Origin of the sequence: Pseudoglutamicibacter cumminsii (assembly GCF_003143995.1) — a bacterium.
Taxonomy (GTDB): domain Bacteria; phylum Actinomycetota; class Actinomycetes; order Actinomycetales; family Micrococcaceae; genus Pseudoglutamicibacter; species Pseudoglutamicibacter cumminsii_B.
This window is the reverse complement of record NZ_QFWG01000002.1, coordinates 1-57,671: the sequence shown is the minus strand read 5'-3', so window position 1 is coordinate 57,671 and position 57,671 is coordinate 1. Positions and strand designations below refer to the sequence as shown.

At 61.3% G+C, this 57,671-nt stretch carries 53 protein-coding genes and 1 tRNA gene (1 of these 54 running past the window's edge); 25 read left to right on the top strand and 29 right to left on the bottom strand.

The features are described from left to right. The 5 genes from CAY35_RS02025 to nth form a co-directional block, all read right to left on the bottom strand. Positions 1-240, bottom strand: partial view of a type II secretion system F family protein gene (locus CAY35_RS02025; protein ID WP_146191894.1) — the start only. It extends 459 nt beyond the left edge of the window; 240 of the gene's 699 nt are visible here — the first part of the coding sequence; the start codon lies at positions 238-240; the stop codon falls past the left edge of the window. Between the two features lie 77 nt (positions 241-317). Beyond that, positions 318-1,535: an ATPase, T2SS/T4P/T4SS family gene (locus CAY35_RS02020; RefSeq protein ID WP_146191893.1), complete on the bottom strand. Its 1,218-nt coding sequence runs from the start codon at positions 1,533-1,535 to the stop codon at positions 318-320. Next, the gene (locus CAY35_RS02015; RefSeq protein ID WP_109303119.1) at positions 1,532-2,662 is read right to left on the bottom strand and encodes a hypothetical protein; all 1,131 of its coding nucleotides are present in this window, start codon (positions 2,660-2,662) and stop codon (positions 1,532-1,534) included. Before CAY35_RS02015 ends, CAY35_RS02020 begins: the two co-directional genes overlap by 4 nt. Positions 2,663-2,988: 326 nt before the next feature. Beyond that, entirely contained in the window at positions 2,989-3,756 is a 768-nt protein-coding gene (locus CAY35_RS02010; protein WP_109303118.1) for an NUDIX hydrolase, read from the bottom strand. After that, entirely contained in the window at positions 3,753-4,577 is an 825-nt protein-coding gene (gene nth / locus CAY35_RS02005; RefSeq protein ID WP_375231734.1) for an endonuclease III, read from the bottom strand. Before nth ends, CAY35_RS02010 begins: the two co-directional genes overlap by 4 nt. A gap of 277 nt (positions 4,578-4,854) precedes the next feature. Between nth and acs the strand changes: the two genes are divergently transcribed. Then, positions 4,855-6,861 (top strand): acetate--CoA ligase, encoded by a 2,007-nt coding sequence (gene acs, locus CAY35_RS02000; RefSeq protein WP_109303117.1) that lies wholly within the window; start codon positions 4,855-4,857, stop codon positions 6,859-6,861. A gap of 236 nt (positions 6,862-7,097) precedes the next feature. Here the strand turns inward: acs and CAY35_RS01995 are convergent, their stop codons facing one another. After that, the gene (locus CAY35_RS01995) at positions 7,098-8,318 is read right to left on the bottom strand and encodes a MarP family serine protease (RefSeq protein ID WP_109303116.1); all 1,221 of its coding nucleotides are present in this window, start codon (positions 8,316-8,318) and stop codon (positions 7,098-7,100) included. A 247-nt stretch (positions 8,319-8,565) separates the two neighbouring features. Between CAY35_RS01995 and CAY35_RS01990 the strand changes: the two genes are divergently transcribed. After that, positions 8,566-9,243 carry a Crp/Fnr family transcriptional regulator gene (locus tag CAY35_RS01990; protein ID WP_101630340.1) on the top strand — a complete coding sequence of 226 codons (678 nt, stop codon included), beginning with the start codon at positions 8,566-8,568 and terminating at the stop codon, positions 9,241-9,243. Positions 9,244-9,324: 81 nt separating this feature from the next. Here the strand turns inward: CAY35_RS01990 and CAY35_RS01985 are convergent, their stop codons facing one another. From CAY35_RS01985 to CAY35_RS01975, 3 genes are all read right to left on the bottom strand, one after another. After that, positions 9,325-10,128: an NUDIX hydrolase gene (locus tag CAY35_RS01985; RefSeq protein WP_146191892.1), complete on the bottom strand. Its 804-nt coding sequence runs from the start codon at positions 10,126-10,128 to the stop codon at positions 9,325-9,327. Positions 10,129-10,258: 130 nt separating this feature from the next. After that, positions 10,259-10,726 carry a RidA family protein gene (locus CAY35_RS01980; protein ID WP_109303114.1) on the bottom strand — a complete coding sequence of 156 codons (468 nt, stop codon included), beginning with the start codon at positions 10,724-10,726 and terminating at the stop codon, positions 10,259-10,261. A 10-nt stretch (positions 10,727-10,736) separates the two neighbouring features. Further along, entirely contained in the window at positions 10,737-10,946 is a 210-nt protein-coding gene (locus CAY35_RS01975; protein ID WP_101630337.1) for a DUF4177 domain-containing protein, read from the bottom strand. 107 nt (positions 10,947-11,053) lie between these two features. Between CAY35_RS01975 and CAY35_RS01970 the strand changes: the two genes are divergently transcribed. Together CAY35_RS01970 and CAY35_RS01965 are read left to right on the top strand one after the other, a co-directional pair. Then, positions 11,054-13,411, top strand: a complete 2,358-nt coding sequence (locus CAY35_RS01970) for a transglycosylase domain-containing protein (protein ID WP_109303113.1) — start codon at positions 11,054-11,056, stop codon at positions 13,409-13,411. A 40-nt stretch (positions 13,412-13,451) separates the two neighbouring features. Further along, positions 13,452-14,429 carry a metallophosphoesterase gene (locus CAY35_RS01965; protein WP_109303112.1) on the top strand — a complete coding sequence of 326 codons (978 nt, stop codon included), beginning with the start codon at positions 13,452-13,454 and terminating at the stop codon, positions 14,427-14,429. A gap of 6 nt (positions 14,430-14,435) precedes the next feature. Here the strand turns inward: CAY35_RS01965 and CAY35_RS01960 are convergent, their stop codons facing one another. Next, on the bottom strand, positions 14,436-15,353 hold the full coding sequence (locus tag CAY35_RS01960) for a phosphoribosylaminoimidazolesuccinocarboxamide synthase (RefSeq protein WP_109303111.1): 918 nt from the start codon (positions 15,351-15,353) through the stop codon (positions 14,436-14,438). Then, positions 15,350-16,678, bottom strand: a complete 1,329-nt coding sequence (gene purD / locus CAY35_RS01955; RefSeq protein WP_109303110.1) for a phosphoribosylamine--glycine ligase — start codon at positions 16,676-16,678, stop codon at positions 15,350-15,352. The genes CAY35_RS01960 and purD overlap by 4 nt, the downstream gene beginning before the upstream one ends. A 110-nt stretch (positions 16,679-16,788) precedes the next feature. On the opposite strand from purD, the gene CAY35_RS01950 reads away from it, so the two are divergent. From CAY35_RS01950 to purM, 5 genes are all read left to right on the top strand, one after another. After that, entirely contained in the window at positions 16,789-17,856 is a 1,068-nt protein-coding gene (locus CAY35_RS01950; RefSeq protein ID WP_109303109.1) for an asparaginase, read from the top strand. A 119-nt stretch (positions 17,857-17,975) separates the two neighbouring features. Continuing rightward, complete coding sequence (locus CAY35_RS01945; RefSeq protein ID WP_109303282.1) at positions 17,976-18,356, top strand: sterol carrier family protein; 381 nt, start codon at positions 17,976-17,978, stop codon at positions 18,354-18,356. A 52-nt stretch (positions 18,357-18,408) separates the two neighbouring features. Beyond that, on the top strand, positions 18,409-18,798 hold the full coding sequence (locus CAY35_RS01940) for a hypothetical protein (protein ID WP_109303108.1): 390 nt from the start codon (positions 18,409-18,411) through the stop codon (positions 18,796-18,798). Between the two features lie 86 nt (positions 18,799-18,884). Next, positions 18,885-20,408, top strand: a complete 1,524-nt coding sequence (purF, locus tag CAY35_RS01935; RefSeq protein WP_101630330.1) for an amidophosphoribosyltransferase — start codon at positions 18,885-18,887, stop codon at positions 20,406-20,408. Between the two features lie 31 nt (positions 20,409-20,439). Beyond that, entirely contained in the window at positions 20,440-21,582 is a 1,143-nt protein-coding gene (gene purM / locus CAY35_RS01930) for a phosphoribosylformylglycinamidine cyclo-ligase (protein ID WP_109303107.1), read from the top strand. A gap of 5 nt (positions 21,583-21,587) precedes the next feature. On the opposite strand, the gene CAY35_RS01925 is transcribed toward purM, so the two are convergent. From CAY35_RS01925 to clpB, 3 genes are all read right to left on the bottom strand, one after another. Continuing rightward, positions 21,588-22,619 (bottom strand): Sir2 family NAD-dependent protein deacetylase, encoded by a 1,032-nt coding sequence (locus CAY35_RS01925; RefSeq protein ID WP_109303106.1) that lies wholly within the window; start codon positions 22,617-22,619, stop codon positions 21,588-21,590. 128 nt (positions 22,620-22,747) lie between these two features. Next, entirely contained in the window at positions 22,748-22,975 is a 228-nt protein-coding gene (locus CAY35_RS01920) for a DUF3073 domain-containing protein (protein WP_109303105.1), read from the bottom strand. Positions 22,976-23,153: 178 nt separating this feature from the next. Continuing rightward, positions 23,154-25,742, bottom strand: a complete 2,589-nt coding sequence (gene clpB, locus CAY35_RS01915; RefSeq protein ID WP_109303104.1) for an ATP-dependent chaperone ClpB — start codon at positions 25,740-25,742, stop codon at positions 23,154-23,156. 222 nt (positions 25,743-25,964) lie between these two features. Between clpB and trmB the strand changes: the two genes are divergently transcribed. Continuing rightward, positions 25,965-26,813, top strand: a complete 849-nt coding sequence (trmB, locus tag CAY35_RS01910; protein WP_109303103.1) for a tRNA (guanosine(46)-N7)-methyltransferase TrmB — start codon at positions 25,965-25,967, stop codon at positions 26,811-26,813. A gap of 88 nt (positions 26,814-26,901) precedes the next feature. Next, positions 26,902-28,968, top strand: coding sequence for a BCCT family transporter (locus tag CAY35_RS01905; RefSeq protein WP_109303102.1), 2,067 nt, complete (start codon positions 26,902-26,904; stop codon positions 28,966-28,968). 97 nt (positions 28,969-29,065) lie between these two features. Here CAY35_RS01905 and CAY35_RS01900 read toward each other — a convergent pair whose 3' ends face one another. The 4 genes from CAY35_RS01900 to dnaK all read right to left on the bottom strand — a co-directional run bounded on the left by CAY35_RS01900 (position 29,066) and on the right by dnaK (position 33,181). Further along, complete coding sequence (locus tag CAY35_RS01900) at positions 29,066-29,563, bottom strand: heat shock protein transcriptional repressor HspR (RefSeq protein WP_101630323.1); 498 nt, start codon at positions 29,561-29,563, stop codon at positions 29,066-29,068. Positions 29,564-29,617: 54 nt separating this feature from the next. After that, positions 29,618-30,583, bottom strand: a complete 966-nt coding sequence (locus CAY35_RS01895; protein WP_109303101.1) for a DnaJ C-terminal domain-containing protein — start codon at positions 30,581-30,583, stop codon at positions 29,618-29,620. Positions 30,584-30,707: 124 nt separating this feature from the next. Then, positions 30,708-31,316, bottom strand: coding sequence for a nucleotide exchange factor GrpE (locus CAY35_RS01890; protein ID WP_109303100.1), 609 nt, complete (start codon positions 31,314-31,316; stop codon positions 30,708-30,710). Positions 31,317-31,327: 11 nt separating this feature from the next. Continuing rightward, complete coding sequence (dnaK, locus tag CAY35_RS01885) at positions 31,328-33,181, bottom strand: molecular chaperone DnaK (protein WP_109303099.1); 1,854 nt, start codon at positions 33,179-33,181, stop codon at positions 31,328-31,330. Between the two features lie 200 nt (positions 33,182-33,381). Here dnaK and CAY35_RS01880 point away from each other — a divergent pair, with 200 nt between their 5' ends. Beyond that, a complete protein-coding gene (locus CAY35_RS01880) occupies positions 33,382-33,951 on the top strand; it encodes a low molecular weight protein-tyrosine-phosphatase (RefSeq protein ID WP_109303098.1) in 570 nt (189 codons plus the stop codon). After that, positions 33,927-34,496, top strand: a complete 570-nt coding sequence (locus CAY35_RS01875) for a hypothetical protein (protein WP_109303097.1) — start codon at positions 33,927-33,929, stop codon at positions 34,494-34,496. The genes CAY35_RS01880 and CAY35_RS01875 overlap by 25 nt, the downstream gene beginning before the upstream one ends. Positions 34,497-34,504: 8 nt before the next feature. On the opposite strand, the gene cls is transcribed toward CAY35_RS01875, so the two are convergent. Further along, entirely contained in the window at positions 34,505-35,983 is a 1,479-nt protein-coding gene (cls, locus tag CAY35_RS01870; RefSeq protein ID WP_109303096.1) for a cardiolipin synthase, read from the bottom strand. 171 nt (positions 35,984-36,154) lie between these two features. Between cls and CAY35_RS01865 the strand changes: the two genes are divergently transcribed. Both CAY35_RS01865 and CAY35_RS01860 read left to right on the top strand, forming a co-directional pair. Continuing rightward, positions 36,155-37,153, top strand: a complete 999-nt coding sequence (locus CAY35_RS01865) for an aminotransferase class IV (RefSeq protein WP_109303095.1) — start codon at positions 36,155-36,157, stop codon at positions 37,151-37,153. Between the two features lie 30 nt (positions 37,154-37,183). After that, complete coding sequence (locus CAY35_RS01860) at positions 37,184-37,453, top strand: DUF4235 domain-containing protein (protein ID WP_181377447.1); 270 nt, start codon at positions 37,184-37,186, stop codon at positions 37,451-37,453. A gap of 101 nt (positions 37,454-37,554) precedes the next feature. On the opposite strand, the gene CAY35_RS01855 is transcribed toward CAY35_RS01860, so the two are convergent. From CAY35_RS01855 to CAY35_RS01825, 7 genes are read right to left on the bottom strand one after another with little or no spacing between them, the layout of a single operon-like run. Further along, positions 37,555-38,793 carry an amidohydrolase gene (locus tag CAY35_RS01855; RefSeq protein ID WP_109303093.1) on the bottom strand — a complete coding sequence of 413 codons (1,239 nt, stop codon included), beginning with the start codon at positions 38,791-38,793 and terminating at the stop codon, positions 37,555-37,557. Then, positions 38,780-39,211 carry a monovalent cation/H(+) antiporter subunit G gene (gene mnhG / locus CAY35_RS01850; RefSeq protein ID WP_258265589.1) on the bottom strand — a complete coding sequence of 144 codons (432 nt, stop codon included), beginning with the start codon at positions 39,209-39,211 and terminating at the stop codon, positions 38,780-38,782. Before mnhG ends, CAY35_RS01855 begins: the two co-directional genes overlap by 14 nt. Beyond that, positions 39,208-39,567 carry a monovalent cation/H+ antiporter complex subunit F gene (locus CAY35_RS01845; protein ID WP_309136515.1) on the bottom strand — a complete coding sequence of 120 codons (360 nt, stop codon included), beginning with the start codon at positions 39,565-39,567 and terminating at the stop codon, positions 39,208-39,210. Before CAY35_RS01845 ends, mnhG begins: the two co-directional genes overlap by 4 nt. Next, the gene (locus CAY35_RS01840; RefSeq protein WP_109303092.1) at positions 39,564-40,235 is read right to left on the bottom strand and encodes a Na+/H+ antiporter subunit E; all 672 of its coding nucleotides are present in this window, start codon (positions 40,233-40,235) and stop codon (positions 39,564-39,566) included. Before CAY35_RS01840 ends, CAY35_RS01845 begins: the two co-directional genes overlap by 4 nt. Continuing rightward, on the bottom strand, positions 40,232-41,944 hold the full coding sequence (locus tag CAY35_RS01835; protein WP_109303091.1) for a Na+/H+ antiporter subunit D: 1,713 nt from the start codon (positions 41,942-41,944) through the stop codon (positions 40,232-40,234). The genes CAY35_RS01840 and CAY35_RS01835 overlap by 4 nt, the downstream gene beginning before the upstream one ends. Continuing rightward, positions 41,944-42,540, bottom strand: coding sequence for a Na(+)/H(+) antiporter subunit C (locus CAY35_RS01830; protein WP_109303090.1), 597 nt, complete (start codon positions 42,538-42,540; stop codon positions 41,944-41,946). The genes CAY35_RS01835 and CAY35_RS01830 overlap by 1 nt, the downstream gene beginning before the upstream one ends. Further along, a complete protein-coding gene (locus tag CAY35_RS01825; RefSeq protein WP_375231742.1) occupies positions 42,537-45,635 on the bottom strand; it encodes a Na+/H+ antiporter subunit A in 3,099 nt (1,032 codons plus the stop codon). Before CAY35_RS01825 ends, CAY35_RS01830 begins: the two co-directional genes overlap by 4 nt. A 101-nt stretch (positions 45,636-45,736) precedes the next feature. Between CAY35_RS01825 and CAY35_RS01820 the strand changes: the two genes are divergently transcribed. Further along, the gene (locus CAY35_RS01820; RefSeq protein WP_109303088.1) at positions 45,737-47,095 is read left to right on the top strand and encodes an MFS transporter; all 1,359 of its coding nucleotides are present in this window, start codon (positions 45,737-45,739) and stop codon (positions 47,093-47,095) included. 59 nt (positions 47,096-47,154) lie between these two features. Here the strand turns inward: CAY35_RS01820 and dcd are convergent, their stop codons facing one another. Beyond that, entirely contained in the window at positions 47,155-47,736 is a 582-nt protein-coding gene (dcd, locus tag CAY35_RS01815) for a dCTP deaminase (protein ID WP_101630305.1), read from the bottom strand. Positions 47,737-47,900: 164 nt separating this feature from the next. Here dcd and CAY35_RS01810 point away from each other — a divergent pair, with 164 nt between their 5' ends. From CAY35_RS01810 to CAY35_RS01790, 5 genes are all read left to right on the top strand, one after another. Next, on the top strand, positions 47,901-48,839 hold the full coding sequence (locus CAY35_RS01810; RefSeq protein WP_146191891.1) for a M15 family metallopeptidase: 939 nt from the start codon (positions 47,901-47,903) through the stop codon (positions 48,837-48,839). A 58-nt stretch (positions 48,840-48,897) separates the two neighbouring features. Beyond that, positions 48,898-49,389, top strand: coding sequence for an SseB family protein (locus CAY35_RS01805; protein WP_109303086.1), 492 nt, complete (start codon positions 48,898-48,900; stop codon positions 49,387-49,389). 121 nt (positions 49,390-49,510) lie between these two features. Further along, positions 49,511-49,581, top strand: a tRNA-Gly gene (locus CAY35_RS01800). Between the two features lie 254 nt (positions 49,582-49,835). Then, a complete protein-coding gene (locus CAY35_RS01795) occupies positions 49,836-51,077 on the top strand; it encodes an NRAMP family divalent metal transporter (RefSeq protein WP_375231733.1) in 1,242 nt (413 codons plus the stop codon). Positions 51,078-51,161: 84 nt separating this feature from the next. Beyond that, positions 51,162-51,992, top strand: coding sequence for a putative hydro-lyase (locus CAY35_RS01790; protein ID WP_109303085.1), 831 nt, complete (start codon positions 51,162-51,164; stop codon positions 51,990-51,992). Between the two features lie 53 nt (positions 51,993-52,045). Here CAY35_RS01790 and CAY35_RS01785 read toward each other — a convergent pair whose 3' ends face one another. After that, the gene (locus CAY35_RS01785) at positions 52,046-52,984 is read right to left on the bottom strand and encodes a LysR family transcriptional regulator (protein WP_181377445.1); all 939 of its coding nucleotides are present in this window, start codon (positions 52,982-52,984) and stop codon (positions 52,046-52,048) included. A 124-nt stretch (positions 52,985-53,108) separates the two neighbouring features. Here CAY35_RS01785 and CAY35_RS01780 point away from each other — a divergent pair, with 124 nt between their 5' ends. The 3 genes from CAY35_RS01780 (at position 53,109) to CAY35_RS01770 (ending at position 56,619) form a co-directional block, all read left to right on the top strand. Beyond that, positions 53,109-54,200 (top strand): MBL fold metallo-hydrolase, encoded by a 1,092-nt coding sequence (locus CAY35_RS01780; protein WP_258265587.1) that lies wholly within the window; start codon positions 53,109-53,111, stop codon positions 54,198-54,200. Positions 54,201-54,209: 9 nt separating this feature from the next. Next, complete coding sequence (locus tag CAY35_RS01775) at positions 54,210-55,616, top strand: MFS transporter (protein WP_109303083.1); 1,407 nt, start codon at positions 54,210-54,212, stop codon at positions 55,614-55,616. A 112-nt stretch (positions 55,617-55,728) separates the two neighbouring features. Then, positions 55,729-56,619, top strand: a complete 891-nt coding sequence (locus CAY35_RS01770; RefSeq protein WP_109303082.1) for an AEC family transporter — start codon at positions 55,729-55,731, stop codon at positions 56,617-56,619. Here the strand turns inward: CAY35_RS01770 and CAY35_RS09980 are convergent. Beyond that, positions 56,519-56,968 carry a transposase gene (locus CAY35_RS09980; protein WP_375231741.1) on the bottom strand — a complete coding sequence of 150 codons (450 nt, stop codon included), beginning with the start codon at positions 56,966-56,968 and terminating at the stop codon, positions 56,519-56,521. The genes CAY35_RS01770 and CAY35_RS09980 overlap by 101 nt on opposite strands. Before the next feature lie 391 nt (positions 56,969-57,359). Here CAY35_RS09980 and CAY35_RS01760 point away from each other — a divergent pair. Next, a partial coding sequence (locus tag CAY35_RS01760; protein ID WP_219930433.1) for a terminase gpP N-terminus-related DNA-binding protein occupies positions 57,360-57,671 on the top strand: 312 nt, incomplete at its 3' end.

Here is a 57,671-nt window from a genome sequence, read left to right as displayed (position 1 = left end):
TTCGAGCTCGTGTGCGCGCACCCGCGAAGATGCGTTGCGAGCGGGCTTCTGAACAGCTTGGTTTTCTACGGCGAGCGCCGAAGTGAGAGCTTCCCAGGCGTAGCGATGGTGCGCGCCTGATCGCATGAGTGAAGCAAGAGTAGAGATGACCTGTTGGGCGACGTCGTAGATCACCGCCAGCTCTTCGCTCGGTTGCTCACTTGCCTGCTTCGGTTCGGTCCGTTGAGAACCAACACGCACTGGCCTGCCAAACGCGCCCTCACGCTTCCATGACAGCACACTGACAAGCAGCAGGGCGGCGCAAACCCACGCGGTTATCACGACGTCTCCCTCCTTCCGGAGGGCTGCACACTCTGCCGCTCGCAGGGTTCCACGCTCTGCCGCTCGCCGGAAGGTTCCACTCGTTGCGGCGCACCAGAAGCATCCGCAACGTAGCGGAGGTCAACATCGAGCGAACCGATATCCGTCAACCGCAAGGATCCCAGTGCGACTGGCCCTCGACCCCGCTCGGTGCGTTCAACATGAATCACGATGCCAATCGCACTAGCGGCTTGCATCGCCGTTGTGTGAGGTTGCCATCCGGCGAGGGATCCAAGCGCCATCAAGCGAGCGGGAACATCGCTGATCGAATTCGCATGCACCGTGGCGCCGGCCCCGGTGTGCCCCGTGTTCAGAGCCATCAGAAGGTCTTGGATTTCCGCACCACGACATTCACCCACGATGAGCCGGTCAGGGCGCATCCGCAAAGCCTGCCGCACGAGTTCCTGCAGCGAGACTTCGCCAGCGCCTTCCGCATTGGGTTGCCGCGCTTGCATCGACACCGTGTGAGGGTGCGCCGGACGCAGTTCACGAGAATCTTCGATCATGATGAGCCGGTCGTCGCCCCGGCACGCCGCGAGCATCCCTGCCAGCAGAGTGGTCTTGCCGGCACCGGTTCCGCCGCTGATCATGAACGTTTCCCGGCGATCCATCACATGTTTGAGTATCGGAATCCACGCGGCCTGCGGGCCGGTCAATATGTCGTCCAGCCGGGCTTGTGCTGGATTCGGAACTCGGATCGATAGAACAGGCGCGTCCACGATGGGCGGCAGTACCGCGTGAACTCGATAACCGTCCACGACCGCATCCCCATACGGGTGCGCTGTATCCAAAGCGCGGCCCGCACGACCAAGGACTCGAACCGCGATGCGCTCAACCTCGGATGCTTCCAACCGCATCTCGGTGCGCGATAAACCGCTAGCTTGATCTACCCATACGGAACCGTCGGACGTTACCAACACGTCGGTCACCCCGGGCGTCTCGACGAACTGAGCCAGCGGCCCCACGCCGGTCAGCTCCCGCTGAATCGCTTGAGCTGCTTGGCGCACGGCTCCCGGACCACGAAACAGCCCGCCAGGTGACGAGGAGCCCGCCGAAATCAGCCCAGATGACAGCAGGCTGGCAATGGTGGATGGGTCGGCCGACAGACCCGTCTCAAGTAGTTGTTCCCGGACCCGTTGAATCAAGTCGCGTGAATGCGCGGCATCCCTTTTCATGCGACCCACCTCGACCTAGCCGGGGACTTTTCCCCGATTCCTCTCCCGGCTTCCATCTGCGGAATCCAGACTTTCCGAGCCAACCCGCGCGCCGCTGAGATCACGCTGCGCCCCTGAATACTCCCAGCCCACGCGGCGCCGATCTTCGCCGCTTCCGCGCGGGAATCGCACCTACGGGGTCGAACACCCAGAACACTCCAGTCGGCGCCGAGCGCTGATTCTCCCGCCGCTCCCTCACCTAGCGCCCACGGCCGTTGCAGGCACACGATCCGGTCACGCCGCACCCGCCCAGACTCGGAACGCAACCACCCATCGACTGCAACCGGCCCGCGATCAACAATGACCACATCGACCGCCCGCGAAAACGCATCGATTGCACGGGTAAGACCTGCTTCGTCTAAGCCCTGACCCTGCCCCGGCGCGAAAGTCACAAGGTGAACGCCTGCCAGCCGCGGCAACAGCTCGAGAGTGCTCGCCGCGGGACCGTCCTCGATCGCCGCCAGAACCTCAGGCCACCGCATCCCGCCATCAATGCCCCAACGCGTATCCGAGCACGCGTCCGCATCCAATACGACCACCGACCAGCCGTGCGCCCGCACAGCTTGCGCCACCCCGGCAGCAACCGCCGCGCTATTGCGGGAGCCCGGGCCGTCTGCGATCTCGATGACATGCCCCAAAACAGAACCGTGCCTGCTCCCCCACACGATCTTGCTCAGCAACGGCGCCCCCGAAGGCAGAACAATCGGATGCGCACCCGGATTCCGAGCCGCCGCCGCGTATACCGCGCCAGGGTCGAGCCCTACGTAACACAGTTCAGCCCCGTCAACCGCCGCAGGTACGGCGCATGACCCTCCAGCCTCAACACCGTTAGCCTCAACCAGGTGCGCCACAACCTCCTGATTGCCAGTCAGCGCATTCGCTCCGACCGCCGGAGCATCGACCAACTCGAGCCCCAATCCATGCACCACGGCAGCGGCCTCGCCGCGGACATCGAAACCGCGCGCTTCGAACCCTCGGACATCGAAACCGCGTACAGCGCTCCCCATTGCGGGGCCGTCAGACGCGGGATGCCACAGCACGATGGGCTTGCCACTGATGGACCTGCCGCCGATGCGCTTGCCGCTCATGGACTTGCCGGCTTGGCCTCGCCGGCTCCGGTGAGTGTCTAGTAGGCGTACGGGTGCGGAGTCCGCGGGGTCGTCCGCGGTGCGCTTGCGCCGCCCGCTAGAGCGGGCAGATCTGGTGCTCGTTTGCGCCTTGAACTTAGATTGAGCGCTGAAGTTAGATTGAGCTGGATCGTTGGTCAGGGTCCACATGCACCCAGCACACTGGAAGCCGCGCCTAAACGGCCGCCACCATTAGAAAATGTGGAGAAAACCCCCACATCCCATCACTGTGGATTCCGGAACCCGCCTTCAGCGCACGGCTCCCAGCCTCAAGCCGCCAGCGGCTCTCACACTTTCGGTTCGACCTTGGCCGGGTTCGCAGACGGCCTCATCCATCCGGTCTCGAGCCAGCCGGCATCAGTCAAAATCGATGTCAAGACTGTCGCGGTGAAGCCCCACAACAAGCCTTGCTGCAAGCGATAGGCGGGCATCCGGAAAGGTTTTCCGTCGCGTTCGAATTCGGTAATGCAACGCACGTCATCGCTCAAAAGGTCCGCAACCGGCGTGCGAAAAACATCAACAGACTCGTTGACGTCCACCGGCGCGACCTTGCTCGGCTTCTCCCACACAGCAAGCACCGGAGTGACCTCATAGCCGGACACGGTCGGCGTGACCGGAAGCGTCCCTAGAACCTTGACACCATCGGGGTCCAGCCCAGTCTCCTCAACCGCCTCACGCAGCGCGGTGTCCACGAGTGTCTCGTCGCCTTCTTCCCAGCCGCCACCGGGAAACGCGATCTGCCCCGCATGCGAACGCAACCCGTCACTGCGCCGCAACAACAAAACATCGAGGTCAGACGGCACGACCTCAGACGAATGCACCGCCGGAATAGAGTCAAGCGCACCAAACAAAACAAGCACAGCGGCACGCTTACGCACCGGGAACTTACCGCGAAGCCGCGCATACATCGGCAGCCGCTCGTCATTCACCACCTCGACACCCGTGCCCTCACCACCGAGCTCAGCGCCAGGCCCGCCATCGACCTCAGATTCACCGCCGCGGACACCCGCGTACTTATCAACAACCGCCTGCAACTGCTCACGTACTGTGCTCATGCGTTCAGCCCGTACCCCATCGCACGCAGTTCGCGGCGCGAATACCCGTCAACCATGAGCCTGTGCAGCTCTTCTCGCCCCGGCGCGAGCTCGTATTTCAAAAGCTTCTTTGCCTCCTCAGGGTCGGTCTCGCCCTCCCCGTACGATGGGCACCACTGCGCAATAGGGCACGCACCGCACGCTGGCCGCTGGGCATGGCAGATGCGGCGGCCGTGGAAAATCAGGTGATGCGAAAGGTTCGTCCAGTCTTTCTTTTCGAAAAGCTCCCCCACCTGGTGCTCAACTTTGACCGGGTCAACTTCTTTGGTCCATGCGAAGCGGCGGGCCAGCCGCCCGAAATGCGTGTCCACCGTGATTCCTGGGTGGCCGAACGCGTTGCCCAACACCACGAAAGCGGTTTTGCGCCCCACGCCCGGCAAGGTCACGAGGTAGTCGAGGTCGTCAGGCACCTCGCCGCCGGTGTCTTCCAGGAGCGTGCGGGCAAGGTTCTGAATGTTCGCAGCCTTGGTCTTATAAAAGCCAGTTGGCCGAACCACGTCCTCGACCTCGCTGAGGCTCGCCCCAGCCAACGATGCGGCGTCCGGCCACCGCTGGAACAGTTCCATAGTCACTTGGTTGACTTTGACGTCGGTCGTCTGCGCCGATAAGACGGTCGCAACCAACAGCTCAAATGGATTCTCGAAATCCAATTCAGGGACCACGTAAGGGTATTTCTCCGCGAGTTCGCGGTTGATTTTGCGGGCACGCCGCTTACGCCCCAGAGGTGTTTCGCGTTCCCACATCCGCTCGCGCTTCTCAGCAGGGGTGAGTCTGCGTGCCATAGCCCTCGCGTTCCTTTCCTTCGCGCATCCTGCGCGGTCGATCTCTGCCCTTCACCCTACCCGCCGCCGGCACCGGCCAGCCCGGCAGCCCCATCGTCATATACCGGCCCTGCGTGGGCCAGCCCAGCCTCGCATCGTCATGTGACGAGCCGATTTGCCCACGATCACCACCAGATGAAACAGTATGCGTAACGTGACCTGCCTCACATAAGCTAAGAACTAAGTGATTCAGATCACCTCTTAGATGTTTTGCGATATGAGTCTGTGAGGAGTCGTTATGCCTGAAACCCCGGCAATGGACAACCTGAGCCACGAGGACCGCTCATTCCCGCCGGGCCCCGAGTTCGTCAAGAACGCCGTCGCCCACGAGGACCTCTACGAACGCGCGCGACAGGACCGCCTCGGCTACTGGGCGGAGCGTTCCCGCGAGGCTCTCACGTGGGCCGAAGACTTCACCACGGTCCTCAACGACTCCGAAGCGCCGTTCTATAAGTGGTTTGAAGACGGCAAACTCAACGCCGCTTACAACGCACTCGACCGCCACGTCGAGGCTGGCAACGGCGACCGCGTCGCGATCTACTTCGAAGATGAAACCGGCGCCACCGCAACCTACACATATGCCGAACTCACCACCGCCGTGCAGAAGGCCGCCAACGCGTTCAGCGAGCTGGGCGTGGGGTCTGGCGACCGCATCGCAATGTACATGCCGATGATCCCGGAGGCCGTCATTACGATGCTGGCTTCCGCCCGCCTCGGTGCGATCCACTCGGTCGTGTTCGCTGGCTTCTCCGCGGATGCGTTGCGCTCGCGCGTTGACGATGCGGAGGCGAAGCTGGTGGTCACCGCGGACGGCAACTGGCGCCGCGGCAAGGCGAACCCGGTCAAGAAGGTCGTGGACGCAGCGCTTGAAGCCGACGGTCACACGGTGTCCAACGTTGTTGTGGTGCGCAACAACAAGGAAGAACCTGAGGCGTGGGTTGATGGCCGCGACCTGTGGTGGCACGACATCATGGAGAACGCCTCGGATGAGCACACCGCCGAGGCTTTCGAGGCCGAGCATCCGCTCTTCATCCTCTACACGTCCGGCACCACGGGTAAGCCGAAAGGCATCCTGCATACGACCGGCGGCTACCTGACTCAGGCCGCCGTGACCGCAAAGGACACGTTCGACCTGCACCCAGAGACCGACGTCTACTGGTGCACGGCGGACATCGGCTGGATCACCGGCCACTCCTACGTCACATACGGGCCGCTCATCAACGGCGCCACGATCCTCATGTACGACGGGACGATGGACACCCCTGACAAGGGCCGTTGGTGGGACCTTGTGGAGAAGTACAAGGTCACCATCATGTACACCGCCCCAACCGCTATCCGCACCGCGATGAAGTGGGGCCGCGACATCCCTGACGCCCGAGACTTGTCTTCGTTGCGCGTGCTCGGTTCCGTGGGTGAGCCGATCAACCCTGAAGCGTGGATGTGGTACCGCGAAGTCATCGGCGCGAACAACGGCGCCGGCAAAGACGGACAGCCCGGACCGCGCAAGGAATACCCTGCCCCGATCGTGGATACCTGGTGGCAGACCGAAACCGGTGCGCACATGATCGCCCCGCTCCCGGGTGTTACGGCAACCAAACCGGGCTCCGCGCAGGTCGCCGTGCCAGGCATCAGCGCCGACGTCGTCGACGACCTGGGCGAGCCTCTCGGCAACGGCGAGGCCGGCCTGCTCGTCATCAAGGAACCATGGCCTGCGATGCTCCGCGGCATCTGGAATGACCCAGAACGCTACAAGGACACCTACTGGGAGCGCTTCGGCGACATGTACTTCGCGGGCGACGGCGCCAAGAAGGACGACGACGGCGACCTGTGGCTCATGGGCCGCGTCGACGACGTCATGAACGTTTCAGGCCACCGTTTGTCCACGACCGAAATCGAGTCTTCGCTGGTCGCCCACGAGGCGGTCGCCGAGGCCGCTGTCGTCGGTGCGGCAGACGAGACCAAGGGCGAGGCGGTCGTCGCGTTCGTGATCCTCAGCGGCGAGACCGACTCGTGGCCAGACGACATCACGGAGCAGCTGCGCCAGCACGTCGCCGCAGACATCGGTGCGATCGCGCGCCCGAAGGCTGTCTTCGCTGTTCCTGAACTACCAAAGACCCGCTCCGGCAAGATCATGCGTCGCCTACTCAAGGACGTCGCGGAAGGCCGCCCAGCCGGCGACTCCTCGACGTTGGCGGACACCACGGTGATGAACCAGATTTCCGAATCGATGCGGAATAAGGGCTAATTCTTCACCGGGGTTGCCCCCGACGCGTAAAACGGCGTGGCTGGAACGAAGCCGCCACGCCACAGAAAACGATGCGGTGGACAGATGCACTGTCCACCGCATCGGCTTTTTATGACACTTGTAAGGACTTGTGACACTTGCCGCGGCTTATTACATGTGCGGCGGGCTGATCTTCCCTGTCAGCGCCAGCAAATACTAAGCGCCAGCAACTACTTCAACTACTTCAGTGCACGCAGTTACTTGCACGATCCAGTTGACACCGCAGTCGACCGGCTCGGAGCCTCATCGACGATGGCTTTCAACTCATCATTCGTGATCGCGTAGCCGACGTTGTCCTCGTCCTTAGACTTCGCGAAAATCATTCCGCGGAACGTGCCATCGCTAGCCACGAGCGGCCCACCCGAGTTACCGCGCTTCACATCCGCCGCAAGCTGATACACATCAACCTGAGACGAACCGCTGCCATAAATGTTCGGCAACTGCGCCATAGCCCGCTGCTTCACAGCGGCATGCGAAACCGTGTAAGGACCACCCGCCGGGAAGCCCATGAATGCCGCCTCATCACCGGCACGCAACGTACGGCCCATCTCCAACGGACGCATATCGAGCCCATCCACTGCAATCACAGCGATATCGCGGCGCGAATCAAACGTGACAGTCCGGCCCGTCAGAGCCCTGCCATCCGGAGTCTCAACAACAGGCTGCTCAATGCCACGCACCACGTGAGCATTCGTCAACAAGCGGTCCGGAGCGATCGCGAACGACGTACCCGTCTGGTTCACACCACACTCGGTAGCGATACCAGTAACCCGCGCAACAGATCCCTTAACAGCCTGCTGCGCATCGGTCAGATCCGCATCAGCTGGGATCCCCGCATCCGGAGAAACAGACGGCGACGGATCACCCGGAACAGGCCGCGGAGAAGGCAACCGAGGAAGAGAAATCTCCGGAAGCTCAAGCGCCGCAACAGCCTGACGAGCCTCACCAAGCGAACGCTCCATGACCTCCGGAGTCGTATCCCGGACCGCCTGAACCACACGAGAATTAGCCAACTGGGGAGACAACCACGGCATACCCAACGCCGACCACGTAAACGCAAGAGCAGAAATAGTCACCCACGTAGCCGCGAAATACACGACCGACCCGCCAAGGCGATCCCACCATCGTGGGCGAGGCCGATCCATCCACCTGCGAATCTGCGCGGCCGCGGCCTCACCAAGCCCCTGACCAAGCGCAAGCAAAACAGCGAACGTTATAAACAAACCCGCAGCACGCCACGCAGGATCCTGAATAGTGCGCGCCATCAACGGGATACAGAAGAACGCCGCAGTAGCACCCGCGAGGAAACCCGCCGTAGCGCCCAAAGAAACCATGAAAGCCTTGCGCCAGCCAGTCCACAGTTGCGCGATGATCACAAGAATCAGGATCCAGTCAATAAGGTGCAGACCTAGAAACACCGCACCTCCTCCATCTGACGTAACGTTCCCGCGAGCTCATTCACACCACACAACTCGCGCGTTCACCAGCACTAGCCGTGCTGAACATCCTAACCAGGCCCACCCCACACTGCGCCCACAACAGTGCAGAACGTTATGCAATTGTTTTGAAAATGATTCACTACGAACGAAATCGGGTTGCGCCAAGTGGCATGCGGCACAATAGTATTGAAGAAGAGCCATAAATCGCATACACAAAAGGAGACCCATGGACATCGAGGTCCTTCGCCGGGCGCCGCTGTTCGCGCACTTGAGCGACGAAGCTTTCAACGTTCTGACCGAAGAACTTACCCAGGTTGACCTGACCCGTGGCATGTCCGTCTTCCACGAAGGCGATCAGGGCGATCAGCTGTACGTGATCATCTCCGGCAAAATCAAACTCGGCCGCACCGCAGCAGACGGCCGCGAAAACCTCGTCGCGGTCCTCGGCCCTGGCGAACTGTTCGGCGAAATGGCTCTCTTCGATCCACACCCACGCAACGCAACCGCAACCGCTGTAACCGAAACCCACCTCGCAGGCCTGCGCCACGAAAACCTGCGCCGCGCACTCGCGACCAACCCTGAGGTTTCCGCGCAGCTCCTGCAGGCTCTGGCACGCCGCCTGCGCCGCACCAACGAATCCCTCGCGGACCTCGTATTCTCCGACGTCCCTGGCCGCGTTGCGAAGGCCCTCCTGGACCTCGCGGACCGCTTCGGCCGCCCAACCGCAGACGGCATCCTGGTTCCACACGAACTCACCCAGGAAGAACTCGCGCAGCTGGTTGGTGCCTCCCGCGAAACCGTTAACAAGGCTCTCGCCGAATTCGTACAGCGTGGCTGGCTCCGCCTAGAGGCACGCGCCGTCGTCATCCTCGACGCCGCACGCCTGCGCCAGCGTTCACGCTAAACCAACCGGCGCACACTTACCTCTAGATAACGATGGGCGGACCAGTTCAACTGGTCCGCCCATCGTTATCTGTAAAGACTTCTACCTATGCATGCGCTCTCCAGGGAGCCGCGCCGGATGATCAGTCACAAGGTTCAAACCCCACTCGAAACCATCCACAACCCGGTGAACCAACTCGAGCCGCGCATGCGTCCATGACCGAGGCTGCGACATAAACGCGACCAAACCATGCGCTTCGCTCGCCTCCTCAATGACAGCCTGAATAGGCGGCGCAACAACCTCAGGCCAACGCCCATCAACACCCACCGGGCCGGCCGGGCCTGAAATCCGTTCAGCGGACTGATCGCGATCAACCGGAACCCACGCACCCCAATGGTCACCGCCCGGGATCACAGAAACGTCCTGACCCACCGGCAAAGCGATCGCGAACACCGAACTCTCAACACGCCGCAAAGCGTAGTCAGCGCTCACCCAACGGCACACGAACCTCAACAGGTCAGTACGTAAGCCCCACCCACGATGCTCAATCCACCGAGAAAAACGAGTGCTGTCCGCCGCGATCTCAGAACGAGCGGTCGTCCACTCAGCGTTACCGATCGAATCCACCATGTCCACGTCCGAGAACCCCGCAAGCAGAATCCCCGTCTCAACGAACAAGCCTCGCACCGCTGCCATGACCGCACGGCGAGCACCCGCAACGTCATCCGTGCCCATCCGGGCGGCCCACTCACGCGCAGACGGACCAAACCAACGGACGTTATCGTCATCCACCGGCTCAACCACCGCAGAGGGAGGCGCAACCGGGCCCAACGGAGACTCCGGTTGCCGTTGCGTCATCCACGTCACCAAACCATCGGCATGCTGGTCATCTGCTTGCTGGGCCATGACCAAAACCTGGCTTGCGTGACGCACCCGCACAGGATGCGGATGTTCCAACTCAAACCAGTTCCGCGCCGACGCCCGCTCCCACCGAGGAACCGGATACACCCGACGCAACGGCCGGCTGAAACGCCGATCACTCAAAAGCGACGGTGATTTCAACTTCAACCGGGGAATCCAACGGCAAAACCGGAACACCCACCGCCGAACGCGCGTGCTGACCCGCCTCACCGAATACTTCGCCCAACAGCTCGGAAGCGCCATTCACCACGCCGGGCTGCCCCGTGAACTCAGGAGTCGAAGCCACAAAGCCCGTCACCTTAACCACGCGAGTCACCCGATCAAGAGAGCCCAGCTCCGAACGAACCGCAGCCAACGCATTAATCGCCGCCGTACGCGCCAAGTCATACGCCTGCTCCGGGCTCACGGCACCGCCAACCTTGCCGGTCGCCGGCAACTCGCCCGCGACCACCGGCAACTGACCCGACGTCTGAACCGTGCCGTTAAACGTCACCGCTGGAACATACGCCGCCAAAGGCTTCACAACCTCCGGAAGCTCAATCCCCAACTCAACAAGACGCTTCTCAAAAGAAACTTCAGCCACTGTCAAACCCCTACTCAGACTCGAGCGGGCGCTTAAAGTAACCCACCAAATTCACCGAAGGAGCAGCAACAATTTCCGCCCCCGTCGTCGGAGCAGCGCCGCCAGCTGCAGGCATCGAAACAACCTGCACCAGCTCCCAGCCCTGCTTACCGAAGTTATCCAAAATGGCCTTAGTGTTATGCACCATCAAAGGCGCCGTGAAGTACTCCCACTTAGTCATGCATACAAGCCTAGCGCGCCTGCACCGCCTCGTGAGATGCTCCACCGAACCGTGAGCCCATCCACATACTCGACTCGTTCCAAGGTAGCTCCGGTACCCTAGTGCCTATGTCCCAAGGTAAGTCCCTCTTGAGCACGTCCACCTCAACAGTGCGCCGACTGCTCGGATTCCTGCTCGCAAGCGTCCTCGCCGGCGTCCTCACGGCAGGCACCCTCGTGCCTCTCGTGATCTTCACCGGCACCGCCACCAACATGGCATCCGACGCCTACGCAGCAATCCCGTCGTTCCCAAAGAACACGGCAGTGCCGGAACCTTCCGTCATCTATGACCGCAAGGGCAAGGTCGTGGCGAAGTTCTTCGCGCAAGACCGCAAACCGGTCAAGCTCAAAGAGATCTCACCTTGGATGCAGAAAGCAATCATCTCGGTTGAAGACGAGCGCTTCTATGAACACGGTGGTGCAGACCCACGCGGTATTTTGCGTGCAGCCGTATCCAACCTCACGGGCTTCGGCGGCCAGCAGGGTGCATCCACGATCACCCAGCAGTACGTCAATAACCGCAACATTCTCAACCAGATCTCAGAAGGCGTTCCAGCTTCCGAGCTGACGATTTCCGGCAATAAGTCCGTGGCCGACAAGGCCCGCGAAATCAAGTGGGCCAATGAGATCGAACAGACGATGAGCAAGGACGAAATCCTCGAGGGTTACCTCAACCTCGTCTTGTTCTCCGGAACCACCTACGGTGTCGAAGCCGCGGCACAGCGCTTCTTCTCGATCCCTGCCAAGGACCTCAACATCGAACAGTCTGCGATGCTCGCGGGCATGGTCCAGCGTCCAGGCTTCTACAACCCGGTCAGCAACCCGGAAGGCACCATCCAGCGCCGTAACGCAGTGCTCGGCCGCATGCTCCACACCGGTGCGATCACCCAAAAGGAGCACGACGAGGCCGTCAAGAAAGACCTCGAGCTGAAGCCTTCACACAGCCAATCCGGTTGCACGGCTGCGAAAGAAGCCCCTTACTTCTGCACCTACGTTTACTGGGAAATCCTCAACAACCCAGAGTTCGGCAAAACCCAGCAGGACCGCGAATACCTCCTGCTCAACGGCGGCCTCAAGATTCACACAACCTTGGACATGAAGCTGCAGAAGGCAGCGAACAAGCAGGTACGTGAGGCCGTCCCAGAAGGAGACAAGGGCGGCCTGGGCTCCGCTATCGTCTCGCGCGACAACAAGACCGGCGACATCCTAGCGATGGCGCAGAACACCAAGTTCGGGACGAGCGAGAAAGAGCCTGACACCTACACCGAATACAATTTCGCTGCAGACCGCTCGCACGGCGGCTCGGGTGGCTTCCAGGGTGGCTCGACCGCCAAGGTGTGGACCGCGATGGCGTGGATCGAAGCTGGCAAGAGCGTCAACTCGACCGTTAACGCATCCCGCCGTAACTACACGGGTAGCTCGTGGAAGGCTTCCTGCTTGCCAGGCAAGACCTACAAGATCTTCGACGAGTGGAACGTCGGTAACGCGATCGCGAACCAGTACAGGAACATGCCAATGAACAAGGGGCTGTACTGGTCCATCAACTCCGCAACCGTCGCCGAGGCATACCAACTGGACTTGTGCGACATCACGTCGGTAGCTGAACGCATGGGCTTGCTCGACGGCCAGGTCACCCAGAAGGGCGAACCGGCAGACGCCGCATCCTTGGCTTCCACCGGCCCTTCGCTCGTGATCGGCTCGCAGTCCGTGACCCCGCTCTCGCAGGCACGCGGATTCGGAGCCTTCGCTAACGAAGGGAAGATCTGCGAAAACCGTGTGTTCACCAAGATCACGGGTGCGGACGGAACCGAATACAAGGTTCCTGAACCTGAGTGCAAACGCATCTTCGAAGAGAAGGATGTCTCCACGCTCAACAGCATCCTGACCAAGATCGCTGGCGAACGCATCGTCAAGGGCCGCTTCAACGCCCCAACTGGCGGTAAGACGGGTACTAACGACTACGCAACCTCGACCTGGTTCGCTGGCTACACCGAAGGCATGACCACGGTCGCGTGGATTGGCCGCAAGGACGGCACCACCAAGGTTGGTCTGCACAACGGCATCAAGCTGCGCGGTAACCCAGTGCGTCGCGGTGACTCGATGACCCATGCCGGCCCAATGTGGGCCAAGTACATGGCTGAGGTCTACAAGGAATACGACCACGGGAAGATCCCGAACGCCGTCAAGCAGTCGAGTTCTTCACAGTCCTCGAGCGCCGTTGATTCCTCGTCGCGCCAGGCGCCAGCCCCTGCTCCGTCGCCGTCACGTTCCTCGAAACCTTCCTCATCTCCTAAGCCGAGCCAGGAAGAACGGAAGGAAAAGAAGCAGGAGAAGAAGGATAAGCCGAATCCTCCGGCTAAGAAGGAGAATCCGCCTAAGGAGAACCGCTCGGGTGGCCCAACTTCTGGCCGTATCGGCAACGACTAAGCTTGCCCAAGATGAATAAGCTTGCGTGAAAGGTGAGATAGTGCCGCATCGATTCAAGCGCCTTGCCGCCTACGCGGCGGGCGCCGCGGTTGCCGGTGGTTCCGTTCTCGCTGCACGAGCTGCATGGAATGCGCTCGACTTCCGGATCACCGAGCACACTGCTCCCGTGTTGGAGCCCGGTGCGCAGCCGATCCGTTTGCTGCACATTTCGGATATCCACATGGCTCCTAGGCAGCGTGCGAAAGTAGCGTGGCTACGCTCGTTGGCTGAGCTGAAACCGGACGTCGTGGTCAACACTGGTGACAACCTCGCCAGCCACAACGCAGAAGATGCCCTCATCGACGCGCTCGAGCCGCTACTTGAGCACCCCGGCGCGTTCGTTCCGGGCTCGCACTGCTACCACACCTCGCGGCTCAAGAACCCGCTCTCGTACCTGAGCAAGCGGCGCTTGGCGGGTGAAAAGATCCGGTACGCCGAAGACGACGAGCTCGACTGGCGCCGGATGCACGCTGCCTTCGAAGACGCCGGTTGGCTCAACGCCGCCAACGCGCACGGATGGATCGAGATCCCTTCCCGGGACGCTTCTTCGCGCCCACGCCGAATCGCGGTCACCGGTGTGAATGACCCGCACATCGGCCTGGACAGGGTCACGTCCTGGCCCGAAGAGGCCACGCAGCGGGCCGGAGCTACTGTCGGCGACAGCTCTGTTGCGTTCCGACTCGGGCTAACCCACGCCCCGTACCGCCGCGTTTTGAATCAGCTCACGACGATGGGCGCTGACCTGATCTTGGCAGGCCACACGCACGGTGGCCAGATTGCCCTGCCGGGCTACGGCGCGGTGATTTCCAACGCAGACATCCCGCCGGGCAGAGCCGCCGGGCTGGGCACGTGGATCGCTGGTCGCCGACGCGCGTATCTGAATGTTTCTCAGGGCGTTGGGGCGAGCCGTTTCGTTCCGTTCCGCACCGGGTTCAAACCCGGCGCATCGCTCATCACGTTGGTTGCGCGCCAGGTTTGATCTCGCTTACGCGTACGGCTGTGAGCGCGGTGTGAACTCGCGGCCGGTGAGGCGTTCGAACGCCTCGATGTAGCGCTGCGAGGTCGCCGCGACGATGTCCTCCGGGAGGGCCGGCGGAGGGGTGTCGCTCGCCTTGTCCCAACCGGAGGCTTCAGAAGTCAGCCAGTCGCGCACGAACTGCTTGTCGAAGGACGGCTGGGACTGGCCCGGCTTGTATTCCTCGGCATCCCAGAAGCGGGACGAGTCTGGGGTCAGAACCTCGTCGCCCAGGACCGTGCGGCCCGTCACGGGGTCCTTACCGAACTCAACCTTGGTGTCGGCGAGGATAATGCCGCGTTCACGCGCGATCTTCTCGGCACGCGTGTACACGTCCATCGTGAGCTCGGCGAGCTCTTCCGCGGCTTCGCGACCAACTCGCTCAACCATCTGCTCGAACGTGATGTTCTCGTCGTGCTCCCCCACCTCGGCCTTAGCCGACGGCGTGAAGATCGCGGGCTCGAGCTTTGAGCCGTCAACAAGGCCCTCCGGAAGTTCGATCCCGGTCACGGTCTGGCTCTGCTTGTACTCAGCGAGCCCGGAGCCGGTCAGGTAGCCGCGCGCGATGCACTCGATCGGGTACATGTCCAGCCGCTGGCAGATCATGGCACGATGCGCAACGGGCTCCGGAACGTCGGTCGACAGCACGTGGTTGGCGACGCCGCTGAGCTGTTCGAACCACCACAACGAAAGCTGGGTCAGTACCTCGCCCTTGTGGGTGATGGGGGTGCTCAGCACGTGGTCGTAGGCGCTGATGCGGTCGGATGCGACCACGAGGACGCGGTCCGTTATCTCCGGGTTCTCAGGGACGTAGAGGTCACGCACCTTGCCCGAGTAGGTGTGCTTCCAGCCCTCAAGCTGGATTGGGTTGGTCGTGTAGCCGCTCACTGTGCGTCCCCTTCCGTGCCAGCACCGTTGCCGGCGCCAGATGTCCCAACGCCTGGGATCGTGATCTCGCCGCGCGCTGCTTTGAGCGCGATGTCGGTACGCTTCTGCGCCCCGTCGAAGCTAATCTTCTCGGCCCCGGCGTACGCGACGTCGCGGGCTTCGTTGAGGTCTTCACCCAAGCCAACAACGGCCAGGACGCGCCCGCCAGCGGTGACGAGCTCGCCCTCGGCGTTGAGGTCGGTACCAGCGTGGAGGACGGACACAGCCTCATCGGCCTCGGCCGCATCAACACCCGTGATGACATCGCCCTTCGAGGACGACTCCGGGTAACCGGCGGAAGCCAGCACCACGGCCACCGCGGTGCGTTCATCCCACACGAGAGGCTCGATCGTGTCGAGCTTGCCGCGCGCCGCAGCGAGCAGGACGCGCCCCAACGGCGAGCCCAGACGCTGCAGAACCGGCTGGGTTTCGGGGTCGCCGAAGCGGGCGTTGAATTCGATGACGCGCAGGCCGCGGCTGGTCACAGCGAGACCGCAGTAGAGGACGCCGACGAACGGGTTTCCGCGGTTCTTCATCGCCGCGAGTGTCGGTTCCGCGACGCGCTCCATGACCTGCGATACGAAGCCTTCAGGGAGCCACGGAAGCGGCGTGTACGCGCCCATTCCGCCGGTGTTGGGGCCTTCGTCGTTGTCGAAGATGCGCTTGAAGTCCTGGGCTGGCTCAAGCGGGACCGCGTTGGTTCCGTCGGAGAGCACGAAAAGCGAAACCTCGGGGCCGTCGAGGAACTCTTCGATGACGACGCTTCCGCCGGCCTCGAAGCACGCCTGAGCGTGCGCGAGCGCTTCCGCGCGGTCCGAGGTCACGACGACGCCCTTGCCTGCCGCGAGGCCATCGTCCTTGACGACGTACGGGGCACCGAACGTATCGAGCGCATCGGCGGCTTCTTCAGCCGTGGTAGCCACGCGCGCCATCGCGGTTGGGACCTCGGCCTCAGCCATGATCTCTTTAGCGAACGCCTTCGACGCCTCGAGCTGTGCGGCGGCCTTCGAGGGTCCGAAAACCGGGATACCGGCTTCTACAAACGCGTCCGCGGCGCCCGCAGCGAGTGGGGCTTCCGGCCCAACAACCACCAGATCAACAGAGAGTTCCTTCGCGAGCGCAACGCACGCGTCGGGATCTGTGGTGTTGAGTTCGTGGACGGGCACATCCGCCGCGATTCCAGCGTTACCGGGGGCGGCGTGCACCTCCTCAACGGAGTCATCGCGCAAAAGCGCACGGACAAGGGCGTGTTCGCGGCCGCCTGGGCCAATTACCAAGACCTTCACAGTTATCCATCCTATAGATTCCGCGCCGCATATTCTCGGTCGGTTGCGGACGTGACCGAGGGCCCGGCTGTGCCACGCGGCCCCAGCATGCGGTGCATTACCCTGGCTGTATGACTTCCGACACTTTTGCTTCTGCTGATCCGCACTACAACCCGGACCGTTCGATCACGGCCGCGGACGTCGTCGAGCTCGCTCATGTGACCCGCAACGGCGCCGTTGAATCCCGCCACCTCGGCGTGCTCGCGGTTGTTGGCCCTGACGGTGAGTTGGTGTCTTCGCTGGGTGATCCTGAGGCGCTGATTTTCCCTCGCTCGACGCTCAAGCCGTTCCAGGCGTTCGCGTCGCTACGCGCTGGCGCCGAGCTGGACGATGAGGAGCTCGCGTTGGCGTGTGCGTCTCACCAGGGTGGGGTGAGGCATCAGGAGTTGGCTGAGCGGATTCTGCGTGAGGCCGGTTTGGATGCTGGCGCGTTGAAGTGCCCGGATGCGATGCCTCGTGATGCGCAGGCGCGCCGGGACCGGATCAAGCAGGATGCTGGGCCGGATAAGCTCGCGTTCAACTGCTCGGGTAAGCACGCAGGGTTCTTGAAGGCCGCGGTCGCCTCGGGCGTGGATACGGGCTCGTATCTTGACCCGGAGCATCCCGTTCAGAAGGATGCCCTGCATCTCCTGGAGGTTTTGGGTGGAGCTCCGCTGGGCGTCGTGGGCGTCGATGGTTGCGGCGCTCCGGCCCCGCAGCTGACGGTCACGGCACTCGCGCGGGCGGTCGCCCGTCTGGTATCCGGTACCTTGCCTGAGGGGCACGGCTTCACCGACGATGATGCGGCGATGTGGGCGCGGATCGCTCCTGCGATGTTGGCTCATCCGTGGGCTGTTCACGGCGAGGGCGAGGAGAACACCGTCACGATGCAGCGCACTGGCGTGGTCGCCAAGCTGGGCGCTGAGGCTGTGTTGGTTTTGGGCACCAAGGACGGCTATGGCTTGGCTTTGAAGATGCTCGACGGCGGTGACCGCGCAAACACGCGTGTCGGTTTGGATGCTTTGGTTGCGTTGGGCCTTGCCGATTCCGATGTGGTGGCGGCCGCGTTGGATGAGATGGATAAGCCTGTTTTGGGTGGCGGTGCGCCGGTGGGTGAGGTCCGCAGTTCGGCTTCGGTGACGCAATTGAGTCGCGCATAGGTGCGCTTGGTCACATAAACCACATATGCTGGGAGTAGGGTTGCCGCTAGTTTTCTGGCGGCTCCCGGTCCCGGTGGCCGCGCCAGGGCGGTTGCCTGAGGAGCCTTATGGAGGTTCATGTGGCACAGAAACGTAAGATCTCGGTTGAGCAGGGCGAAGCTGCGGTTGCTGCGTGGCGGAATGACCGTCAGAGCCTCGATAAGAAGACGGAAGCAATCGCGGTCCGCTATGTGTTACAGCTTCTCGCTGAGAAAGCTCCCGGTGGTTCGGTTGAGGTTCGCGTTCCTCCACACGGCGCTGTTCAGTGCATCGAGGGCACGTCCCATAAGCGCGGAACCCCACCGAATGTTGTGGAGATGACCCCAGACACGTGGCTCCAGCTCGGTACAGGTTCGCTCGAATGGGCCGATGCTCTGGAACGCGGACTCGTGGACGCGTCCGGCACTCGCAGTGACTTGAGCGAGTACTTCCCGCTGTGCGAAGCGTCAGTGACTAACTAGCGCTCAGAGCTGGGTTAGTTGGCCAGCGGAGCTGGTGGGTAGGCTTATCCCTATGACTGATCAGCCCACTGAGAACACCGACAACCACGCGCCGTCCGCACAGCCTGTCCCTGCGCGTGCTGAAGAAGCCCGCCCGCAGGCCGCAACCGCTGAGCCTGTCGAGTTTGAGGTTCGTGTTGCACCTAAGCCTGGTGCGTTCATGGTGACCGGTGGCGCACTCGGTGTGATCGTTGCGCTGATCTCTGCGTGGCTGGGCGGCGGAACCGAGGAACACTCGATGGGCAGCGTCTTCGGCTTCCTCGCGGTCCTCTTCGCGATCATCGGCGTTGGAATCGGCGCGATCGTTTTCCTGATTTTCGACCGCGTGGGCCGCAAACGCACCAAACACATTTATGCCGTCAAGGAAAGCTCTGCCGACGGGGCTGAAACGACAAACGAGTAGCATTCAGCGCCACCATTCGCCGCCCTATTCTGCACCGCTGGTCTTTTGGTATTTACCGACTGCCGTAGTGTGACAAAATAGGCGGCATGGCTCGTGGCAACGGAATGCTCAATCATGACCTCCTCCCTGACGAACGTCGCGTACAAGAAGAGTGCGGCGTTTTCGGCGTGTGGGCGCCGGGTGAGGACGTAGCGAAGCTCGCGTATTACGGTCTCTACGCTCTGCAGCACCGCGGACAAGAATCCGCCGGTATCGCGGTTTCGACCGGCGAACGCATCAATGTGTACAAAGACATTGGTTTGGTTTCGCACATTTTCGATGAGAACACCCTCAACGCGTTGTCCGGCGATATGGCTGTGGGCCACTGCCGCTATTCGACGACGGGCGCCAATAAGTGGGCTAACGCTCAGCCGACGCTGGGGCCGACCCCGTACGGCACGGTTGCGCTCGCGCACAACGGCAACATCACGAACACTCGCGAGCTGTCCCGCTTGATCGGTGAGTTGCACGGCGAAGAAACCAAAGGTGAGATCCGCGCAGGTAACACGACGGACACCGCTCTGATCACCGCGCTCCTGGATAACGACGCGCACGATTCGCTTGAAGACACGATCGCTGAGCTACTGCCTCGTCTGCGTGGCGCGTTCTCGCTCGTGTTCATGGACGAGCACACGCTGTATGCCGCACGTGACCCGTGGGGTGTCCGCCCGCTGGTTCTGGGACGGCTTGAGCGCGGCTGGGTTGTCGCGAGCGAGCAGGCCGCCCTCGCCACCGTGGGTGCGAGCGTGATCCGTGAGATCAAGCCGGGCGAAATGGTTGCGATCGACGCGAACGGTGTGCGCACCCGGCGTTTCGCTAAAAAGCAGCGCGCTGGCTGCGTTTTCGAATACGTTTACTTGGCTCGCCCTGACGCGACGATCAAGGGCCGTAACGTCTATGAGTCCCGCGTTGAAATGGGCCGAGTCCTGGCCCGCGAGAACACCGCCGAGGCAGACATCGTGATTCCTGTCCCGGAGTCCGGCACGCCTGCCGCGATCGGCTACGCGGAAGCCTCAGGGATCCCGTTCGCACACGGGTTCGTCAAGAACGCCTACGTGGGCCGCACATTCATCCAGCCGACGCAGACGCTGCGTCAGCTCGGCATCAAGCTCAAGCTCAACGCTATGGAGTCCGTGATCCGCGGCAAGCGCGTCGTGGTTGTTGACGATTCGATCGTGCGCGGTAACACTCAGCGCGCCGTCGTGCGCTCCCTGCGTGAAGCTGGTGCTGCGGAAGTGCACGTCAAGATTTCCTCCCCGCCGGTCAAGTGGCCGTGCTTCTACGGAATCGACTTCGCGACCCGCGCCGAGCTCATCGCTAACGGCGCCGACGAAGAGCAGATCGCGCAGTCGATCGGCGCTGACTCTCTAGCCTATATTTCAGAAGAAGGCATGATCGCGGCGACCGAACAGCCACGCGAAAAGCTGTGCACCGCGTGCTTCACCGGCGAGTACCCCATCGCGCTCCCTGACTATAAAGACCTCGGCCCGGAGATCAACGAACGTGACCCAGGCCGCCACCCGGAAATCCTAGAGAAACGTGCGCAGGCTCTCTCCACCACTGAGTCCTAGCCTGACCTCCAAACAAAGGAACTGAAACTCCATGAGCTCCTCTGATCAGCAACCCATTACCTATGCCGATGCTGGTGTGGACGTTGAGGCCGGCGACCGTGCGGTCGAGCTGATGAAGGCCTCCGTTAAGGCAACCCACTCCCCCGCTGTTGTGGGTGGCGTGGGCGGCTTCGCGGGCATGTACGACGCGTCGGCGCTGCTGAAGTACAAGCGCCCGCTGCTGGCTTCCTCGACCGATGGTGTAGGTACCAAGGTCGCGATCGCTCAGGCCATGGATAAGCATGACACGATCGGTTTCGACCTCGTCGGCATGGTTGTTGATGACATCGTGGTGGTCGGCGCTGAGCCGCTCGTCATGACTGACTACATCGCGTGCGGCAAGGTTGTTCCTGAGCGGATCGCCGCGATCGTTTCCGGTATCGCGGAGGGCTGCCGCTTGGCTGGCACCTCGCTCGTTGGCGGCGAGACCGCTGAGCACCCTGGCCTGCTCGGCCCGGATGAGTACGATGTGGCGGGTGCCGCTACCGGTGTTGTTGAGGCTGATGCGATGCTCGGCCCTGAACGCGTCAAGGCTGGCGACCGCGTGATCGCTATGGCTTCCTCCGGTATTCACTCGAACGGCTACTCCCTGGTCCGCCGCGTGATCCACGCTGCCGGCTGGGACCTGAACCGTGAGGTCACCGAGTTGGGCCGCACCCTGGGTGAAGAGCTGCTCGAGCCGACCCGCGTCTACGCTGGCGACTGCTTGTCCCTCATGCGTACGCTCAACACCGAGCCCGAGTCCCCTGAGGCGCCTCTGCGCGGCTTCTCGCACGTGACTGGCGGCGGCTTGGCCGCGAACCTCGCCCGTGTCCTCCCGACCGGCCTCGCGGCCACTGTGGACCGCGGCACCTGGGAGCTCCCGCCAATCTTTTCGCTCATCAGCCAGCTCGGCAAGGTGCCGCAGGACGACCTCGAGCGCACCCTCAACGTGGGTGTCGGCATGGTCGCGATCGTCGCCCCAGATGCGGCGGCGGATGCGATCGCACACCTCAACGCGCGCGGCCTGCAGGCGTGGGACATGGGTGAAGTCACCGAACTCACCGACGAGATCCGCGCTGACGAAGCAACCGTCCAGGGCGCTAAGGGCGTCGACGGCGGCGCTGTTCGCCTCGTCGGCAACTACGCGAACTAGCTAACTCAGCTGTGCGAACGCAGCAGCTGAGCCTCAACCTCAAGCAGGGCCGGAGTTGCGAGTGTTCGCCACAGCACATCGACCTTGTCGTCGGCGCGGCCTGGGCCCGCGGTGATCGTCGCCGCGGGCTGGCCGCGCTTGATCGCATCAAGCACAAAACGGTAACCCGACATCACGGCAAGCGAGCTACCAATCACAAGCAGCGCATCGGATTCCGCCTTCAACTTCTCGACGCGCTCGCGGCGCCCCTTCGGAACGTTCTCACCGAAGTACACGACCGAAGGCTTCATCTTCTCCGAACCGCACACAGCGCAACCCACCGTGTTGAAGCGAGCCACATCCGCATCGGACAGTGACACATCGCCATCAGGGTTCACGTAGGCGTCCCGGACCGTGACCGATTCGCGGTAGCCAGGGTTAGCGGCCTCGAGGCGAACCTCGTACACCTCCCGCGGCTCCGTGGCGCCGCAATCAAGGCATTCGACCTGCGTCATATCACCATGCAACGCGATCACGTCCGTGGCGCCCGCTTCCTCGTGCAAGCCATCCACGTTCTGCGTCACGATCCCCGAAAGCAAGCCGCGGCGCTGCCATTCAGCCAGTACACGGTGACCCAGATTAGGGCGTGCCTGATTCATCAGCCGGTGCCCAATGAAAGCCCGTGCCCAATACCGCTTGCGCGCAGCCGGGTCTGCACGGAACTCCTGAACCGTCATCGGACGCGTGCGACGCAACGAACCCTGCGGACCCCGGTAATCAGGGATCCCCGAATCCGTGGAAATACCGGCGCCCGTCAAAACCAAGACCCGGCCGCAGCTCAACATCGCCGTCACGGCCTCGCGGGCCTCATCATCCGGGGTCGGGTCAGCACTATGACCCACCGCACGCTCAAGCGAACGCAACGCGGCCTTATGCGCATCAGCCACGCGAGGGTTATCCGTAAACGCCGTCTGCTCCTCACTCCAACGAGGCAGAGGCGTCACGCCCTCAAGGGCAGCGTTGCCAGCGCTACCGGCGTTACGAGCGTTATCAGGCATCGAACCCTCCCCAGCATCCACAGACGGAACAGAAAAACAGACTCACAGAAAAGCGAGAGGCCGCCGAACCAACCAGGTTCCAGCGGCCTCTCACACGACGTTAAACCCACTCACCAGCGGGGAAGCGATCAATATCGACGATCGTCCTCATCGTCGTCATCATCAAAGGCGCCATAGCGGGCAGCAAGATCCGCGTATGGGTCATCCTCGTACTGCTCTTCAGAGTAGTCTCGCGAGTTCTGAGAACCCCCGATACCTAGCTCGCGCTCGAGAGCACTCAAATCGGTGCCCGGGGTGAAGTACTTCATCTCCCGGGCCTGACGTGTTGCCTTAGCCTTCTGACGGCCGCGCCCCATGGCGTGACCCCCTCTTCCGCTCTTCACCTGGGGAAGTCCCGGCGGCTGAGAATCCAGCACCCGAGAGGCCCCAGTGGATGATCTACAAATGTTTCGTGAGTCCAATTCTACACGTACACCCCTATGCACTGCGAAGCGAGACGCAGTACACAGGGGTTCCGTGCAATACAGTGACCGGTCAGTGCTTGGCTTCAATCACCAAGCCATCGGCGTCGTCAGCCGCACGATCCACGAGAACCGTATCGCCATCGAGCACCTCACCCGCAAGAATCTTGCGAGCCAACTGGTCGCCAATCTCACGCTGAACCAAGCGGCGCAACGGACGAGCACCATACGCAGGGTCATAACCCGTCAACGCAAGCCACTCGCGAGCCGCAGGCGTAACATCCAACGTCAAACGACGGTCAGCCAACCGCTCTTCCAACTGATGCACCTGAAGGTCCACGATCTTCGACAAATCATCAAGCGAGAGCGGATCAAACATGACGATCTCATCCAAGCGGTTCAAGAACTCCGGCTTGAAGGACGCCTCAACCACGTCCATGACCGCCTTCTTCTGAGCCTCAGGCTCCATGGTCTGATCAACCAAGAACTGAGAACCCAGGTTCGACGTCATCACCAAGATCACGTTGCGGAAATCAACCGTGCGACCCTGGCCATCCGTGAGCCGGCCATCATCAAGAACCTGCAACAGGATGTCGAAAACCTCAGGGTGAGCCTTCTCAACCTCATCCAGCAAAACAACCGAATAAGGCCTACGACGCACAGCTTCCGTCAACTGGCCACCCTCGTCGTAACCGACGTAACCCGGAGGGGCACCAACCAAACGGGACACCGCGTGCTTCTCGGAATACTCCGACATGTCGATGCGGACCATCGAACGCTCATCATCGAAGAGGAAATCAGCAAGCGACTTAGCAAGCTCCGTCTTACCCACGCCCGTAGGTCCGAGGAACAAGAACGAACCCGTCGGGCGGTTAGGGTCAGACAAGCCAGCGCGGCTACGACGCACCGCATCGGAGATCACCGCAACAGCCTGCTTCTGGCCGATCAAACGCTTACCAACGTTCTCTTCCATATGCAGGAGCTTCTGCGATTCACCCTCGAGCATGCGCCCGGCAGGAATGCCAGTCCACGAAGAGATCACCTCAGCGACGTCATCGGCGGTAACCTCCTCGGAAACCATCCGATCCTGACGATCATGCTCAGCCTTCTCCTCAGCCTTGACGAGCTTGGCCTCGAGCTGCGGGATCTCGCCGTACAGGATTCGGGAAGCCTCCCCCAGATCGCCCTGACGCTGAGCCACATCAGCCTGGCTACGCAGATCATCGATCTGAGCGCGAATATCGCCGGCCTCGTTGAGGGAAGTCTTCTCTTCCTCCCACCGCAGAGTCAACGCCTCGAGCTCTTCCTTCTGATCAGCCATCTCCTCACGCAGAGCAGCCAACCGCTCAACCGATGCCGAATCCGTCTCATCCTTGAGAGCCAGCTCCTCCATCGTCAAACGGTCAACCGAACGGCGCAACACGTCGATCTCCTCCGGAGCGGAGTCGATCTCCATACGCAGACGCGATGCGGCCTCATCCACGAGGTCAATCGCCTTGTCCGGAAGGCGACGGCCCGTGAGGTAGCGGTCCGAAAGCGTTGCCGCAGCAACCAGCGCCGAGTCAGCGATAGCAACCTTATGGTGCGCCTCGTAGCGTTCCTTGAGGCCACGCAGGATCGCAATCGAGTCATCGACCGACGGCTCACCCACGAAAACCTGTTGGAAACGACGCTCCAGAGCGGCGTCCTTCTCGATGTTCTCGCGGTACTCATCCAGCGTCGTGGCACCGATCAGGCGCAGCTCACCGCGCGCAAGCATCGGCTTAAGCATGTTGCCCGCATCCATCGAGCCTTCAGACGCACCCGCGCCGACCATCGTGTGAATCTCATCGATGAACGTCACGATGCCGCCCTCAGCCTGCTTGATCTCCTCAAGCACAGCCTTGAGCCGCTCTTCGAACTCGCCGCGGTACTTAGCGCCCGCGACCATCGCACCAAGATCCAGCGAGATGAGCTTCTTACCGCGCAGGGACTCCGGCACATCGCCGGCCACCATGCGCAACGCAAGGCCCTCAACCACCGCGGTCTTACCCACGCCCGGCTCACCAATCAGAACCGGGTTGTTCTTAGTCCGGCGCGAAAGCACCTGAATCACGCGGCGGATCTCCTGATCACGGCCGATCACCGGGTCAAGATCACCCTTGCGAGCGACCTCCGTGAGGTCCGTACCGTACTTATCCAGAGCCTGGAAGCTACCCTCCGGATCCTGCGAATCAACCTTCCGGTCCCCACGCACGCTCACCATCGCGGCCTTGAGCGCTTCAGCTGAAGCACCGTTGTCCCGCAACGCGACGCCAGCCTCGCCGGCATCCGCAGCCAGTCCGAGCAACAGGTGCTCAGTCGAAACAAACTGATCCCCGTTCGCTTGCGCCGCCTGCCGAGCCGCAGAAATAACCTGCAACATCTGCCGCGAAGCCTGCGCCTGAGCAACCGAAGTCCCCGAAGCCTTCGGCAACTTGCGGATCGCCGTCGACGCCGCAACCGACACCGCATCAGGATCCGCCCCAGCCGACTTCAATACAGCTACGGCCACCGATTCCCTCTGATCCATGAGCGCCTTCAAAAGGTGCACCGGCTCAAGATTCGGGTTACCGGCAGTCGCGGCATTCATGCTCGCCGCGGAGAGCGCCTCCTGGCTTTTAGTCGTCAAATTCGTATCCACGCCAAACCCCTTTCCTGCTCCTTCCGGAGCCCTTGGCCTTTAAACTTGAGTCTACCTAACTCAACTTCTAATTGGTAGGAATTATTCCCACGGAGGAACCACTTTTCAGAGGTTTCTTTGAATCCGCGGAAACAGCACTGAACCCACGGAAACAGCACGATGGTGGGTGATGCGAACGCTCGATTTCGCCGCTTACCCCTGCCGCGGCTTAGTCTTAAAGACATGAGTCCCAAACCCCAGCCACGCCCAGGCCTCGCAGAAACCGACCCAACATACTTCCGCGCCGAACCCGTATCGTTCGTCCGTCGCGGAGAACGCATGACCAACGCGCAGCAGCGGGTGTGGGACACGCTGCGTGACACGATCCTGATCGACGTACCCCGCCACCACGCGGCCACATCGATCCACCCGGACGCGAACATCGACGTCCTTTCCCACTTCCCGCACCCCGAACGCCCACTCATCGTAGAAATCGGAACCGGGCTCGGCGAAGCCATCGCGCACGCGGCACACAACAATCCCAAGACCAACTTCCTCGCCGTCGAGGTCTACACGCCGGGGCTAGCCAAGCTCATGGAGCGGATCGAAAAGCTCGAGCTCGATAACGTGCGCGCGATCCAAGCCAACGCACCCGAAGTCCTCGACGTAGCGCTCGCCCCGGAATCCGTGAGCGAACTCTGGATCTTCTTCTCCGACCCGTGGCATAAGACCAAGCACCACAAGCGCCGCCTCATCACCGACGCCTTCGCGGAACGCGCGGCTCGCGTCCTCAAACCCGGCGGAACCTGGCGCTTGGCGACCGACTGGTCCAACTACGCCGAGCAGATGCGCGACGTCATCGACAACAGCCCGCACTTCGAAAACCTGCACGCCGGCGAGCGCGGCGGCGAAGAATCACCGCTGACTGCGATCCGCCGCGTCGACGCCGAAAAACACGAAGCCGACCCCGAATTCATCGACACCCGCGGCGGCTGGGCCCCACGTTTCGAGGGCCGAACCCTCACGAGCTTCGAGGCGAAAGCCCACAAGGTCGGTCGTAAGATCTTCGACCTCACGGCCCGCAAGATCTAAGCGGTTCGAGGCAACGCCCGCTACATTCGGGTAATCTGAGAGGTTGCACATACGCACCCAATCTGAGGAACCGTTTTACGGATTTGGCATGAGTAATAAACCCAGCCCCGAAAAGACCGACCGTCCACAGCAGGGTGAGAGCCCAACGAAGACCAAGAAAGCACCGCAGAAACGAGGCAATCCCCTCACCCGCGGCCGCTCTTCACACGTAGGCCTCTACCCTCACAACATCCACCCGGGGCTGGTACCCGGTATCGGCGTTGACGAACAGCGTCACGTCTTCTCGATCGACAAGCTCGTCTTCGGCATCACCGCGGTGCTCATCGTCGCGTTCGTCGCGTGGGGTGTCATGAGCCCCGAATCCGTGGGCGAAGTCTCCTCGGTGGCGTTCGCGTGGACCATGAAGAACATGGGCTGGCTGCTCAACATCACCGTCATGGTTTCGATCGGCGCGATGCTGTTCATCGCGTTCTCCCGCTACGGCCGGATCCGGCTCGGTAAAGACGGCGAAAAACCTGAGTTCAGCCGCTTCGCATGGGTCGCCATGATGTTCGGTGCCGGCATCGGCGTCGGTATCTTCTTCTTCGGCGCATCCGAACCGCTCTACTACTTCGTTTCCCCGCCTCCGCTCACCGGCGTTGAGCCGGAAACGCCGGGCGCAATCCACATGGCTGTCGCTCAGTCCTCCTACCACTGGGGCATCTCCGCGTGGGCCATGTACGCCCTCGTCGGCGGCGCGATGGCGTACTCAAGCTACCGCCGCGGCCGCGTAACCCTCATCTCGAGCGTGTTCCGTTCCCTGTTCGGCAAGCAGACCGATGGCTTCGCTGGCCGCCTCGTCGACATGTTCGCGATCATCGCAACTCTCTTCGGCACCGCGGCATCCCTCGGCCTTGCTGCGATCCAGCTCGGTAAGGGCGTAGAAATTGTCTCCGGCGCAAGCCGCGTCACGAACAACGGCCTCATCATCATCCTCGCTGTCCTGACCGCGGCATTCATCATCTCCGCGGTCTCCGGCGTATCCCGAGGCATCCGCTACCTCTCAACGACCAACATCGTGCTCACGTTGAGCCTCGTCCTGTTCGTGTTCTTCGCAGGCCCAACCCTGTTCCTGCTGAACCTGTTGCCATCCGGCGTGACCGAATACGCCAACGAGTTCCTCTCGATGATGGGCAAGTCGCTCTCATGGGGTTCCGACGTCGTTGAGTTCCAGTCCGCTTGGACCGCGTTCTACTTCGCATGGTGGGTCGCCTGGACCCCGTTCGTTGGCGCGTTCATCGCCCGCATTTCCCGCGGCCGCACCCTGCGCGAATTCTGCCTTGTGGTCATCGCCATCCCTACCGCGATCCTGATCTTCGCGTTCACGATCTTCGGTGGCGCCGCAATGTGGATGAAGCGCCAGGGCATCGAAGGCATCAGCGCCGACGACTCGCCACAGACGATCCTGTTCCACCTGTTCGACAAGCTGCCGCTGGCGAACGTCACGCCGTTCCTCATCATGGTTGCGCTAGCGATCTTCTTCGTGACCTCCGCGGACTCCGCGTCCGTCATCATGGGCACGTTCTCGTCCCGCGGCAACCCGGCACCTAACAAGCTCGTCGTGATCTTCTGGGGCCTCGCGATGATGGGCATCGCGACCGTGATGCTGCTCTCCGGCGGCGAATCCTCGCTGACCGGCCTGCAGAACCTCACGATCCTGATCGCGATACCGTTCTGCATCATCCTGCTGCTCATGATCGTCGCGTTCATCATGGACCTGCGCACCGACCCGGCGTCGATCCGCAGCGACTACGAGTCCACGATGCTCTCCAACGCCGTGGTGCGCGGTATCGAGAAGTACGGCGACGACTTCGAGCTGACCGTCCGCCACTCCGGCGACGGACGCGGTGCAGGTGCAGACTTCGATTCAACCTCCGAGAAGGTCACCGAGTGGTACCAGCGCCACGACGAGACCGGCGCGGAAGTCGGATACGACTACGAAACCGAAACCTGGGACGACGGCTACGAACCAGAAACCCCGGGGCCTGTCACCGAGCCGAAGGTCGGCGAGATCGGCGCTGGCGACAAAAAGCCAGCCGCCGATGCTGAAGCCGGTTCCGATGCGGGTGCCGGCAAGGACGTTGATCCAACCAAGGACGCAACGTCTAAGGACTAACGGCCCCGGTAAGGGCGAATAAAACGGTGGTGGCCGGAGAGAGATTCTCTCCGGCCACCACCGCTTTTAGGCACTGAAGCGTTGGGCGCTGTAGCGCTTAGTCTTCGGGCGGCATGAGTTGCAACTGAGCCCACGCGTGCATCGAACGCTGCTGTAGGCGGTCGGTGTCGCGTCCCGTTCGGGTGATCGCGACCTCGCCTGACGCGCCGGCCGCGAAGATTCGCTGCGCCGCGATCGCCACGCCCTCGGCGCGGCCACGCCACCGCTCAACGTCTTGCTCCAGCTCAGCAACCTGCTGCAACAGCGCCTCAACGCGCTTCTCCAGGCCGATCATCCGCCGGATGCCTTCAAGCGAGACGCCCTCGGAAGACAGTTCCTGGACGCGCCGCAAACGGTCGATATCCTTCTGCGAATACCGGCGATGCTTACCCGCCTGCCGCTGAGGCACAACCAAACCAAGGCGGTCGTATTGCCTCAACGTCTGCGGGTGCATCTGAGCGAGCTCAGCGGCAACGGAAATCACAAATACAGGCGCGTCCCATTCGCCGTCCCGCCCGGAACCACGGTCATGCTTTCTACCTGATGACGCGTTCATCAACGCCTCCTTCCGCTACCTGAACTCTGTGCTTAGAGCTTCGCTGTGCTGGCTTTAAAGCTTTGCTTGGGAAGCAATGTTAGCCCGCGGATCATCGCCGGCAGTAGCCTGCGCATAGTCCTCGACGGCCTTCTTCGCTTCCTCAGAAAGGTCCTTCGGAACCACGATGTTGAGCACAACGTACATGTCGCCCGTGCGCTTGGACGTCTTCACGCCACGGCCACGCAAACGCATGCGCTTGCCCGATGGGCTACCCGCCGGAACCTTCATCCGCACGTTTTCGCCGGAGATAGTTGGAACCGAAATCGTGGCACCCAAAGCGGCCTCGTTGAAGCTCACCGGGACCTCAACCGTGATGTCGTTGCCGTCGCGTTTAAAGAACGGATGCTCGTTGACGCGCACGGTCACCAACAGGTCGCCTGCGCCTGCAGCCCCCGGTTCACCCTTGCCTTTCGCGCGGATCGTCTGACCATCACGCACGCCCGCAGGGACGCGGATCTCGATGACCTCGCCTTCGCGGGTCCGCAAACCGATGGTCGTGCCCTCGATCGATCCCTTGAACGAGATCGTGGTCTCGGCCTTCCGGTCAGCACCACGTTGCGGACGCTGCTGGAAGCCACCGAAGCCTCCCCCGCCGCCACCGAACATGCCGCCCAAAATGTCCTCGAACCCAGCTCCACCACCGCCGGTCGAGTAACGGACACGCTGCCCGCCACCGCCGAACACATCGCCGAAGATGTCCTCGAATCCGCCGCCACCGCCACCAGCGGTAAAGCGGGCACCCGAGCCCATGGCGCGGATCGCATCGTACTCTTTGCGCTGCTGTTCATCGCTCAGAACCGAATAGGCCTCTGAGATGTCCTTGAACTTCTTCTCAGCCTCGGGATTGTCCTTGTTTGTATCCGGGTGGTACTTGCGCGCCAACTTCCGGTAGGCCTTCTTAATGTCGGCCTCACTGGCGTCCTTGGAGACGCCCAGCGCCGCGTAAAAGTCTTTTTCGACCCAGTCTTGACTGGCCATCGTGACGCCTCCTAGCCTCACTCAAAATCTCTAAAAATCTGTATCTACAACCGTGGAAACAGGCGGCGGCGGGTTCAATAGACCTTCCGTCTAGACCCGCCGCCACACTGTTTCACGTCATGCTTTATTCACCGGTGGAAACCATGACCTGCGCTGCACGCAGAACACGGTCACCGCGTTTGAAGCCGATCCTGAAAACCTGCCCCACGTGATCCTCCGGGACACCCTCAACAGGCTGGCGGAGCATCGCCTCGTGGATCGCCGGGTCGAACTCGACACCGGTCTCGTCGATCCGCTCAAAGCCGATGCTGCCCAGGGCACGCTCCAGCTTGTCGGCGATCGCCGCGAACGGTCCGTCCTCCAGATCACCATGAGCACGAGCCGCATCGATATCATCCAAAACCGGAATCAAGCTAGCCACGGCCTTATTGAGGCCCTCATCGTGAGCGTTCTTCTTATCCCGCTCTACACGGCGGCGGTAGTTCGTGAACTCCGCCTGCAACCGCTGGAGGTCCTCTTTGTATTCGGCCGCGAGGCCCTCCGCATCCATTTCGCCGGATGCGGAGGCCTCTTCGGCTCGTGCGGCGTCGTCGAGGATCTGCTGAGCCTGGCCCAGCGCATCGGTGTCAGCTCCGCCCTCTACCGGGGTTTCAGGGGCCTGCTCGTCGCGAGCCGCTTCCGCACCCGTCTCTTCAGGCTGCTGATCGCCTAGGTTCTTCTCCTCGTTCGACATATGCCACTACCTCACTTCTGGTCTTCGTCTTCGTCAACGACCTCGGCGTCTACGACGTCGTCGTCATCCGAGCCGCCAGCGTTAGCCGCGCCCTCAGCGCCAGCCTCAGACTGAGCCTGTGCATACAGAGCCTCGCCCAGCTTGGTCTGGGACTGCTGCAGTTTCTCGAACTTAGCCTTGACCTCGTCGTCGTTGCCCTCTGGGGTTTCAAGTTCCTTCTTGAGCGCATCGACGTCAGCCTGGACCTCGTTCTTGACGTCCTCTGGCAGCTTGTCAGCGTTGTCCTTGATGAGCTTGTCCACCGAGTAAGCAGCGGACTCTGCAGCGTTGCGGGTCTCGGCTGCCTCGCGGCGTGCCTTGTCCTCTGCAGCGTGCTCTTCAGCTTCCTTGACCATGCGGTCGATGTCCGACTGATCCAGCGAGGTGCCGCCGGTGATGGTCATGGACTGCTCGGTTCCGGTGCCCTTGTCCTTAGCGGAGACGTGCACGATGCCGTTAGCGTCGATGTCGAAGGTCACCTCGATCTGTGGGAGGCCACGTGGTGCCGGGGCGATGCCGGTCAGTTCGAAGGTGCCCAGTGGCTTGTTGTCGCGAGTGAACTCGCGCTCGCCCTGGAAGACCTGAATCGACACGGATGGCTGGTTGTCTTCCGCGGTCGTGAAGGTTTCGGAACGCTTGGTTGGGATCGCGGTGTTGCGTTCGATCAGCTTGGTCATGACGCCACCCTTGGTCTCGATACCGAGGGAGAGCGGGGTCACGTCGATCAGCAGAACGTCCTTGCGTTCACCTGCGAGCACACCTGCCTGAAGTGCCGCACCCATCGCGACAACCTCGTCTGGGTTGACGCCCTTGTTTGGCTCCTTGCCCGCCATTTCCTTGACGAGATCTGCAACAGCTGGCATGCGGGTCGAGCCACCCACGAGAACGACGTGGGCAATGTCGCTGACCTTGACGCCGGCTTCTGCGATGACGTCGTTGAATGGCTTGCGGGTCCGCTCAAGCAGATCCGAAGTCAGGTCCTGGAACTTAGCGCGGGACAGGTGCTCGTCCAAGTGGACTGGGCCCTCTGGGGTCACCGAGAGGTACTGTAGCGAGATGTTGGTGCTGGTTGCCGAGGACAGCTCACGCTTTGCCTGCTCTGCGGCTTCACGCAGACGCTGGAGAGCGATCTTGTCGTTGGACAGGTCAGCGCCCTTGCTCTTGGCGGACTCGAGCAGCCAGTCGACGATGCGCTGATCCCAGTCGTCACCACCGAGGCGGTTGTCACCTGCGGTTGCGCGAACCTGAATGGTTGCGAAGCCGTCTTCATCCTTGCCAACTTCGAGCAGCGAGACGTCGAACGTACCGCCACCGAGGTCATACACCAGGATGAGTTCGTCTTCCTGACCCTTGTCGAGGCCGTAAGCCAGTGCAGCCGCGGTTGGCTCATTGACGATGCGGGACACCTTGAGGCCCGCGATCTCGCCAGCTTCCTTGGTTGCCTGACGCTCAGCGTCGTTGAAGTATGCAGGGACCGTAATCACGGCGTCGGTGACCTTTTCACCGAGGTAATCTTCCGCATCGTGCTTGAGCTTCATCAAGATGCGTGCAGAGATTTCCTGCGCGGTGTACTTCTTGTCATCGATGTCGATGGTCCAGTCAGTGCCCATGTGGCGCTTGACGGAGAAGATGGTGCGGTCAACGTTGTTGACGGCCTGGCGCTTAGCGATGTCACCCACCAGGACCTCGCCACCCTTCGAGAACGCAACCACCGATGGGGTGGTACGCGAACCTTCAGCGTTAGCGATCACGGTTGGCTCGCCAGCCTCAAGGATGGAGAGCACCGAGTTAGTAGTACCGAGGTCAATACCTACAGAACGTGCCATATGAATTCCTCACTTTCGGCCGTTCAACGAACAGCCCTTCAGTTGCCTATTCGACTCAACGCTTGGATTCCATGGCGATCGATCCAGCGATCGGATCTCCAAACCTGAGCCATCTGTACTCAAGTATGTAACATGAGTCGAGTCTTGTCAACTTATCCTGAGTCGAGAGCGCTCAACTTTGATTTGGCTACGCTGGAGTCATGCTGGAAAACACTTCAACCACCACCGCGGACCAGGCTTCGCACGCTGAAGCGGACCACACCTCTGGTGAAGGCCAGGAACCGTTTACGATTCTCTTCGTTTGCACCGGCAACATCTGCCGCTCAGCGATGGCGCACTACATGCTCCAAGACGCGCTCGCCCAAGCAGGCATCAGCAACGTGCGCGTCGACTCGTGCGGAACGTCCGACGAAGAAGCCGGCAACCCTGCCGACCCACGCACCGAACGCATACTGAACGACCTCGGCCTCACAGCGAAAGGCCACGTGGCCCGCCAACTCAACGCGGGCGACTGGGCACAGACCGACCTGTTCCTCGCCGCGGACGTCCGCCACATCGAAACCCTCCGCACCCTCGCGCCAGCCGAGATCAACCCGGCCCGCATCCGCATGGTGCGCTCCTTCGAACCCGGCGCCGCTAACCAGCCCGAAACCAACCTGCGCATGGCAGACCCGTGGTACGGCGACATGAGCGACTTCGAAACCACACGCGAGCAAATCACCGCGGCGCTCCCAGGGATCATCGAATGGGTACGCGAAGCAAGCCGGTAATCATCGCGGTCGACGGCCGCTCAGGAACCGGGAAAACTCACCTGAGCCTCGAGCTGGCCGAATGGTTGCAAGCACAGGGCCGCAGCGTTGATGTGTTGCATCTCGACGAGCTCTACCCGGGCTGGCACGGCCTCCACACGGGCCTCGAAACCTACACACAGCAACTACTGCCCGCCTTGGCACGCGACGGCCACGTCACCTGGACGCCCTGGAACTGGTACACCTCACGCCACGACGCCCCACGCACGCTAGGGCCGGCGGACGTCATCATCCTCGAAGGCGTCGGAGCCGGGCATCCTGCCGCCCGGCGGTTCCTCGCCGGGACTCTCACCCTGACCCTCGACACCGCGACCCGCAAAAACCGCGCCCTCGCCCGTGACGGCGCAACCTACGCACCCCACTGGGACACCTGGGCCGCACAAGAAGAGCAACTACCCACCGCAAGCGACGGCCCCAACGACATCAGCATCAACGTCGACAACGGGAGCGGCGACGTGCTCGCCCGGGCCCGCGTCTGGGTCGGAGCGCTTCCTGCACAGCTTTAGTCAGCGCGCTACTGCACGACTGCAGTGAGGCGCGCTACGTTATCCAACCACTTCGCCATTGGCGAGCGGGCTTCCCACGCTTCCATCGTCAACAGCTCAGACTTATCTTTATACGAATCCATGATCGCGTTGAGCGAGGCCACGCATTCGCTACCTAGGGTCAACATCGTGATCTCGTTGTTGAGGCTGAACGAACGCATATCCATGTTCGACGACCCGAAAACCCCCACCGTGTCATCGACCGTGACGCACTTGGAATGCAGAACGTCCGGGGACGGGTACCGGTAAATCTTCACGCCGGCGTCCAGCAAGGTGTCGTAGTAGGACTGTTGCGCGTGGTTGGTGATCTTGTTGTCGCCTTCGCGGCACAAATACAGTTCGACGTCAATCCCGGACTGCGCCGCGGTCGTCAGCGAATACAGCAACGAATCATCGGGAACCAGGTACGGCGTCGTGATGCGCACCTGCCTTCTCGCGTTATAGATGAGCGAGTTGAACATCCGCAAGTTGTTCTCCTGCGGGTAACCCGGGCCCGAAGGGATCATCTGAGCGAGCGTATCGCCAGGGCGGTCGTGCTCGGAGAACTGGAGCTGATCGAACACTTGATTACCGGATTCAAGGTACCAGTCGGTTGCGAAAACGAGGTCCAGGTGGTCGACCATGGGGCCTTCGATGCGGGCCATCATGTCGATCCATTCGCGCCCGAGCTTGTGCGCGGAACGGCGCAGGTAGCTCGGTTCGATGAGGTTGATCGAACCCGTCATGCCGATGCGGCCGTCGACCACGAGGATCTTGCGGTGGTTGCGTAGATCCGGGCGACGCCAGCGCCACTTGAACGGCGCGATGGGCAGCATCCGATACCACTCGATGCCGGCTTTCGTGAGGCGCTTTTTCATCTTCCGGTAGCCAGGCAAACGCCAGGTACCGATCTGGTCGAACAGGAACCTCACCTTGACGCCGCGAACCGACGCCCGCTCAAGCGCTTGGAACACCGGCTCGGTGTATTCCTTATCAACGCCCGCGATATAGAACTCGACGTGCACGTAGTCGGTCGCCGTGTCGATGTCCTCGGCCATCGTCTTCATGATGTTCTTGTAGTCGGCATCGAAACGGAATCGGTTACCGCCGGCGAGCGGATAACCCGTCAGGTTCTGGTTGAGCTCGGAAACACTCGTGACCCAGCGCGGGAAGTGACCGGGAACTTTATCGAGCGGATCCGGGCCCACCGCCTTCATGATTTCCCGGTTGACTGCTTCTTGCCGTTCACGCCGTGGCTTGTTGAGTCGGTGCGAACCGAACAGCAAAAAAATGATGAGGCCCACGTAAGGCAACAGGAAGATCGCAAGCAGCCACGCCATCGCGGTCGTGGGGCGGCGCCCGCCCGGGACAATGCCGAGCATCGCGATGCGGATCAGCAAATCCACCGTGAGTAGCGAGTACGTGAGCCATTCAGGCCAATTCGCTGGCAAGAGCCAGATATCGCCCATCCAGGTGTCCTCTCACGTCCGCCGGCAACCATCGATTCGCCCGAGGTTGCAATAAACCAATACCTGTAACTTTATCTGTCGGCGCTTTGCCGCGAGTACGCTGTGACTCAATGAACCTTTGTGACAGGCGTTTGTGACGGTCTGTGTGACGGTTTAGAGCGTGGAGGGGTTATGGCTCGGCAGAATGCGCCTCGATCGATGGTCGGCGTGTGGATTGAACGCGATGTTGCGGCGCCCGATGCGGCGGTTGCTTCCGATGCGGCGGTTGCTTCCGATGCGACGGCGGGTTGGTCTGCTCGTTGCGTTGATCCGGCGGCTGGGTGGTTGCGACTCGATGATGCGGGTGTGACGCGCGGGGACGGCGTGTTCGAGACGTTGTTGTATAGGCGTGGGCGGATCCGTTCTGTGGGTGAGCACTTGGCGCGGATGGAGCGTTCCGCTGAAGCTCTCGCGCTCGAGATTCCGCCGGCTGACGTGTGGGAGCGTGCGATCGCGCTGGGCTTGGAAGCGTTCTTGGCACAGGACGCAGATTCCAACGCAAGCCACGAAGAGGCGGAGCCGGACGGCGAACCCGAGGCGTCGATCCGTTGCGTTGCCACCCGCGGCGCCCCAGGCACAGGTGCTGCATGTTTTGTAACCCTCTCCCCTGTTCCGGCGCGGGACCCGGACCCTAAACCGATCAAGGTTCTGACGCTGGACCGCGGCTACGATTCCGGTGCGGCCCAGCGCGCCCCGTGGCTACTTCTCGGCGCGAAGACGCTCTCCTACGCGGTGAATGTCGCGGCGTTGACGTACGCCAAGAGCCAGGGCGCGGATGATGCGATCTTCGTGACGAGCGACGGCCTCGTACTCGATGGACTGACGGCCTCCGTGGTTGCTGCATACCGCAGCACCGAAGAGCCTGGGCGGATTGTGGTGCGCACCCCGGGTGTTGAAACGGGCGGCCTCGCAGGCACCACGGTCGCGGCGATCGCTGAGGCTGCGAAGGCTCACGGCTGGGCGGTCGAGTCTGTCCCGATGCGCCCCGCTGACCTGCTCGCGGCCGATGCTTTGTGGCTCGCGAGCTCGGTTCGGATGCTCCGGCCGGTCTCACATGTGGATGGCGTAGAGGTGTCGATGGACCCTGAATTGCATGAGGTTCTTTCCCACACTCTTGAACAAACGCTGTAGCGATGAAACAAACACTGTAGTGTGGAACCTGTGAATGCTTTGAACAAGATTTTCGCGTCCATCTTTTCCCTCGTTGCGGGAATCGTCGGCTCCAAGGTCCTGGAGAATGTGTGGCTCCAGGTGACCGGCGCCGATGCCCCGACGAAGAAGAACAAGGAAGCCCGCGAGGAAGCCTCCGCAACCCGTGTTGCGCTCTTCGCCGCGATCTCCGCCGGCATGATGGCGTTGATCCAGACCTCGATCGAGCAGGGCTCCAAGAAGGCCGCCAAGCGCTCCAAGAGCAACCCGGAAGAGATCTAGAACCCGGAGATCTGAAACCCGGACGAACTTAGACTGCTCCCCGTGAGTTGCGCTGTGTCAACAGCGGCCAACTCGTGGGGAGCAGTTCTATGTATGGCCACCTACTCAGCGCGTCTCCCCAACCATGCGCACGCGGCTACGACGATCGCCTCAACCCCACGGTCCAGAGTCGGTTGGAGGTCGGGAGCGAAAGCCGGGTTGTGGTTGCCAACAGCGGTGCTCGTATCAGCGAAGCCGCCGAGCCCCCAGTACGTATACGGAACGCCCCACTCGTCAGGGATGACGGAGAAATCCTCGGATGCAGGCACCGCATCCAGGTCACAGGCTTCATCACCGAAGTAGGCGTCGAAAGCGTCCCGGACGCTGTCAGTCGTTTGAGCGTCGTTGTCGGTCAGCGGGTAGCGGTCGTAGTACGTGAACTCTGGTTCGTGCGGGCTGCGGGCGGCAAGGCACTCTGCTCGTACGATGCGCTCGATCGCCTCTTTCAGGTGCTCACTCACTTCGCTGCTGTATGCACGAGTGTTGATGAGCAGCTCGGCCGAATCAGCAATGATGTTGGACTTGGTTCCCGCGTGGATCGCACCAACAGTCACCACAGCGGTCTCGCTGGCCGCCACTTCACGCGAAACGACGGTCTGAAGCCTCATCACGATGCTGGACGCCAAGACAACCGGATCCACGCCGAGCTCCGGCATCGAGCCATGGGATCCTTTACCGTGCACCGTGACCTTGACCGAGAAAGCAGAGGAGAGCACCGGCCCGCGGCGAGTCCCCACGTAACCCCCAGGCAAGCTCGCGAGCACATGCTGGCCGAGGTACACATCGGGCCGTGGCATTGCTTCCTCGACGCCTGCCGCGAGCATCGCCCGTGCACCTTCAGCGGTTTCCTCGGCGGGCTGGAAAACCCCAACGAAGGTTCCGGACCACTGATCCTTGTTTTCGCTGAATGCCTGCAGCGCACTCAGAAGCGACATGAGGTGAACGTCATGCCCGCACGCGTGTGCCACCGGAACCTCAGCGCCAGTCTTGTCATCAACCTGTGTTGCTGTGGAGGCGTAATCCTTACCCGAGACTTCCTTGACAGGCAACGCATCGATGTCCGCGCGTGCCGCCACGACCGGGCCGTCGCCGTTTTCGATGACCGCAACCACGCCGGTTTCGCCGACGCGGTTGGCAGAAATACCTGTGGCTTCGAGCTCTTGCAGAATCCGCTCAGAGGTCACGTGCTCCTGCATGGATAGCTCAGGGTTCTGGTGGAAAAACTTATACAGTTTTTCGCGCTGAGGGCGCGTTGACGCGAGCCCGCTCAGAATGGCCCTTGCGCGCTCAGTGGTGGCCATCGACCTCAGCCTGCACAGCAGTCGGGTGGTGCAGGGCCTCACCGCGCGGAGTCCGGTGGTCCTCCGCGTCCTCGGCGGCCTTCACAACCGCCTCGAGGTCGTCCTCGATCAGCGTTGCCCGCTTGAGGTGCTTAGAACGGTACGCGGCACGCCCCACCATGTGAGCAGAAACCGGGTTGGTCAGAAGCATCATGATCCAGATCAACGCCAAAACCGGGATCGCTTGCCACACCGTGGTCTTGATCGCCACGGCACACAGCATCATCAAAAGCCCCAAAACCTGAGGCTTAGCAGCCGAGTGCATACGGGACAGCACGTCAGGGAACTTGAGCATACCGATCGCCGCAGACAAACTCATCAGGCTACCGCCGATCATCAACACAGCCGCGGTGATATCCCAAAACAACGTCCAGTTCACGCCGAATCACCCCGCTCAGTCCCCGCACCATGGGTGGAGTCCGGGCCCGTCCCCTCGACCGGCATCTGAGTAGCAGCAGAAGAGGCCGTAACCCTCGCGACCGTAACCGAACCCAAGAAACCAATCACCGACGCCAAGAAAACCATCGGCAACGCCGAAAAGTCACTCGACACCGCCATCCAAATCAGCAAGCCGCACGAAATAATCACCAACAAAACATCCGAGGCGATAATCCGGTCCAAAAGCGACGGCCCACGCACAATCCGGACCACCGTCAACACGGCAGCCAAACCCAGCACCACCGCTGCCGCCAATGCGGCTAAGCCAAACCAGCCGTATTCAGCCCACCACATCATCGGACGCTACCTCCCTCACTGCGTTCAGCTTCAACAGCGTGCTCAGCGTCAACCGCGGCGTCTACCGAATGCCAGCCATCAGCCTCTCGACGAGCAGCAACCAACTCACGCGCGACCCGCAGCTCCTCTTTACGCAACAGCCCCAGCTCTTCACGAGAACCCATCACATAAATCAGGCGCCGCTCAATCTCCAAAACATCCGCGCGGAACCTATTCGCCTCATCCGTGTTCCGGATTCCCAAAACATGCAGGTACAACGTCCCATGGCGGCGGTCCACATCCACCACCAGCGAACCCGGAATCAGCGACGCCACATGGCCCACCGCGGTCATCAGCAAGTCATCACGCGTACGCAACGGAACCTCAACCACCGCGTTCGTGACATTCTTACCTTGCCTCCACGAAACCCACGTGACCTGGAGCGAACCAGACACAATCTGGCCCACAAACCAGCCCATGAACGCGAGCCCACGGATCGGCGAGAACCGCCCCGAAAGCACGACGGGCGGCAGCCGGAAAACACGCACAATCAGTAGTGAAAGCGCCAGGCCAAACAGTATGTTCGCGAATGCGAACGACTGCCACAAGATGCACCACACCACCACGAGCCACACCAGAAGCGGCAGCTCAACCAGCAGGCGGCGCATCGACTTCACGAAACGGCTCACTTGCCCGCACCCCCTTCACCGGACGGATCCTCCAAGGTGCGGCCCTTGCCATCCTCCGGGCCACCCCGCTCTGGCGCAGCACGGTTCGATGCCTCATACACGGCCACCCGGTATTCCTCGCCCTTGACCATCGCGGCAGACGCCTTGTCTGTGAGCTTGAACAGCGGGCCCGCGAAAATCGTCAAAGCCAACGATGCGCACACCAGCGCTGCGGTGGACCCCACCATGATCCCTGGAAGGACCTTCACATTGCCGTGGTCGGAGTACCGCGAATCCGGGAACTGGGCTACCGCCTCATACGTGCGGACGCGACGGAACTTCTTGTTCATCGCCTCCAACAGCATCGGATCCGCATCCTCGGCGTCCTCAGCGCGGCGCCAGAACGCACGGTTCCACACGCGAGCCACCGCAACCAGCGTCAACAAGCTCGTGAGCAGCGAAGCCGCGATGTTGACCCACGCCATCGCCGAACCATCCTCGACACCGCCGATCACCAAACCGACCTTGCCGATGAAGCCCGAGAACGGCGGGATACCCGCGAGATTCATGGCAGGGATGAAGTACAGCACCGCCAAGAACGGGGCGAGCTTAGCGAGCGAACCAAGCCGCTCAATATTCGACGTACCGCCACGGCGCTCAATCAGGCCCACGACCATGAACAACGAAGTCTGAACCAAAATGTGGTGCGCGACGTAGTAGATCGCCGCCGCGTAACCGGTCTGCGTGCCCAACGCGATACCGAAAACCATGTAGCCGATGTGGCTCGTGAGCGTAAACGAGAGCATACGTTTGATCTCGGTCTGGACGAGCGCACCCAAAATACCGATGATCATCGTCAGAACCGCGACCCACATCAGAAGATCCGAGAGGTCGTTGTCCCTGAAAAGCAGCGTCTCGGTGCGCACGATCGCGTACACACCCACCTTGGTGAGCAGGCCAGCGAACACCGCCGTGACCGGAGCCGGCGCCGTCGGATAAGAGTCCGGAAGCCAGAAGCTCAACGGGAATACCGCCGCCTTGACACCGAACGCGATCAAAACCATCAGGTGCAGCAACGTCTGCGTCGTCGGGCCAAGCTGCGCGATCTTATCCGAAACATCCGCCATCGAAACCGTGCCCGTCGCCGCGTAAATCACGCCGATCGAAATCAAGAACAGCATCGACGAGAGAACCGAAACAACCACATAGGTTGTGCCGGCGCGCACACGCTCAGCCGAACCACCCAACGTGATCAACACATAGGACGCGGTCAAGAAAATCTCGAAGCCCACATACAGGTTGAACAAGTCACCCGCGATAAACGCGTTCGAAACACCCGCAACCAAGAACATGTACGTCGGATAGAACACCGAAATCGGGCCGTCGCCCTTCTGGTCCGTATAGCCCTGCCCCGTCGCGTAAATCAGCACCGCAAGCGAGACCACGTTCGAGACCACCAGCATCAACGCCGCAAACTCATCCACGACCAAAGTGATGCCAAACGGCGGAGCCCAGCCACCCATCGTCACCGCGGCCGCGCCCAACGAATACGCCCGCAACAACAACACGAAACCGATCAGCAACGAAAGCGAGAGCGTCGTGATCGAAACGAACCTCTGAGCACGCGGCGAACGCTGAAACACGAACGCCAAAGCAGCACCCAGAATCGGTAGCACAACCACCAGCGGGGTCAGCGACACAACATCGAAAGGCAACGCATCCCAGTTCATCAGCGATCACCCTTCTCTTGCTCTTCGCGTTCCTCGCGTTCAGCTTCCCGCGCCATCTCCGCCATGTACTCGTCAACAACCCTGCGCGACTCAGCGCGCGTCCGGGCCGCCTGAGCCGGAGTCAGGTTGTCAGGGTCCTCACCCAAGCCGCCGTCGTCATCCGATTCGACTTCATCCGGCGTCGCGAACTCGGAATCCTCGACGTGCAGCTCGCCGTCTTCCTCAGGGTCGTGCACAATGCCTCCCTGCGAAACACGCACGTCCTCAGCGTCAGCCTGAATCTCATCCGCACGCGAAAGCCACCACGAACGGTAAATCATGCCGAGCAAAAACGCCGTGACCGCAAACGAAATCACGATCGCCGTGAGGATCATCGCCTGCGGAAGCGGATCCGAATAATCCTCCGCAGGCACGTCCCCACCCACCAGCGGCGCCAAACCACCTGGCCCGCCAGCCGTCAGGATCAAAACGTTCACACCATTGCCCAGCAACAGGATGCCCAACAAGACCCGTGTCAGCGTGCGTTCAAGCATCAGATAGATGCCCGCGGAGACCAACACCGCGACCATCAACAGCATCGTTATATCGATCGTCATCGGGTCACCTCCGATCCTTCGTCAGCACCTGCACCTGTCGCACCACCTGGCCCACTTGAGTTGCCACCTGTGCTGCCGCCGCGTGAGAAGTTCTGCCCGCGCACAGCCGCACCGTCATAGCCCACCAACGCTTGCTGCGCTTCACTCACGTGCTGGATCTCCGCGTCAAGGCGCACATCGAGCTCAGAGCCCAGCGATTCCAGAACGTCCAAGACCAAGCCGACCACGATGAGGTACACGCCGATATCGAAGATCGTTGAGGTCACAAAGTGATGCTCACCGAAGAAGGTGAAATCAATAACGGCGGTCTGGAAAACCTGCCCGCCGAAGAACAGCGGGAAAATGCCCGAGGCTGCCGCGATCGTGAGCCCCGTACCGAGCAGTGGGCCTGGGCCTATACGGATCGCTTCGGCCAGCTCAACTCGGCCACCTGCGAGATACCGCAACACGAGCGCGAGACCCGCGAGCAGGCCTCCCGCAAAACCGCCGCCCGGCGAGTTGTGGCCCGCGAACAAAAGATAGATCGAGAACAGAATGAACGAGTGGAAGATCAGCCGGGTGATGACCTCGATGATGATCGAGCGCCGCTCCGGTGCAAGCGTCCGGCCAGCTACGAGCCACGCCGAGGACGTATCTGCACGTTCAGCGTCAAGGAAGACGCTCGCCACACGCTGACGCACCGCCGAGGCGTACACAGTGCCGATCGAGCCGGGCGCAACGTTGCCTGCGCGAGTCCGGTCCGCCCCGCGCGTCACCACGAAGATAAGCGACGCAACACCGGTCGCCGCGATCGCTAGAACAGTGATCTCTCCGAACGTATCCCAAGCACGAATATCCACGAGCGTCACGTTCACGATGTTGTGGCCGTGGCCGCCTTCAACGGCCAGCTGCGGGTACTTGAGCGAGATCGGGTCTGCGGTGCGTGCCGCCATCGCGAGGCCCGCCGCAACGGCCGTGAAAACACCGAAGCCGATCGCCACGGCGAGCTGAACGCTCCGGCGCCTACGAGGCCGGCCTTGCCACACCGAAGCCGGCAAAACGCGTAGCGCAAGCAAGAACGCGATCAGCACGATCACTTCGATCAACAGCTGCGTCACAGCGAGGTCCGGCGCGCTGTGGAACGCGAACAGAGCTACCATGCCGGAGCCGGTCAGCGAGACCATCAGCACGCCCATGAAGCGGCGGCGTGCCCGCATCGCGGCCACCGCACCAACCGCCATGACAACCAGGATCAGGACGTTGACGAGCTTGGTTGTGAACACGAGGTTCGTGGTCTGTTCGCCGCGGTCGAATGAGACGCCACCGCCCGCGAGAACACCGATGGTCGGAACCAGGAGCGCGGTTACGAGGATGACCGCGAGGTAGTAGGACAGCTGGCCTCGCTGCAACGCGGATGTCACGCGGTGCGCGGTCCAGTCGATTCCGGTGATGACGTAGCGGTAGGTGCGTTCGCCATCGATGAGCGCCGGGACGCGGGCTTGGGCCTTAGCGACGATTTCCCGCGCGAAGAACATGATGAGGCCGAGCGCCACGATCCCAGCGGTGATCGCGAGCTCGATGGTGAACCCGTGCCACAGCTCAAGCGGTGCCGTGTGCGGCTCCAGATGTGGGAAGACGTTGGCCGCGGGGCTCAGGAGCGCATCGGCTGGGCCTGGAACGAAGCCGAGGATGATAGTTCCGAGCGTCAGCACGACGATAGGGGTTGCGAGCGTCGGTTGGGTCCAGCTGATCTTGGTGGGCTCGACACCTGGCTTGGTTGCGAAGGAGCCCCACACGAAACGGGCGGCGTACGCGAAGGTCAGCACGGAGCCGAGCGCGAAGATCACGGTCACGAGAACGCTCGCGTCCGTTGGCGCCTCGATGAGGGCGGCGAGGGCGGTTTCTTTAGCGATGAAGCCGAAGGTGATAGGAAGGCCTGCCATCGAAGCCGCGGAGATGACCGAGCACACAAACAGAACCGGGCGTGCTTTCCACAGGCCGGAAAGGTTGCGCAGATCGCGGGTACCGGTTCCGTGGTCGATCGCGCCGACGACCAGGAACAGCGCGGATTTGAACAGGCCATGGCCGAGCATGAGCGCAAGCCCACCGAGCATCGCCGCTGGGGTTCCGATGCCGAGGACCGCGATGATGAGGCCGAGCTGGGACACGGTTCCGTAGGCCAGGACGAGCTTGATATCGGTTTGGCGCAACGCACGCCAGCCACCCAGCAACAGCGTGTAGAGGCCGAAGCCGACGGTCAGCAGCGTCCACCCCGGAGTGTCCGAGAACCCTGGCGCCAAACGCGCAACGACGTAAACGCCAGCTTTGACCATCGCCGCGGCGTGAAGATAGGCCGAGACCGGGGTCGGTGCGGCCATCGCGCCGGGAAGCCAGAAGTGGAACGGGAACAACGCAGACTTGGAGATCGCGCCCACCAAGATCAAAATGATCGCCGCCGTGACCACCGCGTTCTCTGCAGTCAGCGCGTCGGTCATCATGAGGATCTCGGAGAGCCGGAACGTACCGGCGGTAACTCCGAGCATCACGAGCCCACCGAACATCGCAAGGCCACCTGCGGTGGTCACGATGAGCGCGGTCAGCGCTGAACGGCGTGCAGAGAGACGCGAGCGGGCGTAACCGATCAGCAGGTAGGACAGGATGGTGGTCATCTCCCAGAAAATAAACAGGGAGATCAAGTCATCTGACGTCACAAGGCCGAACATCGCGGCCGCGAACGCCGTTAGCTGCGCAGCGAAAGGACCGATCGAGGCGTCTTCGGATTTGAAGTAGCGGGCGCAGTACAGCAACACGAGCGCGCCCACTCCGAGGATCAAAAAGCTTAGAGCGGCAGCCAGCGGATCCAAGCGGAAAGCGAACTCCACATCGAACGTTGGAATCCACGTATATTCCTCTTGCGGAATAAGATCTTGGCCGACCGTTCCCGGGGCAATTTCCCCCAAGTTTCCGGGCATTCCCCGCACAACCACCGTGGTCAGCCACACGAAACCTGCGGCCGGGACCAGCGCCAAAACATAGAACGCGTTCCTACCAATCCAGCGCACCAAAAGCGGGGCCAAAAATGCCGCGACGAACAGTGCAAGCAGGACTGGGAGCACGGTTTCACCTAACGTCTCGATGTACGGGACAAACTGGGACCGCCCATCCAAACAATCCACAGTCTCTTTTATTCTACGGAACCCCGCCATAGGCTCTTCACATGCACACAACCCCTCACGCCGCCCCAGGCGCTCCGCAGGCCTACGGGCAGGGCACTAAAAAACAGGTCTTCACGTGGTCGCTGTGGGACTGGGGCGAGAACGTCACCAACTCCATCATGCTCACGTTCGTGTTCACGGTTTACCTGACGTCGGAGTCGTTCGGTGACCCTGACGAGAACGCGTCCCAGCTTTCGCTCGCGGTCGCGTTGACGGGTGCGGTGATCGCGCTGACGGCGCCGGTTTTGGGCCTGCGGGCTGACCGCAGCGGTAAGCGCAAACAGTGGCTCGCGTTCCACACCGGGATGATCGTTCTCGCGACTGCGGCGTGCTTCTTCATCAAGCCGGAGCCTGCGTATTTGTGGCCAGGGATCCTCTTGATCTGCGTTGCTACGTTCTTCAGCGAGATCGCGAACGTGAACTATTACGCGATCCTCCCGCAGATCGCCCCGAAACATAAGATCGGCCGGATCTCCGGTATTGGGTGGGCGTTCGGTTATCTGGGTGGCATTGTTGCGCTCGCGGCGGTTTTGTTCGTGTTCGTGCAGCCGGTGGTTCCGTGGTTCGGTTCAAATCCCGATGAGGGCTTCAACATCCGCATGGTCGCTGTGTTCTGTGCGGTGTGGATGGCGGTGTTCTGCGCCCCGATGTTCTTCAGCGTCCCGGAGATCCCTGCGGTTCCGGGGCCTAAAGCGAGCTGGCGTGAGTCATATGTGATGTTGTGGCGCAGCATCAAGAGCTTGTGGCACAAGGACCGGCCGACGGTGTGGTTCTTGTTGGCGTCTGCTATTTACCGGGATGGTTTGGCGACTGTTTTCACGTTCGGTGGGATCATCGCGGCCACCGTTTTCGGCATGGATCAAACCGAGGTCATTCTGTTCGCGCTGGTTGGCAACGTGGTTGCGGCTACGGGCGCGATCATCGGCGGCTGGCTTGACGATGTGGTGGGCCCTCGCGCCGTCATCATGGTTGCGTTGATCGCGCTGATCGGTGCGGGCCTGGGTGTTTTGTTCTCTCAGGAAAGCTGGCAGTTCTGGGTCTTCGGACTGTTCCTGTGCCTCCTGGTCGGGCCAGCACAGTCGTCCTCGCGCGCACTGCTTGCGCGCCGCACCACCGAACACACCGCGGGTGAGATTTTCGGCCTGTACGCGACCACGGGCCGCGCCGTCACGTTCCTCGGCCCCGGGCTGTTCTCGGCCTCGATCTACGTGGCTTCGAAGGTCATGGACAACATGGGAGCGGATGGCAGCGCAACCCGCTACGGCATCATAGGAATCCTGGTGATTTTCGTGGTCGGCATCGTGCTGTTCTCGATGGTTCCAGGGATCAAGCGGGAAGACACGACCACGCGCGCGGCCTAGGGCGAAGGAGCTGCCGCGCCGGAGTGACGGGGCCTACTCCCCGCCTACTCCCCCGCCGCCTAGTCTTCGATGCGGGTGCGGTGGAAGTTCAGGTGCGAACGCGATGCGGTCGGGCCGCGCTGGCCCTGGTAACGGTTGAGGTACGGGCCGGTGCCGTAGGCGTGCTCGGCTGGTGAGGACAGCTGGAAGAAGCACAACTGTCCTACCTTGGAGCCTGGCCACAGCATGATCGGCAGGGTCGACATGTTGGAAAGCTCAAGGGTCACGTGTCCCGAGAAACCTGGGTCGATGAACCCTGCGGTCGAGTGGGTCAGAAGGCCGAGCCGACCGAGCGAAGATTTACCTTCGAGGCGGGCGGCGACGTCACCTGGCAGGGTCACTTTTTCATAGGTGGCTCCCAGAACGAACTCGCCCGGGTGCAGAATGAACGGCTCGTCTGGTTCAACTTCGACGAGGCGGGTCAGCTCAGCCTGTTCAGTCGACGGGTCGATGTACGGGTACTTGTGGTTGTCGAACAACCGGAAGTAACGGTCCAGGCGTACGTCCACGCTCGAAGGCTGGATCATGTCCTCGCCTCGCGGTTCGAGCGCGATCTTCCCGGAATCTAGGGCTTTACGAATATCACCATCTGAGAGCAACACACGCTCAGAATATCGCGTAGCCACCATTTCTCGCATTTTCCGGGCCAATTTGAAAGCTGGACCGCGAACATCTGACATAGTGAAGATCTGACATAGTAAAAGGTGCACGCAACAAAAGGTGTCCGTGCGATGCGCGCGGTTCACTTCACCGGAAGGATCGGCTCGTGAAAGGTAGGCACGCCGCCGCGACCGCGAGGACTGTGCCGCGGTGGGCTCTTCCCGTGGGTGTGTTCCTTGCCGTTCTCGCGCTGATCCTCGTGACCGTACTCTCCCGCTCTGGTGGCCAAGCAACCAACGATGCTGAAACCAGCCCAGCGGCAACGTCACCTGACGCGAAGCAGCCAGCCGCAGCCAGCGCATCGGACGCCACAGAAAACAAGCCAGCCGACGCCGACAAGACCCCTTCCAAGGGGAGCATCGCGGGACCGAAAATCAGCGCGGCTCCATCCGCATCATCGTCAGAAAAGCCTTCCGAGTCCGCTTCGACGAAGGAACCAGGCGAAAGCGAAAAACCCTCAGAAAGCGCGGAAGACCGCAGCCCCGAGATCCCGAGCGACCCCAACAACATCAAGGTCCTGGCCAACAAAAAGCGGCCCCTCGAACCGTTGACATACGCGCCTAAAGACCTCGTCCACATCGGCAGCGGGCAAAGCATGCGAAGCGAAGCCGCACAAGCTTTCAAAAAGCTACGCAACGACGGGGCGGCATCCGGGGTGAACTTCCACCCCGTGAGCGGCTACAGGTCCTACAACCAGCAAGCCGCAACCTACAACCACTGGCGGGCCACGTACGGCCAACAACACGCGGACTCCGTGTCCGCCGCACCAGGAACCAGCGAGCATCAACTGGGCCTCGCCGTCGACGTCTCCGACGGGATCTGCAACCTGCGGCGCTGTTTCGCCACCACGAATGCCGGGCAGTGGGTTGCGCGGAACGCCCACAAATACGGGTTTGTGATCCGCTATCCCGACGGGAAGACCGACGTCACCGGATACTGGTACGAACCGTGGCACCTGCGTTACGTCGGAACTGAGCTGGCGCGCGAACTCACCTCGAAAGGGCTGACCCTCGAGGAGTACTACAAGTGGAAACCAGGCAAGTAAGGGCCCGACGCGTGCCCGCGGGTAGATCCAGCACGAACGAACCCGGTAGGTTGGAACCATGAGCACCAATGAGCCAGAAAAGAACGAACAGCCAGAGCAGCCGGAAGTGGATGCGCAGCAGGATGCGCAGCCTCAGCAGGAGCGCGGCGAGCGCATGCTGGATGAAAGCGAGCTCGAGCCGTTCAACGACATCGAACGCGTGATTGTTGACGGCGCGGAAGGGAAACTGGAAAGCAACGAGGTCCTGTCCAAGATCGCTGCCGCGAACTTGTTCTTCCTGACCGAAGAGGAAGTCACGGACGAACAGCAGGTTGTTCAGCCGCTACTGCTCAAAGGACCTGACGAGAAGGTTGTGCTTGCAGTTTTCACGCACCCTGCGCGCGTGGCACAGCAGTTCATCGATATGGCTCCGTACGCGGTCCGCATGCCGGGGTTGCAGGCGTTCCACCAGGCAGTTGGCGTGGGTATCGCGATCAACCCGGGTCACCCGATCGGGCTCGTGCTGGATGCCGAGTCTGTTGAAAACATCCGCGAAGTGCTCAACAGCTAGCCACCTACCGGTTCTGGCGTGGGAGCACCAGCGGCGGCCGAAACACGTTTTGGAAAACACGGCGTCGCGTGCCAGAATCGGAGAGTTCACCAAGCGAGTTCACCTACATGTGGTGAACGATGCGGGTGTAGCTTAATGGTAAAGCTCTTGCTTCCCAAGCAAGCGACGCGGGTTCGATTCCCGTCACCCGCTCTCTTTATTTCTAAGAACGTTTCTCGCTCGGCCCCAGGTCCATTCGCTGGCCTGGGGCCGAACTGTTTTAAGTGGGAGCTGCTTTCACGTGGGCATTGTTTCTAGGCAGGAGATTCAGCCCGGCTGGCTCGTTCAAAGCGGGACCCTCGGAGTTACTACAACCGCTTTGTGTTAGTCGTCACGTTTTACTGCTAGCATTCTCCCAATCACTCATTCGTATTCGTAGTTCCATTTCTTAGTTCCAAGGACGCATCATGGCTACCAACCTTGAGAAGGACGGCACCGCCGGCGCCTCAACCAAGCTGAAGCTAACAAAGGGGAACCGCACCGCCCTCATGGGCGCGATGTTCCTCATGGCGACCTCCGCCATCGGCCCTGGCTTCATCACTCAGACCACCAACTTCACGGTCCAGCTGGGTGCGGCGTTCGCGTTCGCGATCCTCGTGTCCATCCTCGTGGACATCGCGGTTCAGCTGAACGTGTGGCGCATCATCGGTGTCTCCGGGCTGCGCGCACAAGAGATCGGCAACAAGGTCCTGCCCGGTGTGGGCTGGTTCATCGCCGTCCTCGTGTTCATCGGCGGGCTTGTGTTCAACATCGGCAACATCGGTGGTACCGGCCTGGGTGTCAACGCGATGTTCGGTTGGGATCCGCGCATCGGCGGCGGTATCTCTGCGGCGATCGCTATCCTGATCTTCTTGTCCAAGCGGGCAGGTATGGCGTTGGACCGCATCGTGGTCTTGCTCGGCGCGATCATGATCCTGCTGATGCTCTACGTCACCATCGTGTCTGCCCCGCCAGTTGGTGAGGCGCTCAAGAACACTGTGATGCCTGATCAGGTCGATTTCCTCGTCATCACAACGCTCATCGGCGGTACCGTTGGCGGTTACATCACGTTCTCGGGCGCGCACCGCATGATCGATTCCGGCATCAAGGGCCCTGAGGCGATCCGTCAGATTACTATGAGCTCGGTGCTCGGCATCATCGTGACCGGTATTCTGCGCGTGCTTTTGTTCCTCGCGATCCTCGGCGTTGTTGCAACCGGCGTGACGCTGGCGCAAGACAACACCGCGGCTGACGCGTTCTACCACGCGGCCGGCGAGATCGGTCTGCGCATGTTCGGTGTGATCCTGTGGGCGGCAGGTCTGACGTCCGTGATCGGCGCGTCCTACACGTCGGTTTCGTTCATCACTAAGCACGATTCGAGCCCTCGCCTGCGCAACATCCTCACCGTCGCGTTCATCGCTGTGTGCGCGGTCGTGTACCTCATCATCAACCAGGCGCCACAGACCCTGCTGATTTTCGCTGGCGCATTCAACGGTTTGATCCTCCCGATCTCGATGACGGTGTTGCTCTACGCTGCATGGGCACGCCGTGATCTGCTCAACGGCTACAAGTACCCAGCGTGGCTGTTGTTGATCGGCGTGTTTGCTTGGCTGCTCACGCTGTTCCTCGGATGGAACTCGCTCGGCGGGCTCGCCAAGCTCTGGGCATAAATAGCTAGGGCCTGATGCGTGAGAGCATCAGGCCCTACGCTTTTAAACAAGCGGACGAGTAAGCAGGCGGACGAAGGAGAACACATGAACGCGACTCCAGTGAACAGCGCAGAAGCACACAGCAGTGCTGGCGACGATGTGGCACGCTTGACCCCGGCGGAAGCCCGCACGCTCTTCCGCGAAGGTCTGCGGAGGCCAACCGCAGGTTTCAGTGACGGTTGGGCGCAAGCCAACCTGCTCATCGTGCCCAAGGACCTGGCGTTCGATGTTTTGCTGTTCGCGCAACGCAACCCGAAGCCGTGCCCTGTGCTCGGGGTTCTTGAGGCTGGCGCGACCACGGGGCCGTTGCTGGCCGGGGGCGATATCCGAACCGATGCGCCGTCCTACACCGTGTACCGGGACGGGGAGCTCGTGGATACGCCGTCGGATGTTCTGAAGTATTGGCGTGATGACCTCGTGACGTTCATCATCGGGTGCTCTTTCACGTTCGAAGCACCGTTGCTGGAGGCGGGGATCCCGGTGCAGCACATCGAGCAGGGCTGCAACGTTCCGATGCACAGCACGAGCATCGAGTGTGAGCCTGCGGGACGGATGGCGGGGCCGCTCGTGGTTTCGATGCGGCCCATTCCTGCGGATCGGGTGGCCGATGCGGTGCGGATCAGCTCCCGCTACCCCGGCGTGCACGGAGCGCCAGTGCAAGTGGGGCACCCGGAAGCGATCGGAATCAAGGACCTCGCGGAACCTGACTTCGGGGACCCCGTGGACATCCCTGACGGCACGGTCCCCGTGTTTTGGGCATGCGGCGTGACCCCGCAGGCAGCCGTTATGGCGTCGAAACCCGAGTTCGCGATCGGTCACGGCCCCGGGCACATGCTCATCACCGACCTCAAGAACATCGAGCTGCAGGTTCCTTAAGGGCGGGGCGCCGCTGGCGAGGTCAGTAAGTGCGCGGCGGCCGGGGCGGGAGGCTAGAACGCCTCAGACCCGATCTTTTTGGCTATCCGAATCAGCTCCGCAATTTTCTCTTGCGGGAACTGCGTTTTCCGATAGACCACGTCAATCGTGTTCTGAAAGACCTCCTCCTGCAGCGGCCGATACACCAACCCGTCGTACACTCGCTGTTGCGCCGGTACGCCATCACCCTGGCCTGTTTCGAGAGCCTCCGGCGGCGCAATATTGCTGACCGCAACCCCCAGACCCCGGCGAACAAAAGAGCGGATCGCTTCCCAGGAAGTGAAACGCCACGTCGGTGTGATGTCAACGCCAAGACCCTGAGCCTTCTGTACAAAAGGCCGCTGAACTTCCGGTGGATCCAACATGATCATCGGAGTCAGCGCTAAGTCCTTGATGGAAACTCGGTCTTCAGCGGCCAACGGATGCCCCTCGGGTAAAACAGCTTTGAGCCGGACTCGCCCCACAACCTCAACTTCCAGGTCCGCCCGGGTTCGTTGTTGCCCCAGCACTAGTGCGGCATCCAGTTTTCCTTGGGCAACCGCATCCTCCAAACCGCGCGGGTTTGTCTCACTAAAGCTCAGTTCAACCTCTGGATGATGCTGCACGAAATGCGCGGCAATATCGGGGAAATAGAGGACGAAAGTGGTCTGCATTCCGCCGATCTTCAGGGGGCCACGTAGCCTATCTCCAGCAGACTTCGCTTCCTGATGCGCTTCCACCATGGCCGTCAGCACCCCTCGAACACGTTGCGCGTATCGCTCCCCGGCCGGAGTAGGAACCGAGCGTTGACCCTTGCCTCGGAGGATCAACTGCGTCCCGATGTCTTTTTCGAGAGCCGCTATCGCGTTCGAAATATTCGCTTGCGTGACATGGCAAGCCTCTGCAGCGGCGTTCATCGAGCCATGATCAACCACCGCTAGGAAATACTCGAGCTGCCTGATCGTGATGTGCAAACCATCCATATATAAAACTTAGCTATATTGATTGAAAAAATAAATAGTTTGAAATACCTCTCGACCGAACGGAGACTTGAAAGCACCCATGTGACACAGGCCACATTCGTTTTGAGGAGGCATAGTGCGTTCCCTGCACATCAACCCAGATACCGGCTTGCCGCGCTGCGATGAGACCGTCAACCCAGCTAGCATCGACAACCCAGGCATGCGAGTCGTCACCCTCGGAACTGCAGGCGGCCCCCGCTACTGGAAAAACAACATCCGCAACCGGTACGGAATCTCAACCGCGGTCGTCGTCGATGACCGCTTCTACCTCGTCGACGCTGGTAGCGGAACCGGTCGTCGCATCCGCCAATCAGGGCTCGACTTTAGCCAGCTCGCAGGCTTCTTCTTGACCCACATGCACTCCGATCACACCGTGGACCTCCCAGGGCTCCTCGTATTCGGACTGTACGCATTCGACACCGACCGGGACGCTCCGCTCCCGCTCTACGGTCCTGGCGACCGCGGTGCCCTGCCACCTGTGTCACCTTTGGCCACGAACCCACCGCAGCCGGTCGCACCCAACAACCCGACCCCGGGTATCGAGGACATGCTCGACTCGCTCTTCGCGGCGTACGCGACCGACCTCAACGACCGCGTCATGGATTCCCTTCGCACTCCCCCAACCGATATCTTCAAGGGCCACGACATCGAGATCCCCGAAGAAACCGGATACCACCCCAACGACAATCCGACGCCCGATATGGAACCGTTCGTCATCTTCGAAGACGACAAGGTCACAGTTTCTGCGATCCTCGTGGAACACCCACCCATTGCGCCGGCATTCGCTTTCCGCTTCGATTCGAAATATGGATCCGTGACCATCAGCGGCGACACCACCGAAACACCCAACATGGTGCGCCTCGCTAAGGGAACCGACCTCCTGCTGCACGAAGCGATCGACTTCGGCTGGGTTGAAGAAGTCTACGCTCACGATGACAGGCCCAAAGTGCAAGCCGGCCGCCAACACCACTACAAGTCGCATACCTCCGTCGAAGGGGCCGTCCGCATCGCGCAAGAGGCCGGCGCCAAGCGGCTTGCCCTTCACCACATCGTCCCCGGAAACAGTGATCCCAACATCTGGGCCTACGGAAAGTCACAGATGGGCGACGCATTCTTGATCCCTGATGACCTCGACATCATCGAAATCACCCACACCGCATCGAAGTAGAGGTTCCTCATGACTACGAATTCCACTGCCACAAACTCAGGCGAGCCTCAAACAGCAAGTGACGGCACTCAGACCAGCCTGCGCACCAAAGACATGAAGGCAATCCTCGCCTCAAGCTTTATCGGCTCGATGATCGAGTTCTACGACTTCATGCTCTATGCGACGGCTTCATCCATCGTTTTCGCGCACCTCTACTTCGCAGACCTCGGTCCCGGCCTAAGCCTCTTCGCATCCTTCACCACACTCGCTGTCGGTTACCTTACGCGGCCCCTCGGCGGCATCATCTTCGGCCACTTCGGCGACCGAATCGGCCGTAAAACAGCGCTTGTAACCACCATGATCATCATGGGCGTCGTGACCGTACTCATCGGCCTTATGCCATCTACGGCGCAGATCGGCGTGATCGCTCCGATCTCCTTGTTGATCCTTCGCATCATCCAGGGCATCGCGGTCGGCGGCGAATGGGCCGGCGCAGCTCTAATGGCGATCGAGCATGCTCCCGCCAATAAACGCGTCTTCGCCGCATCGTTTGCGAATGCCGGTGGACCTGCCGGCGCAATTCTCGCGACATTGACGATGTCGCTCATGTCTGTTCTGACGGGCGACGCCTTCATCGAGTGGGGCTGGCGCATCCCATTCCTGATCTCCGGCGCCCTGATCGCCGTGGGCCTCTACATCCGACTCAAAGTCGCTGAAACCCCAGCCTTCCAGAAGATGGACAAAGAAGCCCACAAGAAAAAGGCACCGCTGGCCGAAGTCATCAAGAACTACAAGAAGCCAGTCATCGTATCGCTCGTCGCTGCGATCACGGTTTATATAACCCAGTCCATCACCACTGTGTGGGGTGTGTCCGTAGCAGTCGAAGCAGGCAACGACCGCACAACTGTTCTGAACTGGAAAGCCATCGCTGCAATCGTCACGCTATTTGTAACCTTCGCTGCCGCCCGCCTCGCCGACTACGTAGGTCGCCGACGCATGCTCGTCGCTGCTTGCGGCCTTGCCGCCGTCTCAGCCCTACCTCTCACACATCTGATCGGCTCGGGCGAGATGGGCAAGTATGTGTTCGCAGCTATCCTCGGAAACGGCATCATCCAAGGCCTCGTGTACGGTCCGATCGCCGCCTACGTCGCCGAGCTTTTCTCAGCATCTATCCGCTACACAGGCGCATCGCTTGGGTATCAGCTCGCCTCAGCACTCGGGGCAGGCCTTACCCCAATGATCGCCACCGCGCTCGTTCACTGGAGCCCATCCGGCGGTCTCTGGGCCCTCGGCGTCATCTGGGGAGGCGTCGCGTTGATAGGTGCTCTCACAGTCGCCTTCTACAAGATGCCGGAAGACGTCCACACCGGCGCCATGGATGAAATCCGCGCCGCCAAGAAGGTCACAGCTCAGCAAGCGGAGGCGACGCAGGCGTAGGCGATGCATAACTTAGCCGACTCACGCCTCAGCCGACGCGGACGGGTAGGTTTAGATGAGCCTCAGACGGGGCTGAACGCTGAACCTACCCGCCTAGCTGTGTAAGGAGACCATGATGGGCAACGTTTCGGCGATGCTTGGCGTGCTATCCGGTTTCACAGCTATCTGGGTTGTGATCCTGGTCGGCTACGTTGTCGGACGCCTCAACGTCCTAGGCCCCGAGGGCCGGTACGTTCTCAGCCGGCTCACGTTCCTCATCGCGAACCCGGCCCTGCTGTTCCAAACGATCGCGCGCGCCGACATCTCCGTGATCTTCGGGCCGCAAGTGTTCATCGCGGCGATCAGCGCATTCATCGTCATGGCTCTCTACATGCTCATCGCGCGCCTCGCCCTCAAACGTAAATCAGCAGAACTGACGGTCGGTGCGCTGTCCGCCGCCCAAGTGAACGCCGCTAACCTCGGCATCCCCATCGCGATCTTCGTGCTCGGCGACGCCACCTACTCCGTGCCGGTCCTGCTGTTCCAGCTCGCGATCCTCCAGCCGCTCTCCCTCATCTGCCTCGATGTTCAGACCCAACGCGTCGGCTCCGGCGTGGTCGGCGCGCTCAAAGGCATCGCAACCAACCCGCTGATCCTCGCCTCACTCGCCGGCGTCATCGTAGCCACCACCGGAGCCACCATCCCAGAAACCGTCATGAACCCCATCGAAATCCTCGGTGGCGCCGCGGTCCCGGCGATGCTCATGGCGTTCGGAATCTCGCTCGTGGGTTCCAAGCCGCTCCAGCACGGCAGCGGCCGCCGGATCGACGTCATGCTCGTGCTCACCTTCAAACTCATCGTGCACCCGTTGATCGCGTGGTTCCTCGCCGCCGTCGTGTTCCAGCTCGACTCCGCCGGCATCTTCATGGCCGTAATCCTCGGTGTGCTCCCCACCGCGCAACAGTCAAAGCGCGCGCAATCACAAGCAAGTCCCGGCCAGCGGCTGTTTTGGGTCGTTGTGTAGTGAACTGGGTGACCCGTCTTGAAGCATGCACCAAACAGCGTTGATGTTTCGTGTCAGGCCACTGAGTAGGTAAAGCTTTCGCGAAACCAGTCCCGCCGTCAGACACGACCATATAAGGAACCGCGATCCGCTTCATCAGCCCCTGGTACGCCCCGGAGTGCTCAGTCTTAGCGAGATACCAGCCGAGGACGTGCTGAGGTGTAGACGCAATCAAAACAACAGCTTGACGCCCCAGGTAAATACCATCGATAAACACCACAGGGTGAACTTCATCAACGGTTGGGAACACCGGCCACAAGTCCCAACACCAGGCAGTGTGACGACGGAAGGTACGTCCTCCGCCAGGCATATCCCGCATCAAAGTACGACCCAGCAGCCATTTCATGAATTGTTTGAACTGGTGCGTACGCTTGTCGATTTGTTGCACTTGAGAAATGCCACAAACCCGGCAACGCCAACGGGTTTTACCAGAACTGGTGTGACCGCCACGATGCAAACGACGACGACAAAAAGGGCAGTGAGGAACGTTCATTCAGCCAGACTGGCAAAAATGAAACCTTAAACACGGGTAATGCGCGTAAACACGGGCAACGAACGCTATTTATGCCACACATTTTGTCCAGGTAACAAGTTTTGTGGGTAAAAGATGAAACCCGATTCTGCCGCGTAAACACAGGGGAAAACCGGGATTTTTGCCACACATTCGGGGGTGCGGACGGAATCTTGGAAGGATTCTGTTCGTGAAAGTTGTTTATACGCCCGAGCAGCGTGCGAGAGCTTTGGCAGTTTATCGTCGTACTCAGTCGGTGACGAAGACGGTTCGTGTGCTGGGATATCCCGGTCGGTGGACGTTGTATTCATGGTTGAGGAATCCTCAGCCTAAGGGCCGTAAGCCTAGGAGAAGGCGGCCTGTTAAGCGGTATTCGTTAGAAACTAAGATTGGTGCTGTCGAGCTGTTTGAAGCTGGTTGGCGGCCAGAGGATATTGCTCGTGAGTTAGATCTGACGTCGAAAATGTCGGTTTATCCGTGGGCGAGATCTTACCGCGAGTCA

Coding starts and splice junctions, on each gene's coding strand:
- CAY35_RS01775 (WP_109303083.1), top strand. CDS start 54,210: ATGACTACGAATTCCACTGCCACAAACTCAGGCGAGCCTCAAACAGCA.
- CAY35_RS01790 (WP_109303085.1), top strand. CDS start 51,162: ATGAACGCGACTCCAGTGAACAGCGCAGAAGCACACAGCAGTGCTGGC.
- CAY35_RS01880 (WP_109303098.1), top strand. CDS start 33,382: ATGCTGGAAAACACTTCAACCACCACCGCGGACCAGGCTTCGCACGCT.
- cls (WP_109303096.1), bottom strand. CDS start 35,983: ATGGGCGATATCTGGCTCTTGCCAGCGAATTGGCCTGAATGGCTCACG.
- CAY35_RS01920 (WP_109303105.1), bottom strand. CDS start 22,975: ATGGGGCGCGGCCGTCAGAAGGCTAAGGCAACACGTCAGGCCCGGGAG.
- acs (WP_109303117.1), top strand. CDS start 4,855: ATGCCTGAAACCCCGGCAATGGACAACCTGAGCCACGAGGACCGCTCA.
- CAY35_RS01805 (WP_109303086.1), top strand. CDS start 48,898: ATGAGCACCAATGAGCCAGAAAAGAACGAACAGCCAGAGCAGCCGGAA.
- CAY35_RS01890 (WP_109303100.1), bottom strand. CDS start 31,316: ATGTCGAACGAGGAGAAGAACCTAGGCGATCAGCAGCCTGAAGAGACG.
- CAY35_RS01900 (WP_101630323.1), bottom strand. CDS start 29,563: ATGAACGCGTCATCAGGTAGAAAGCATGACCGTGGTTCCGGGCGGGAC.
- trmB (WP_109303103.1), top strand. CDS start 25,965: ATGAGTCCCAAACCCCAGCCACGCCCAGGCCTCGCAGAAACCGACCCA.
- CAY35_RS02010 (WP_109303118.1), bottom strand. CDS start 3,756: ATGAGCACAGTACGTGAGCAGTTGCAGGCGGTTGTTGATAAGTACGCG.
- purF (WP_101630330.1), top strand. CDS start 18,885: ATGGCTCGTGGCAACGGAATGCTCAATCATGACCTCCTCCCTGACGAA.
- CAY35_RS01975 (WP_101630337.1), bottom strand. CDS start 10,946: ATGACTAAGTGGGAGTACTTCACGGCGCCTTTGATGGTGCATAACACT.
- CAY35_RS01990 (WP_101630340.1), top strand. CDS start 8,566: ATGGACATCGAGGTCCTTCGCCGGGCGCCGCTGTTCGCGCACTTGAGC.
- dnaK (WP_109303099.1), bottom strand. CDS start 33,181: ATGGCACGTTCTGTAGGTATTGACCTCGGTACTACTAACTCGGTGCTC.
- CAY35_RS01905 (WP_109303102.1), top strand. CDS start 26,902: ATGAGTAATAAACCCAGCCCCGAAAAGACCGACCGTCCACAGCAGGGT.
- CAY35_RS01795 (WP_375231733.1), top strand. CDS start 49,836: ATGGCTACCAACCTTGAGAAGGACGGCACCGCCGGCGCCTCAACCAAG.
- CAY35_RS01865 (WP_109303095.1), top strand. CDS start 36,155: ATGGCTCGGCAGAATGCGCCTCGATCGATGGTCGGCGTGTGGATTGAA.
- CAY35_RS02020 (WP_146191893.1), bottom strand. CDS start 1,535: ATGAAAAGGGATGCCGCGCATTCACGCGACTTGATTCAACGGGTCCGG.
- CAY35_RS01845 (WP_309136515.1), bottom strand. CDS start 39,567: ATGATGTGGTGGGCTGAATACGGCTGGTTTGGCTTAGCCGCATTGGCG.
- CAY35_RS01830 (WP_109303090.1), bottom strand. CDS start 42,540: ATGACGATCGATATAACGATGCTGTTGATGGTCGCGGTGTTGGTCTCC.
- CAY35_RS01925 (WP_109303106.1), bottom strand. CDS start 22,619: ATGCCTGATAACGCTCGTAACGCCGGTAGCGCTGGCAACGCTGCCCTT.
- CAY35_RS09980 (WP_375231741.1), bottom strand. CDS start 56,968: ATGCCTGGCGGAGGACGTACCTTCCGTCGTCACACTGCCTGGTGTTGG.
- CAY35_RS01855 (WP_109303093.1), bottom strand. CDS start 38,793: ATGGCCACCACTGAGCGCGCAAGGGCCATTCTGAGCGGGCTCGCGTCA.
- CAY35_RS01875 (WP_109303097.1), top strand. CDS start 33,927: ATGGGTACGCGAAGCAAGCCGGTAATCATCGCGGTCGACGGCCGCTCA.
- CAY35_RS01970 (WP_109303113.1), top strand. CDS start 11,054: ATGTCCCAAGGTAAGTCCCTCTTGAGCACGTCCACCTCAACAGTGCGC.
- CAY35_RS02015 (WP_109303119.1), bottom strand. CDS start 2,662: ATGAGCGGCAAGCGCATCGGCGGCAGGTCCATCAGTGGCAAGCCCATC.
- nth (WP_375231734.1), bottom strand. CDS start 4,577: ATGGCACGCAGACTCACCCCTGCTGAGAAGCGCGAGCGGATGTGGGAA.
- CAY35_RS01835 (WP_109303091.1), bottom strand. CDS start 41,944: ATGAACTGGGATGCGTTGCCTTTCGATGTTGTGTCGCTGACCCCGCTG.
- CAY35_RS01770 (WP_109303082.1), top strand. CDS start 55,729: ATGATGGGCAACGTTTCGGCGATGCTTGGCGTGCTATCCGGTTTCACA.
- CAY35_RS01985 (WP_146191892.1), bottom strand. CDS start 10,128: ATGGCCCAGCAAGCAGATGACCAGCATGCCGATGGTTTGGTGACGTGG.
- CAY35_RS01820 (WP_109303088.1), top strand. CDS start 45,737: ATGCACACAACCCCTCACGCCGCCCCAGGCGCTCCGCAGGCCTACGGG.
- CAY35_RS01895 (WP_109303101.1), bottom strand. CDS start 30,583: ATGGCCAGTCAAGACTGGGTCGAAAAAGACTTTTACGCGGCGCTGGGC.
- CAY35_RS01950 (WP_109303109.1), top strand. CDS start 16,789: ATGACTTCCGACACTTTTGCTTCTGCTGATCCGCACTACAACCCGGAC.
- CAY35_RS01940 (WP_109303108.1), top strand. CDS start 18,409: ATGACTGATCAGCCCACTGAGAACACCGACAACCACGCGCCGTCCGCA.
- purM (WP_109303107.1), top strand. CDS start 20,440: ATGAGCTCCTCTGATCAGCAACCCATTACCTATGCCGATGCTGGTGTG.